The organism is Paludisphaera soli, assembly GCF_011064595.1.
GTDB lineage: Bacteria > Planctomycetota > Planctomycetia > Isosphaerales > Isosphaeraceae > Paludisphaera > Paludisphaera soli.
In genome coordinates, this window is sequence record NZ_JAALJI010000015.1 from 1 (window position 1) to 57,671 (window position 57,671).

43 protein-coding genes and 1 tRNA gene (1 of these 44 running past the window's edge) are annotated in these 57,671 nt (G+C 70.7%); 28 read left to right on the plus strand and 16 right to left on the minus strand.

Going from position 1 to position 57,671, the window contains the following annotated elements:
- Positions 1–222 precede the first annotated feature (222 nt).
- The 3 genes from G6O68_RS18410 to G6O68_RS18420 all read left to right on the plus strand — a co-directional run bounded on the left by G6O68_RS18410 (position 223) and on the right by G6O68_RS18420 (position 4,595).
- A complete protein-coding gene (locus G6O68_RS18410) occupies positions 223–2,364 on the plus strand; it encodes a sodium:solute symporter family transporter (RefSeq protein ID WP_206108135.1) in 2,142 nt (713 codons plus the stop codon).
- A gap of 435 nt (positions 2,365–2,799) precedes the next feature.
- Positions 2,800–3,555 (plus strand): adenylate kinase family protein, encoded by a 756-nt coding sequence (locus G6O68_RS18415; protein WP_165250110.1) that lies wholly within the window; start codon positions 2,800–2,802, stop codon positions 3,553–3,555.
- A 251-nt stretch (positions 3,556–3,806) separates the two neighbouring features.
- Complete coding sequence (locus G6O68_RS18420; RefSeq protein WP_165250111.1) at positions 3,807–4,595, plus strand: YiiX/YebB-like N1pC/P60 family cysteine hydrolase; 789 nt, start codon at positions 3,807–3,809, stop codon at positions 4,593–4,595.
- Positions 4,596–4,626: 31 nt separating this feature from the next.
- Here G6O68_RS18420 and G6O68_RS18425 read toward each other — a convergent pair whose 3' ends face one another.
- Positions 4,627–5,274: a hypothetical protein gene (locus tag G6O68_RS18425; RefSeq protein ID WP_165250112.1), complete on the minus strand. Its 648-nt coding sequence runs from the start codon at positions 5,272–5,274 to the stop codon at positions 4,627–4,629.
- Positions 5,275–5,409: 135 nt separating this feature from the next.
- Between G6O68_RS18425 and G6O68_RS18430 the strand changes: the two genes are divergently transcribed.
- The 5 genes from G6O68_RS18430 (at position 5,410) to G6O68_RS18450 (ending at position 13,029) form a co-directional block, all read left to right on the plus strand.
- Complete coding sequence (locus tag G6O68_RS18430) at positions 5,410–5,814, plus strand: hypothetical protein (RefSeq protein WP_165250113.1); 405 nt, start codon at positions 5,410–5,412, stop codon at positions 5,812–5,814.
- 167 nt (positions 5,815–5,981) lie between these two features.
- Positions 5,982–8,591 (plus strand): DUF4132 domain-containing protein, encoded by a 2,610-nt coding sequence (locus tag G6O68_RS18435; protein WP_165250114.1) that lies wholly within the window; start codon positions 5,982–5,984, stop codon positions 8,589–8,591.
- 877 nt (positions 8,592–9,468) lie between these two features.
- Complete coding sequence (locus G6O68_RS18440) at positions 9,469–10,449, plus strand: DUF1559 domain-containing protein (protein WP_165250115.1); 981 nt, start codon at positions 9,469–9,471, stop codon at positions 10,447–10,449.
- The gene (locus G6O68_RS18445; RefSeq protein WP_165250116.1) at positions 10,446–10,883 is read left to right on the plus strand and encodes a DUF4198 domain-containing protein; all 438 of its coding nucleotides are present in this window, start codon (positions 10,446–10,448) and stop codon (positions 10,881–10,883) included. The genes G6O68_RS18440 and G6O68_RS18445 overlap by 4 nt, the downstream gene beginning before the upstream one ends.
- A gap of 52 nt (positions 10,884–10,935) precedes the next feature.
- Positions 10,936–13,029 carry a G8 domain-containing protein gene (locus G6O68_RS18450; RefSeq protein ID WP_165250117.1) on the plus strand — a complete coding sequence of 698 codons (2,094 nt, stop codon included), beginning with the start codon at positions 10,936–10,938 and terminating at the stop codon, positions 13,027–13,029.
- Positions 13,030–13,461: 432 nt separating this feature from the next.
- Here G6O68_RS18450 and G6O68_RS18455 read toward each other — a convergent pair.
- Positions 13,462–13,534 (minus strand) — tRNA-Arg (locus G6O68_RS18455).
- A gap of 248 nt (positions 13,535–13,782) precedes the next feature.
- Between G6O68_RS18455 and rimO the strand changes: the two genes are divergently transcribed.
- The 5 genes from rimO to G6O68_RS18480 all read left to right on the plus strand — a co-directional run bounded on the left by rimO (position 13,783) and on the right by G6O68_RS18480 (position 23,580).
- Positions 13,783–15,237: a 30S ribosomal protein S12 methylthiotransferase RimO gene (rimO, locus tag G6O68_RS18460; protein ID WP_165250118.1), complete on the plus strand. Its 1,455-nt coding sequence runs from the start codon at positions 13,783–13,785 to the stop codon at positions 15,235–15,237.
- Between the two features lie 8 nt (positions 15,238–15,245).
- Positions 15,246–15,866, plus strand: a complete 621-nt coding sequence (pgsA, locus tag G6O68_RS18465; RefSeq protein ID WP_165250119.1) for a CDP-diacylglycerol--glycerol-3-phosphate 3-phosphatidyltransferase — start codon at positions 15,246–15,248, stop codon at positions 15,864–15,866.
- Between the two features lie 151 nt (positions 15,867–16,017).
- Positions 16,018–17,022: an undecaprenyl-diphosphate phosphatase gene (locus G6O68_RS18470; RefSeq protein ID WP_240911385.1), complete on the plus strand. Its 1,005-nt coding sequence runs from the start codon at positions 16,018–16,020 to the stop codon at positions 17,020–17,022.
- Positions 16,946–20,113: a PD-(D/E)XK nuclease family protein gene (locus tag G6O68_RS18475; protein WP_165250120.1), complete on the plus strand. Its 3,168-nt coding sequence runs from the start codon at positions 16,946–16,948 to the stop codon at positions 20,111–20,113. The genes G6O68_RS18470 and G6O68_RS18475 overlap by 77 nt, the downstream gene beginning before the upstream one ends.
- A complete protein-coding gene (locus G6O68_RS18480) occupies positions 20,110–23,580 on the plus strand; it encodes a UvrD-helicase domain-containing protein (RefSeq protein ID WP_165250121.1) in 3,471 nt (1,156 codons plus the stop codon). Before G6O68_RS18475 ends, G6O68_RS18480 begins: the two co-directional genes overlap by 4 nt.
- A gap of 57 nt (positions 23,581–23,637) precedes the next feature.
- Here the strand turns inward: G6O68_RS18480 and G6O68_RS18485 are convergent, their stop codons facing one another.
- On the minus strand, positions 23,638–25,662 hold the full coding sequence (locus G6O68_RS18485; RefSeq protein WP_165250109.1) for a peptidase MA family metallohydrolase: 2,025 nt from the start codon (positions 25,660–25,662) through the stop codon (positions 23,638–23,640).
- 279 nt (positions 25,663–25,941) lie between these two features.
- Here G6O68_RS18485 and G6O68_RS18490 point away from each other — a divergent pair, with 279 nt between their 5' ends.
- Together G6O68_RS18490 and G6O68_RS18495 are read left to right on the plus strand one after the other, a co-directional pair.
- Positions 25,942–27,261 carry a tetratricopeptide repeat protein gene (locus G6O68_RS18490; RefSeq protein ID WP_165250122.1) on the plus strand — a complete coding sequence of 440 codons (1,320 nt, stop codon included), beginning with the start codon at positions 25,942–25,944 and terminating at the stop codon, positions 27,259–27,261.
- A gap of 96 nt (positions 27,262–27,357) precedes the next feature.
- Entirely contained in the window at positions 27,358–27,864 is a 507-nt protein-coding gene (locus G6O68_RS18495; RefSeq protein WP_165250123.1) for a response regulator, read from the plus strand.
- 75 nt (positions 27,865–27,939) lie between these two features.
- On the opposite strand, the gene G6O68_RS18500 is transcribed toward G6O68_RS18495, so the two are convergent.
- Positions 27,940–28,494, minus strand: coding sequence for a DNA-3-methyladenine glycosylase (locus G6O68_RS18500; protein ID WP_165250124.1), 555 nt, complete (start codon positions 28,492–28,494; stop codon positions 27,940–27,942).
- 146 nt (positions 28,495–28,640) lie between these two features.
- On the opposite strand from G6O68_RS18500, the gene G6O68_RS18505 reads away from it, so the two are divergent.
- Positions 28,641–30,212 carry a hypothetical protein gene (locus G6O68_RS18505; protein ID WP_165250125.1) on the plus strand — a complete coding sequence of 524 codons (1,572 nt, stop codon included), beginning with the start codon at positions 28,641–28,643 and terminating at the stop codon, positions 30,210–30,212.
- A 10-nt stretch (positions 30,213–30,222) separates the two neighbouring features.
- On the opposite strand, the gene G6O68_RS18510 is transcribed toward G6O68_RS18505, so the two are convergent.
- Together G6O68_RS18510 and G6O68_RS18515 are read right to left on the minus strand one after the other, a co-directional pair.
- Complete coding sequence (locus G6O68_RS18510; RefSeq protein WP_165250126.1) at positions 30,223–30,975, minus strand: alpha/beta hydrolase; 753 nt, start codon at positions 30,973–30,975, stop codon at positions 30,223–30,225.
- Positions 30,976–31,050: 75 nt separating this feature from the next.
- Complete coding sequence (locus G6O68_RS18515; RefSeq protein ID WP_165250127.1) at positions 31,051–32,250, minus strand: serine/threonine-protein kinase; 1,200 nt, start codon at positions 32,248–32,250, stop codon at positions 31,051–31,053.
- A 269-nt stretch (positions 32,251–32,519) separates the two neighbouring features.
- Here G6O68_RS18515 and G6O68_RS18520 point away from each other — a divergent pair, with 269 nt between their 5' ends.
- Together G6O68_RS18520 and G6O68_RS18525 are read left to right on the plus strand one after the other, a co-directional pair.
- Positions 32,520–34,010, plus strand: a complete 1,491-nt coding sequence (locus tag G6O68_RS18520) for an Nramp family divalent metal transporter (protein ID WP_165250128.1) — start codon at positions 32,520–32,522, stop codon at positions 34,008–34,010.
- 44 nt (positions 34,011–34,054) lie between these two features.
- Entirely contained in the window at positions 34,055–35,110 is a 1,056-nt protein-coding gene (locus tag G6O68_RS18525; RefSeq protein ID WP_165250129.1) for an endonuclease/exonuclease/phosphatase family protein, read from the plus strand.
- A 22-nt stretch (positions 35,111–35,132) separates the two neighbouring features.
- On the opposite strand, the gene G6O68_RS18530 is transcribed toward G6O68_RS18525, so the two are convergent.
- The gene (locus G6O68_RS18530) at positions 35,133–35,651 is read right to left on the minus strand and encodes a hypothetical protein (protein ID WP_165250130.1); all 519 of its coding nucleotides are present in this window, start codon (positions 35,649–35,651) and stop codon (positions 35,133–35,135) included.
- A gap of 144 nt (positions 35,652–35,795) precedes the next feature.
- Here G6O68_RS18530 and G6O68_RS18535 point away from each other — a divergent pair, with 144 nt between their 5' ends.
- Positions 35,796–36,323 carry a hypothetical protein gene (locus G6O68_RS18535; RefSeq protein ID WP_206108136.1) on the plus strand — a complete coding sequence of 176 codons (528 nt, stop codon included), beginning with the start codon at positions 35,796–35,798 and terminating at the stop codon, positions 36,321–36,323.
- Positions 36,324–36,327: 4 nt separating this feature from the next.
- Here the strand turns inward: G6O68_RS18535 and G6O68_RS18540 are convergent, their stop codons facing one another.
- Positions 36,328–37,590: a lactonase family protein gene (locus G6O68_RS18540; protein ID WP_165250131.1), complete on the minus strand. Its 1,263-nt coding sequence runs from the start codon at positions 37,588–37,590 to the stop codon at positions 36,328–36,330.
- A 245-nt stretch (positions 37,591–37,835) separates the two neighbouring features.
- Here G6O68_RS18540 and G6O68_RS18545 point away from each other — a divergent pair, with 245 nt between their 5' ends.
- The 3 genes from G6O68_RS18545 (at position 37,836) to G6O68_RS18555 (ending at position 40,647) form a co-directional block, all read left to right on the plus strand.
- Entirely contained in the window at positions 37,836–39,629 is a 1,794-nt protein-coding gene (locus G6O68_RS18545; protein ID WP_165250132.1) for an NUDIX hydrolase, read from the plus strand.
- Between the two features lie 169 nt (positions 39,630–39,798).
- A complete protein-coding gene (locus tag G6O68_RS18550) occupies positions 39,799–40,227 on the plus strand; it encodes a contact-dependent growth inhibition system immunity protein (protein ID WP_165250133.1) in 429 nt (142 codons plus the stop codon).
- A 255-nt stretch (positions 40,228–40,482) separates the two neighbouring features.
- On the plus strand, positions 40,483–40,647 hold the full coding sequence (locus tag G6O68_RS18555; RefSeq protein WP_165250134.1) for a hypothetical protein: 165 nt from the start codon (positions 40,483–40,485) through the stop codon (positions 40,645–40,647).
- Positions 40,648–40,690: 43 nt separating this feature from the next.
- Here G6O68_RS18555 and G6O68_RS18560 read toward each other — a convergent pair whose 3' ends face one another.
- Positions 40,691–41,017, minus strand: coding sequence for a hypothetical protein (locus G6O68_RS18560; RefSeq protein ID WP_165250135.1), 327 nt, complete (start codon positions 41,015–41,017; stop codon positions 40,691–40,693).
- Positions 41,018–41,263: 246 nt separating this feature from the next.
- Here G6O68_RS18560 and G6O68_RS18565 point away from each other — a divergent pair, with 246 nt between their 5' ends.
- From G6O68_RS18565 to G6O68_RS18575, 3 genes are all read left to right on the plus strand, one after another.
- A complete protein-coding gene (locus G6O68_RS18565; RefSeq protein WP_240911387.1) occupies positions 41,264–43,657 on the plus strand; it encodes an efflux RND transporter permease subunit in 2,394 nt (797 codons plus the stop codon).
- Positions 43,658–43,760: 103 nt separating this feature from the next.
- Positions 43,761–46,985, plus strand: coding sequence for an amidohydrolase family protein (locus tag G6O68_RS18570; RefSeq protein WP_240911388.1), 3,225 nt, complete (start codon positions 43,761–43,763; stop codon positions 46,983–46,985).
- Positions 46,986–47,071: 86 nt separating this feature from the next.
- The gene (locus G6O68_RS18575; RefSeq protein WP_165250136.1) at positions 47,072–47,497 is read left to right on the plus strand and encodes a hypothetical protein; all 426 of its coding nucleotides are present in this window, start codon (positions 47,072–47,074) and stop codon (positions 47,495–47,497) included.
- A 19-nt stretch (positions 47,498–47,516) separates the two neighbouring features.
- Here G6O68_RS18575 and G6O68_RS18580 read toward each other — a convergent pair whose 3' ends face one another.
- Positions 47,517–49,889: an ATP-binding cassette domain-containing protein gene (locus G6O68_RS18580; protein WP_165250137.1), complete on the minus strand. Its 2,373-nt coding sequence runs from the start codon at positions 49,887–49,889 to the stop codon at positions 47,517–47,519.
- 373 nt (positions 49,890–50,262) lie between these two features.
- Between G6O68_RS18580 and G6O68_RS18585 the strand changes: the two genes are divergently transcribed.
- Positions 50,263–51,642, plus strand: a complete 1,380-nt coding sequence (locus G6O68_RS18585; protein WP_165250138.1) for a HEAT repeat domain-containing protein — start codon at positions 50,263–50,265, stop codon at positions 51,640–51,642.
- 22 nt (positions 51,643–51,664) lie between these two features.
- On the opposite strand, the gene G6O68_RS18590 is transcribed toward G6O68_RS18585, so the two are convergent.
- From G6O68_RS18590 to G6O68_RS18600, 3 genes are all read right to left on the minus strand, one after another.
- Positions 51,665–52,252, minus strand: coding sequence for a hypothetical protein (locus G6O68_RS18590; protein ID WP_206108137.1), 588 nt, complete (start codon positions 52,250–52,252; stop codon positions 51,665–51,667).
- Between the two features lie 28 nt (positions 52,253–52,280).
- A complete protein-coding gene (locus G6O68_RS18595; RefSeq protein ID WP_165250139.1) occupies positions 52,281–52,769 on the minus strand; it encodes a hypothetical protein in 489 nt (162 codons plus the stop codon).
- 265 nt (positions 52,770–53,034) lie between these two features.
- On the minus strand, positions 53,035–53,934 hold the full coding sequence (locus G6O68_RS18600; RefSeq protein WP_165250140.1) for a ThuA domain-containing protein: 900 nt from the start codon (positions 53,932–53,934) through the stop codon (positions 53,035–53,037).
- 309 nt (positions 53,935–54,243) lie between these two features.
- Between G6O68_RS18600 and G6O68_RS18605 the strand changes: the two genes are divergently transcribed.
- Positions 54,244–54,549 carry a hypothetical protein gene (locus G6O68_RS18605; protein WP_165250141.1) on the plus strand — a complete coding sequence of 102 codons (306 nt, stop codon included), beginning with the start codon at positions 54,244–54,246 and terminating at the stop codon, positions 54,547–54,549.
- Positions 54,546–54,914, plus strand: coding sequence for a hypothetical protein (locus G6O68_RS18610; RefSeq protein ID WP_240911389.1), 369 nt, complete (start codon positions 54,546–54,548; stop codon positions 54,912–54,914). Before G6O68_RS18605 ends, G6O68_RS18610 begins: the two co-directional genes overlap by 4 nt.
- Before the next feature lie 383 nt (positions 54,915–55,297).
- Here the strand turns inward: G6O68_RS18610 and G6O68_RS18615 are convergent, their stop codons facing one another.
- The 3 genes from G6O68_RS18615 to G6O68_RS18625 all read right to left on the minus strand — a co-directional run.
- The gene (locus tag G6O68_RS18615; RefSeq protein WP_165250142.1) at positions 55,298–55,870 is read right to left on the minus strand and encodes a hypothetical protein; all 573 of its coding nucleotides are present in this window, start codon (positions 55,868–55,870) and stop codon (positions 55,298–55,300) included.
- A gap of 134 nt (positions 55,871–56,004) precedes the next feature.
- Positions 56,005–56,478 carry a hypothetical protein gene (locus G6O68_RS18620; RefSeq protein WP_165250143.1) on the minus strand — a complete coding sequence of 158 codons (474 nt, stop codon included), beginning with the start codon at positions 56,476–56,478 and terminating at the stop codon, positions 56,005–56,007.
- 669 nt (positions 56,479–57,147) lie between these two features.
- On the minus strand, positions 57,148–57,671 hold the final stretch of the coding sequence (locus G6O68_RS18625) for an ATP-binding protein (RefSeq protein WP_165250144.1). 817 nt of this gene lie beyond the right edge of the window; the window shows 524 of its 1,341 coding nt (coding positions 818–1,341); its start codon lies beyond the right edge, outside the window — the gene reads right to left on this strand; it ends in the stop codon at positions 57,148–57,150.

Genomic DNA, 57,671 nt, shown 5'->3' on the forward strand with positions numbered 1-57,671 from the left:
GTTTTCGTCTCAGCGTTTGTCCGCTCGACAAGGGAAATACTACCAGACCATCGCCGACCGTCAACAACCCACCGCGATTTCTCCTCGAATTTTTCTCGGTGGCCTTCGGGCGGCCGCTTGCGGGGCCTCACGGGGCCTTCTACCCTAGCGGTCTCTTCTCGAGAGTCGTGCTGGATCTGCGCAGTCGTCGAGGCCCGCGTTCGCGGGTCGGGAGGGTACGTCGTGACGTCCGGTTCTATCCTGTTGGCCGCCGGTGCGCCTTTGATCTCGATGGGGCGGCTGGACGTGGCGATCATCGCGATCTACTTCGCGGTCGTGCTGGGGATCGGCTTCTATCTGAAGCGCTACGTCAGCACGGGCGAGGACTTCTTCATGGCGGGCCGGAAGATGACGGCCTGGATCGCGGGGTTGAGTTTCATCTCGGCGAACCTCAGCTCGCTGGAAACGATGGGCTGGTCGGCCATGGCTTACCAGTATGGGATGCTCGGGGCGCACGCCTACTGGTTCGGGGCGGTGCCGGCGATCCTGTTCCTGGCCGTCGTGATGATGCCCTTCTACTACATCTGCAAGACGCACTCGGTCCCGGGCTACCTGATGCTGCGGTTCGGCACGGGGACGAGCGCCTTGGCGGGGATCTCGTTCTCGTTCCTGACGGTCCTGGTCAGCGGGGCGAGCATGTTCGCGATGGCGAAGATCCTGAACCTGCTGCTCGGCTGGGACATGAACGTGAGCATCTGGGTCTCGTCGTTGACGGTGGCCCTCTATGTGGCGCTCGGCGGCCTGATCTCGGCGGTGTTCAACGAGGTGCTGCAGTACTTCCTGATCTGGTTCGGGTCGCTGCTGATCCCGATCCTGGGCCTGATCGACGCGGGCGGGTGGAGCGGCCTGGTGGAGAAGATCGAGCGCAACGTGCCGGTGATCCACCCGTCGGTGCCGAACGCGAATTTCACGAGCCTGTGGAGCAACCTGGGCTCGTTCGACGCCAACCCGATGGGGGTGGACTGGATCGGGATCGTGTTCGGGCTGGCGGTGGGGGTGGGGTTCGGGTACTGGTGCACGGACTTCCTGCAGGTTCAGCGGGTGATCGTGGCCAAGGACCTCCGCGCGGCGCAGAACGGGACGATCATCGGGGCCGTGCTCAAGATGTGCGTCCCCTTGATCGTGACGCTGCCCGGCCTGCTGGGCCTGGCGGTCCTGCTGCACGGCGACGGCACGCCGATGGTCCTGGTCTCCGAGGCCGACCCGCGGGCGAACATCACCCACCGCACCTACAACGACGTGCTCCCCCTGTTGATGGGGCGTTACCTGGGCCCTGGGCTGCTGGGGCTGGGGGTGACGGCGATGATCGCCGGGTTCATGTCGGGCATGGCGGGGAATGCGAGCGCGTTCGCGACGGTCTGGACCTATGACGTCTATCGGACCTTGATCCGGAAGAACGCGAGCGACGCCCACTATCTCGCGATGGGGCGTTGGTGCTCGCTGCTGGGGATCCTGATGTCGGTGGGGACGGCGTACTCCCTCTTTTACTTCTCGAACATCCTAGAGTTTCTCCAGGTCTTGATCTTCTTCTTCATCGTGCCGCTGTTCGGGGTGGTGATCCTGGGGATGCTCTGGAAGAGGGCGACGCCGACGGGGGCCTTCGTGGGATTCCTGACGGCGATCCTGTCGTCGATGGCGATGTGGGCGTTCGTCCACACCTTCCCCGAAGGCCACCGGCCTCGGCCGACCGCGTTCCTGGACCCGGGCGCGGTGGTGAGCGTCGAGAAGGATGGCGAGGGGGACACGGCGGCCGTCACCCGCGTCGTCGTCGAGCAGGGAGTGGTGAGGACGACGAACGTGCCGATCGAGACGGCCGGCGGCGAGTCGTGGGCGTCCGGCGACCGGACGCTGGAGGCCGAGGCGAGGGCCCCGGCGGAGGTCCGCGAGCGGGACGAGTCGGTCCCGGTGAGGCTCATCGCCCCCGACGTGGTCCTGGCCGGGTCGAACCTGCCGGACAAGTTCGGGGCGGAGGGGGCCGTCGTGGTGCTCCGGCCCGGGGTGCGGGTCGTGGGGTCGGACGTGACCCAGACCTTCAATCCGGCGGAATTCAACCCGGACCACGCCCGCTACATCGCGCGCTCCAGGAAGGCCAAGCCGATGGCGGTGAACGTCTACAGCTCGATGTGGACGCTGCTGATCTGCGTGTCGGTCATCACAATGGTGAGTCTGGTCACCACGCCCAAACCCGAGTCGGAGCTGCACAACCTGGTCATGGGCCTGACGCCGATCCCCGATGACGGACCCGTCCCCTGGTACAAGGCGCCCAAATTCTGGGCGGTGATGGTCGCGATCGCCCTCATCGCGCTCAACATCATCTTCTGGTGACGGGAAGGTCAAACGACGGCGCGGGGGTCAAGGTCTTAAGATCGGCCCGGGCCGCCCCCTGCCCTCTCGCGATTCGACATTTCCCGCCCACCGTCGATCACGAGAATCGCCGCCGGAAGCCACCCCGGCGGCGATTCTCGAGAGGTCGAGGGAGCAACGCCGGTTCGACCCGCGTCGCAATTAGGGGCCGGCTCCGACCCCGACCGCCACGGCCTCTCATGCAAACCCAGCGCCAAACCGTATTGAATCGTCGTTTCCTCCCCCATCCTCGATCCGTGAGACAGACTGGAACATCAGCCGAAATCGACAGTCTAAACAGAAACAACCGTTTTTCCCGATGTTTTCTCTGGAGAGTACGGCGATTCTCCTGTAGATTGGACCAAGAGCTGGGGGATCGGCGAACCGACGTCCCGGGCTTACGTAGAGGGAGTCGAGATGAGCGCGCAGACGAATCGGGCGGCGTGGTTCCAGGGGGGGGATGCGCAGTGTGATGCGAGCCCGGAAGCCCGGGCGCGGGCGTTCCGGCTGGTGCTGCTGGGACCTCCGGGGGTGGGCAAGGGGACGCAGGCGGAGTTGCTCTGCCAGGCTCTCGGGACGTGCCATCTGTCGACGGGGGATGTCTTCCGAGCGGCGTCGTGCCAGCAAGAGCCGAGCCCGGCGTTGAAGTCGGCCCTGGAGGCGATGCGGCGCGGGGAGTTGGTGTCGGACGGGCTGGTGGTGTCGATGGTCCAGGAGCGCTCGGGGTGCCTCTCCTGTTGCGGAGGCTTCCTGCTCGACGGATTCCCAAGGACGGTTTCCCAGGCCGAGGCGCTCGACGAGTTGCTGGAGCAGGAGGGCGTGGCCCTTGACGCCGTACTCTCGTACGAACTGCCGCTTGGTGAGATCGTGGACCGCCTCAGCGGGCGACGGACCTGCTCGAAGTGCAAGGCGGTCTATCATATTACGGCGCGGCCGCCGCATCGCGAGGGGGTCTGCGACCTCTGCGGCGGCGGCCTGATCCAGCGCGACGACGACCGGCCGGACTCGATCCGGGTCCGGATGCAGGCTTATGAGGAGAGCACACGTCCCCTGGCCGATTACTACTCCCGGACCGATCGCTTGATCACGGTCGCGGCCGAGGGGACTCCCGAGGTGATCCTGGAACGATCCCTGAAGGAACTCCAGTCCCGCGCGGCCCAGGTGCGGCACTGATCTTGCTCGGCCTCGCATGATGATGTCGAGGCGACGCAACGCCTGAGGAAGAGGCCGCGCCGCCAAGCTTCGCCATGTGATATAATCCTTCGTATCAGACGTCGACGGCGGCGTCGCACGCCTGACCCTCCCGGCGTCCACGCGCGACTCGGGGCGGCCGACGCGGCCCGATACTTCGGAGAGAGGCCGATATGCTTGGACTGTTGTTGCTCGCGGCGCCGTGGTTCTTGAATCCTCCCGAAGAGCGGGAAATGACCGAGCGGATGGTGCCAGCGGGATACCGAGGGAATTACTGGGGCCCCCAGGCCACCCAGGATCGCAAAGACGGCCGACTGCCCCAGATCTCCCTCACACCCCAGATGCAGCGCTGGGACGACTGGGGCCGGAAGTATCTCCAGAGCGGCGACGTGGTCTTCCGCATGGGCGATGCGCGCGTGGCCAAGGGCTGGTTCCCGATGAGTCGCTTCCTCGCGAACGCCAGCAACAGCAAGTTCTCGCACACCGGGGTGGTGGTGGTGGAGGACGGCGAGCCGATGGTCTACGACACCACGCGGACGAGCGTTGCACGCCAGCCCTTCTGCGTCTGGATCCTGGACAACGTGGGCAACTTCGGCGTGAAGCGGCTCCGCCCCGAGTTGCGTTCCAAGGTCCCGCAGGTCGTCGAGTACTGCCAGGACGTCTTCGCCAAGCAGGTCCCGTTCGACTACGAGTTGGGGCTCGACGACGAGGCCTTGTACTGCATCGAGCTGACCGAAAAGGCGTTCCGGCACGCCGGGCTCAAGCTCTCGGACCCGATCAAGCTCGGCGACATGGAACGGGCGCCCGAGTTCCCGATGCAGATGATCGGGATCGCAACGGCCTCGAAGTGGGCCCTGAACAAGCCCCTCACGTTCGAGCAAGAGGTCTGGTTCCCCGGCAATGAGCGGCACGGCATCTGGTCGTCGCCGAAGCTGGAGGTCGTCGTCCCGCCGACTTTCAAGCCCGGCTACCCCTTCATGGCCGACCACGGCGTCCCCGAGATCGTCTCCGCGGCCAACTGACGCTGCCGGACGATTTCCCCGCAAGGGCCCGTCAACCGGGCGACGGCCCCGCACCGGGGATCGAATAGCGGCGCACGCCTTGCGAGTCGTCCGCGGCGTTCTCGCGACGGCTGACGTCCGCACGGCGCCCGAGCGCCAGGGCGACCATCCCGAGGAGCGACAGCTCGATCAGGGTGTTCCACCTCACCCCGGCGACGGTCGAGTAGAGAATCCGATCGAGGTAATGAAACGACGTCGCCCTCGCTCCGAGGAAGCCCAGGAGCAGGACGACCGGTGCCAGCGCGGAGAGGTCCCGCCACGAAGACCTCCGCGCCGCCATCCATCCCAGTACGGCCGCACCGACCGCGGCCAACGCACCCGCGACCAGGATGAACGCGAACTGGTACTTGCGGCGATACTCGTACCAGTCCCCCTCGACCGCCCGCTTTCGCATCGAGTCGGTGAGCAGACTTTGCGCGCCGAACGGCTTGCCCAGCGCCAGCAAGGCGAAGAGGATGGCCAGGCCCAGCCAGACGGGTGACCCCAGGCGCCTCCGGGGCCGGCGTGCGGCGCGGTCCTCCCACCAGGTCCAGCCGCAGAGCATCGCCAGCCAGAGATAGGCCGCCGTCGTGATCCAGTCGGGGATCATCGGCTCTTCGGGACTGACGGCGGCGAGCAGGCGGAGCGGTTCCAGATCCAAGGGCGTGGCTCCCGGGGCGTTCTTGGGTCGCTCGTGTCGATTGCGGATCACGGCGTGGCGGACCGCCCGCGCCGGAACTATCCTAGAGGATAGGCCCAAACCGCCACGACTCCAACCCTCTCGGGAGGCCCGCCGATGGCCGCCACCCTGACCGTCCGCGACGAGACCCCCGCCGGCGGCGTCTCGGACGCCTGGTCCCTGGAATTCCTGAGCGAGACGATCACCGTCCGCGACTTGATCCGCGAGCGGGTCTACCAGGAGGTCCAGGACTACAACGTCAAGCAGCAGGCCGTCGGCCCCTACCGAGGCCTCGTCCAACCCGAGGGGATCGAGCGGGCCCTCAACGGCCCCCGCGCCGGCGCCAAGGCCCGCCCGATCGACTGGAAGAAGCAGTTCGACAAGGCCGTCGAGGCCTTCGAGACCAACCGCGTCCTCGTGCTCATCGACGACCGCCAGGCTGAGTCGCTTGACCAGAGCTTCACCATCGCCCCGACCACGGCCGTCACCTTCCTGCGGCTGACGCTCCTCGTCGGCGGGTGAGTCTCCGACGCCGGCCGATTCTCCGCATCCCGGGACGCCGCCAGGTGGCGGAAGCCCCGCGCAGGCCCTATGTTCAGCGGTGTCGGATCAGGAGCCGGGGATCGATCATCCCTCCGCGCCGTCGCGAAGCTCCGCGGGATCCGGCGCGTCCCTCCCGGGGGTGGAACATGGCGAAAGCGGCGAGCAAGGCCTCGGTCGACGAGCTCGATGGGCTGATCCAGGAACTGGCGAAGGAGAAGCCCCGGGGGAAGTACGGCGATTCCTGGTATGGGGTCCAGCTCGGCGACCTGGATTCGGGGAAGAAGCTGCTGGCCCTGGACCGCGAGAAACAGGTCGAGGTGGTCGACCGCCTGATCAGCCGGGTCCTCGACATCGAGAAACGCGCCCGCGAGATCATCGAGGCCTCCGACCACGAGCATAACCGCTACATGAAAGACCCCGAGTGGGAAGGGGTGAACCAGCCTCGGTCCCGATTCGAGATCGCCATGCGCGGGCTGCTTCGTCGCAAGCATGACCTGGCCCCCGGGACGGTCGTCTCACTGCTCCGCTGGGTCTCCGAGAGCACCCATCCCGGCCCGTATTGGCAGCCCTTGCCGGGCATCGCGACGGCCGTCGAGAACCTCGCCGCCGTCGGCCCGCTCCCCGAGGACGTGAAGGCCGCCCTGGCCGCGACCATCGCGCGACTCAAGCCGTTGACCCAGTACGGCGACGACGTCCGCAAGCCCCTCGGCCGCTTGATGAAGCTGGTCGCGGAGGAGCAAACGGCCCGCATCGACGCCGGCGAGGCCTGGGCCGACGCCGCGCTCGCCGACCTCGCCGCCATGCCCCCGGAACGCCGCTCGGCGTGGCAAGCTCTCTTGCTCTCCTGCCAGGATGCCGGCGCGGGCAAGCCCTCGGCGAAGTGGCTCAAGGCCGTCAAGCCGCTGATCGACGCCGTCGGCCGCGAGGACTTCAAGGCGAAGCTCCTCAAGTGGTTTCCGCTGGTGGACAGGCCGCGTACCGAGTCGAAGCCCCGGGCGAACGCCTGGGAACCTGACTACGACCAACTGATCGAGCCGCACCACGTCGACCTGCTCAGGGGGCTCGCCTGGTGCGCCGGGACGGAGGCCGACCGCGAGCTGGCCCGGGCGCTGGCGGCGCTGGCGCTTTCGGCCTACCGCAAGGTCCCAGGCAAGGGGCCGAGGCTGGTCTCGCTGGGCCACGCGGCCCTCGCGGCGCTCGGGATGATGCCGGGGATGGACGCCGTCGGCCAGCTCGCGATCCTCAAGCTCCGGATCCGGTTCATCCCGGCCCAGAAGGAGGCCGAGAAGGCCCTGGCCGCCGCCGCGAACCGCGAGGGGCTGCCGCGCGAGGATATCGAAGAGCTGGCCGTCCCCGCCTACGGCATGGAGGAGGTCGGCCGCCGCGTCGAGGTCCTGGGCGATTACACCGCCGAGTTGGCGATCGACGGCCCCGACGTCCACGTCTCCTGGAGCAAGGCCGGCAAGCCGCTGAAGTCCCTCCCCGCCGCCGCGAAGAAGGAGCATCCCGACGAGGTCAAGGAGTTGCAGGCGGCCGCCAAGGACGTCGGCAAGATGCTCACCGCCCAGCGCGAGCGGATCGACGGCCTCTTCCTCGCCCGCAAGTCCTGGCCGCTCGAAGCCTGGCGGGCCCGCTACCTCGACCACCCGCTCGTCGGCGCGATCGCCCGCCGCCTGATCTGGGCCTTCGAGGCCGACGGTAAGGCCGTCGCCGGCGCCTGGCTCGACGGCCGACTCGTCGGCGTCGACGACGCGCCGCTGGAGGGGCTCGGCGAGGCGACGAAGGTTTCGCTCTGGCACCCGATCGACCGCCCCGTCGACGAGGTGACGGCCTGGCGCGACTGGTTCGACCGCCACCGGGTCCGCCAGCCGTTCAAGCAGGCGTATCGCGAGGTGTACGTCCTGACCGACGCCGAGCGCAACACCCGCGTCTACTCGAACCGGTTCGCCGCGCACGTCCTGCGGCAGCACCAGTACCACGCCCTCTGCGCCGCGCGGGGCTGGCGGAACAAGCTGCGGCTGATGGTCGACGACACCTACCCCGCCACGTCCCGCGACCTCCCCGAGTGGAACCTCCGCGCCGAGTTCTGGATCGAGGGGATCGACGGCGAGTACGGGACGGCGACCACCGACTCGGGCTCCTACCTCCACCTGGCCACCGACCAGGTCCGGTTCTACGAGGTCGGCGCGCCGCAACGCGAGGCCCACGCGAGCGGCGGCGGCTACGCGCCCGACCGGCGCGAGGCCGACGCCGAGCCGGTCCCCCTCGACCGGATCCCGCCGCTGGTCCTGAGCGAGGTCTTCCGCGACGTCGACCTGTTCGTCGGCGTGGCGAGCGTGGGCAACGACCCCAACTGGTCCGACGGCGGCCCCGAGGGCCGGTTCGTCGACTACTGGCGGACCTACAGCTTCGGCGACCTCACCGCCAACGGCAAGACCCGCAAGGCGGTCCTGGAGCGGCTGATCCCGCGCCTGAAGATCGCCCCGCGCTGCTCGTTCGCCGACAAGTTCCTGGTGGTCCGGGGCGACCTGCGGACCTACAAGATCCACCTGGGGAGCGGCAACATCCTGATGGAGCCGAACGACCAGTACCTCTGCATCGTCCCGAAGCGCGGCGGCGAGCCGACGGGCGACGGCGTCTTCCTCCCCTTCGAGGGGGATTCCGTCCTCTCGATCATCCTCAGCAAGGCGATGATGCTGGCCGAGGACAAGAAAATCACCGACTCCACCATCACCAGCCAGATCGGCCGGGGTTGAGGGGCCGATCCGGGGCGTGCTCCGGGCCGATGTCCACGTCCCAGGATCGGCCGCATCCGTCGTCTGGCATGCCTTCGTACGCGATGCCGGCCCTGGAGACGCGCGGAGTCTATGGACCTCGCGTGGTCGCTCGCCCGGACCAACGACATTGCGGTCGCCGCGCCGGCATGCTCTCGGGCGTCCTGCCGGGCTGCAAGAGAGGGCCTCGGAGACGACCTCCGAGCGGGGACCAGCCCGCCCTCACGCATCGGCCGCGACGAATCCGAGGGGAGGGCGCGACTCGCGATTCGGCCTCTCGTCGGACCTCGTCACTCATTGCGACCTGGATCGGGAGTTTCCTCGGGACGTCTCGGTCAGCATCGATCGGGTCCTCGGGCTCCTCGCGGACGAACGGACGAGCCCTGCGCATCTCGAACTCGCGAAGGCTGCGACGTCCGCTCTCGTCCGTGCGGTGAGCGACGAAAGCAGATCAGGCCCGTCGCGGCCGCAAATCTCGATCGATCCGACCTGGCGGCCCCCCCGATCCGCGATGGATCTGAGCGTCGCACGGAGCGCGGCTGATCGAGCCAGGGCCGATCCCCCGTCGCGAGGGACATGAGGGCGATCCTTCGAGGGGACGGATCCTCCCCGCGGAGCCCCATGATCGAGAGACGGCGTGGAGGGATTTTGTCCACGAGGGATCGCGCATTGTCCTGGACGCCCCGCCTGGCCCATCAATCAATCGACACAAGGTTATATTTATTTAGGAATTAGGGAATCCTGCTGACAGGGCGCGGCGGTTGCGTTAGGCGGCCGTCCTGTGCCGACCCGAGAAGCTCGGCCGCGTTTCACCGATCCCCGACGCATGGGCGCCCCGCCGAAGGACCGAATGCACACAATGATCCGCCCCCCCACGAACGGTTCGCCGCGCCGCGGCTTCACCCTGATCGAGCTGCTGGTGGTCATCGCGATCATCGCCGTCCTCATCGCGCTCCTGCTGCCGGCCGTGCAGTCGGCGCGCGAGGCGTCCCGCGGGCTCCAGTGCAAGAATAACCTCAAGCAGATCGCGCTGGCGGCGCACAACTATCACGACGTGAACAACTGCTTCCCATCGGCGAGGCCCTCCTCTTCGCCGCAGTACGGCCACATGGTCGCGCTGCTGCCGTTCCTGGAGCAGGGAGTCCTCACCAACGCGTTCAACGTCTCGCTGTCGGGCGGCTTCGCCGACCCGGGGAACCAGACGGCGGCGAACACGAACCTCTCGGTCCTGCTCTGCCCGTCGAACCCCAACCAGCAGGTCATCCGCCTGCGCAAGTCCAGCTCGACCGGGAGGTCGTACGGGGCGTTCATCACCGACGCCGAGGGTCGGAACATGACGGGCTGGGTGTGCGACTACTGGGTCAACCACGCGATCAGTTCGGCGACGATCGCGCTCCTCAGCCCCGGCTCCGCCGCGCCCGACCCGATCCTCAAGGGGACGACGCCCCGGATGGCGATGGTCACCGACGGGCTCTCGAACACTACGCTCTTCCTTGAGCACGCCGGCTACGACAAGCACTACGTCAAGGGCGTGGGCTGGCCGATGCCGGACACGGACCTGACGCTCGACCAGCCCGGCGCCTGGGGGGCCTGGCTGGGCTGGTGCGCGTTCATGGTGCAGGGGTATTCCAACTCGCCCCCGCCGACCAACGCGAGCACGCCCGCCGGGACCGCCTGCGCGATCAACTGCAACAACTCCCAAGGGGTCTTCGGCTTCCACCCGGCCGGGGCGAACGTCGCCATGGGCGACGGCAGCGTCCGCATGTTCACGACGGGCACGACGGTCGCCAACCTCATGGCCATGGTCAGCCGCAACGGCGGGGAGATCGTCCAGGAATGAACTCGTCGCGCCTCGGCACGCTCTCCGCCGCCGCCCTCCTGGCCGCGGCCTCCGGCTGCGACGCGCCGGAGTCCTGCGTCGTCTCGGGGAGGGTGCTCGTCGACGACCGGCCCGCCGAGGGCGTCTACGTCCTCTTCCGCACCGCCGGGGACGCGACCGGCCTGCCCGATTCCGGCTCGGCCCGGACGGGCGAGGACGGCTCGTTCACGGCGGTCGTCAGCACGCCGGGCGAGGCGACGGTCACCGCCTTCTGGCCGAAGGTGACCGTCATGGATCAGGACGTGATCGAGGGCCCTGACCGCCTCCTGGGGGCCTATCGCGACCCGCGGATCCCCGCCGCCACGCTCACGATCGGCCGGGGCGCGAACGACGCCCCCCCGATCAAGCTCACGACCCCATCACGCGGGAGGTCCAGGACCTCGTCCCACCGCTGAATCGCGACGCCGCGCCGGCCACGCTTCCCCACGCCCCCCTGGAGAGGACCGCATGCAGTTCCCTCGGCTTCCCCGCCTCGCCCTGGCCTTGACCCTGGCCGCCTGGAATCCCTCGACCCGGGCCGACGAGCCCCCACTGGTCCGGTCGGCCCGATCCGGCTCCTGGTCCGCGAAGGAGACCTGGGACGCGGGTCGCATCCCGAAAGCCGGCGACCGGGTCGTGATCGCGGCCGGGCATCGCGTCGACTACGACGTCGTCTCCGAGGAGGTGATTCGCCTGGTGCAGATCGCGGGGACGTTGGAGTTCGCCCGGGATCGCGACACCCGCCTGGACGCCGGCCTGATCGTCGTCACCGGCTCCGAAGAGCCTTCGGAGGACGGCTTCGACTGCCACGCGCCGATGGCACCCATGAAGGATCAGCCCGAGTCCGCCCGACCCGCGTTGCTGGTCGGTCGCCCCGGATCGCCGATCGCCGCCGGGTTCTCGGCCCTGATCCGGCTGCATGAAGTCGAGGGGATGGACCGGGACTCGTGCCCGGCGATCGTCTGCTGCGGCGGCCGCATGGAGTTCCACGGCCAGCCGATGCGGCGGACCTGGCTGAAGATCCGCCAGACGGCCGACGCCGGCGCGTCCGCCGTCTACGTCGACGAGTGGGCCGGAGGCTGGAAGCAGGGGGACCACGTCATCGTCACCAGCACCAAACGCCAGCGCGACGGCCGCGGAGTCGGGGGCGATTTCCTGGCCGGGGCGCAGACGGAGGAGCGTCGGATCACCGGGCTCTCCGCGAAGGACTTCACCGGGGGCTATCCCGTGAAGCTCGACCGCCCGCTGGCGTTCTCCCACTTCGCCGAGGGGAACTTCCGCGCGGAGGTCGCCAACCTCACGCGCAACGTCGTCGTGGAGTCGGCCGATCCCGACGGCGTGCGCGGGCACACGATGTATCACCGGAACTCGGCCGGCTCGATCAGCTACGCCGAGTTCCGCCACCTCGGCAAGCGGGACGAGAAGGGGCGCTACAGCATCCACTTCCACCTGGCCGGCGAGACCATGCGGGGCAGCTCCGTGATCGGGGCCTCGATCTGGGACAGCCACAACCGCTGGATCACCATCCACGGCACCGACGCCCTGCTGGTGCGCGACGTCGTCGGCTACAAGAGCGTCGGGCACGGCTTCTTCCTGGAGAGCGGCACCGAGGTCAACAACATCCTCGACCACAACCTCGCGGCGCTGGTCCTGCCGGGCAAGCCGCAGGAGGAACAGGAGGTCCCCTTCGACCTCAACCGCGGCGCCGGCTTCTGGTGGGCGAACAGCCAGAACAGCTTCACCCGCAACGTCGCCGTCGAGTGCGCCGAGTACGGCTACCGGTTCGACGTGAAGAAGACGGACGACTACGACCCGGTCCGCGCGATCCGCCAGCCCGACGGCTCCACCGCCGCCAGGGACGTCCGCATCCTGCCGTTCGTCCGCTTCGAGGATAACGAGGCCCACACGATGAAGTTCTTCTGCCTGAACCTCCGGGGCGTCACGCGTCCCGACCGGGGCCTGGACTTCTACAGCCAGAACGAGAGCCTGGCGCGCGAGGCGTCCGAGGCGATCCCCGAGCCCGGCCATCCCTTCTGGATCCGCGACTTCCGCGGCTGGGAGGCCAACTGGGCGACCCACCTGGGGACGACCGGCGTGTTCGTCGACGGCCTGGACGTCTTTCGCTCCGACGTGGCGATCTGGCGGTCCATCATGGACGGGTCCGGCTTCCGACGGATGACCACCCAGGACATGCGCGTCAACGACATCCACAACCCGATGACTTCGGGACGCGTGCCGACCCGGGAGGAGTCGGAGAAGGGCGCCTTCCGCGGTCTCTCCAGCTTCAAGGACGACATGCCGCCGACCACGGTGATCACGTCGGCCGTGCGCGAGGGGAACCTCGTCCGCGTGCGGGGCTCGGTCGCCGACGCGAGCGACGTCAAGCGGGTCGTCGTCAACGGCCGGGACGCGACCTCCACGCGCGGGAGCTTCGCCGAGTGGGAGGCGGTCCTCGAGGCCCCGTCGGGCGCGGCCCTGGACGTCGTCGCGGGGGCCGAGGACGTCCACGGCCACGTCGAGCCCAGGCCGCACATGGTCAAGGTGGAGCATCCAGGCCTGTAAACCGGAGGGCCGGCGCGATCACGATTCGATCGGCCTCCGAGGCGCGGGGAAACCGGCCGGTGGAATCGTGGGGCACGCCAGGAGTGCAAACCGCGGCCGTCGGCCCGCCCTCTCGCGAAGGCTCGCGTCTTGGGACGGGACCGAAACGCCCTCGACATCGCCCGCCTACGGACCGGAAGCCGAACCCTCGGCGATCGCCCGGTCGAAGGCGACCTCGTCCGCGTCGGCCCCGTCCGCGGCTAGAGGCCCCCGGCCGTCGAGAGCCACGACGGCCTGGCCGCTCGGCTTGTGGGGGCGGTAGGAAGGAGTGCGAGGGGATTCGGAGGGCATGGCGAAGATCCAAAACCGGCAGATTACCGGCTTGACCGCATCGCCGCCTCTCACCTCTCAGTGGGTGAGCCCTAACTCGGGGCTACGGCAGGGGTCGTGAAGTGCGCCCGGTAGGATTCGAACCTACAACCTTCTGATTCGAAGTCAGTGACTCTATCCGTTGAGCTACGGGCGCCTGGGAGGCTCCAAATGGAGCCGCGGGTGTCAGTATACCCAAGGGAGACGGCCTGGCAACAGCCGAGGTTCGGATTCGGGGGCGGGGGGATCTCGGGATTCGCCGGACGTTTCGACCCTCGATCCGCGTGGCCTCGCGGAATCTTCATCGGATTGGGGGGCTACGAATGGGGCGGCGGGGGATATAATGGGGGCTCATCAGGCAGCCCCGAGTTCCCCCGCGCGCCGAGCGAGAGTCGACACCAGCCCATGACCCCTGCACGCCCGAACGAACAGAACGATGACGGAGTCCGGGGGACGATCTCGTTCGTCAGCCTCGGCTGCTCCAAGAACACCGTCGACTCCGAGCGGATGCTCGGCCTGCTGGCGCAGGAGGGGTACGCGCTGGTGCCCGAGGGGCGGGATTCCGACCTCGTCATCGTCAACACCTGCGGGTTCATCGACGCCGCGCGCAAGGAGTCGTGCGGGGTCATCGAGGAGATGCTGGAGCGGAAGCGCGACGGCCGGGTCAAGGGCGTCATCGTCGCCGGCTGCCTGGCGGAGCGTCAGAAGGACGTGCTGCTGGACGAGTACCCGGAGGTCGACCAGGTGGTCGGCGTCTTCGGCCGCGAGCAGATCGCCCACGTCTCCAACCGGATCCTCGGCGGCCTGCACGAGCAGCGGACCCTGTTCCGCCCGGCCCCGATCCAGGCCCAGGACGACCGGGCCCGGCTGAGGATCACCCCCCGGCACATGGCCTATCTGAAGGTCTCCGAGGGCTGCGACCGGCTCTGCACCTTCTGCGCGATCCCCTACATGCGGGGCAAGCACGTCACCAAGCCGATCGAACTGGTGGTCGACGAGGCCCGCGAGCTGGCCCGCGACGGCGTCCGCGAGCTGATCCTCGTCGCCCAGGACATGACGTACTACGGCATGGACCTCTACGGCGAGCCCCGGCTGGCCGACCTGCTCCGCGAGCTGGATCAGGTCGAGGAGTTGAGCTGGATCCGCATCCTCTACAACTATCCCCGGCACTTCACCGACGAGCTGTACGACGCCATCGCCGGGGCGAAGCGGATCATCCCGTACCTCGACATGCCCCTGCAGCACATCAACGACCGGATGCTCAAGGTGATGAACCGCCGCCACACCCGGGCGGAGACCACGGCGATCGTCGACAGGCTGCGTTCCTCGATCCCTAACCTCGTGCTGCGGACGACGTTCATCGTCGGCTTTCCCGGCGAGACCGAGGCCGAGTTCCGGGAGATGGCCGACTACGTCGCCGAGGCGAAGTTCGAGCGGCTGGGGGTGTTCACCTACTCGCTGGAGCCCGACACGCCGGCGGCCAAGGTGCCCGGCCACCTCCCCGATGACGTGAAGGAGGCCCGCCGCGAGGAGATCATGCGGATCCAGCAGCCGCTGGCCGAGGCGTTCAACAAGACCCTCGTCGGCCGCGAGCTGGACGTCCTGATCGACGGCCCGGCCCCGGGGCAGGACGGCGTCTGGATCGGCCGGACCTACGCCGACGCCCCCGACGTGGACGGCGTCGTCCTGATCCCGGACGCGGGCCTCCAGACCGGGGACCTCGTCCCCTGCGAGATCCTCGACACCCAGGGCTACGACTTCGTCGCCCGCTCGCTGGCCCTGCCGTCGCGTCGCAAGCGGTCGCGGCCCCGGCCCCGCAAGCGCCCGGGGCCGTCGCTGACCATCCTCGACGGAATGTGAGGTCACCCATGCCCGCCGAGAATATCCCCAGCCCCGTCCTGGACGCCCCCCCGCGGCCGGCCGGGACGTTCTGGAACGTGCCCAACAGCCTGACCGTCTCGCGCATGGGGCTGGCGGTCCTGGTCTTCGCGGCGATCTCGCTGGAGTGGTACGGCTGGGCCTTCGGCCTGTTCGTGGCCGCGGCGGTCTCCGACGCGCTCGACGGCTACTTCGCCCGGCTGCTCGATCAGGACACGCCGCTGGGCCGCCAGCTCGACCCCCTGATCGACAAGGTGATCGTCTCGGGCGCCTACATCTACCTCGCCGCCATCCCCGGCACGGGGGTCTATCCCTGGATGGTCACGGCGATCGTCGTCCGCGAGCTGCTCATCCAGGGCCTGCGGAGCCTGCTGGAAGGCCAGGGCCAGGCGTTCGGGGCCAAGACGGCCGGCAAGCTCAAGACGCTGTTCCAGTGCCTCTCGGTCTCGGCGGTGCTGCTCGTCCTGTGGCACGGATCGCCCCCCCAGGGCCTGACGATCCTCCGCGACGCCCTCACCTGGACCGCCGTGGCCCTGACGATCTACAGCGGGGCCGCCTACCTCTGGGGCGCCGGCCCCGCGCTGCGGAGCGAAGCCGCCCGCCGACGCTGATGAGCCCCGCCCCGATGACGAAGACGATCGCCCACGCAGCTCCCCCTCGACGCGGATCCGATCGGCCCCGCCCGGTTCCCGCGAGGCCCTCGTGCTCGTCCTCCCCCCCATCCGGCCCTCCGGGCCGCCTTCCCCCGAGATGGATCTGCGCATGCTGATCGAATGGATCGAGGCCCTGGTCCTCGGAGTGGTCCAGGGCGTCACCGAGTTCCTGCCCGTCTCCAGCGACGGGCACCTCCTCGTCACCCAGCAGCTGTTCGAATGGCTGACCGGGTCGGATCGGAGCGGCGGGGAGAACATCTTCTTCGACGTGATGCTCCACCTGGGGACCACGGCCGCCATCCTCTACCACTACCGGGGGCCGGTCCGCCTGGGGATCCGCAGCCTGATCGCCGACGACCCGGACGTGGGCCCGGACTTCCGTAGGCCGATGGTCCTCCGGGTCCTGTTCCTGGCGTTCGTCGCGACCCTGCCGCTGGTCCCGTTCGCCCTGATCTTCAAGCCCTGGGTCGACGGCCTGTTCCAGAGCCGCACGGCGGCCCCGGTCGGGTTCCTGATCTCGGCGGCCGTCCTGGCCCTGGTCTCGCTGAAGATGAGGGGGCCGGGCGACGGCGGGCGGGGGCCGTCGGAGACGACCTGGGTCGACGCCCTCCTGATCGGCTCGGCGCAGATGCTGGCGCCGCTGCCGGGGGTGAGCCGGAGCGGCACCACGATCGTCGCCGCGCTGTTCCTGGGGCTGTCGCGGGTCTGGGCCGTCCGTTTCAGCCTCCTGATCGCCGTCCCGGCCGTCGCCGGCGCGGTCGCGAACGAGCTGAAGGACGCGATCCAGGATCCCTCGAAGCTCAACCTGACGCCCGAGCGGGTGGCGCAGACGCTGGCGGCGATGGTCCTGGCCGGATTGGTGGGCTACGCGGCGATCCTCTGGCTGATCCGCGTTGTCCGCTCCGGGAAGCTGTGGTATTTTTCTGTATACTTGGTGTTGCTGGCGGTGGTGGTGCTGGGGATCGTCTCGGCGAGTGGGGGAGGGAGCGACTTTGACGCCTCACCGAACGCTCTGGACGGGCCCTCCCGGCGCCTCGATGCGGGAACGCCTGCTTCAACTGGACCCGTCGCTCCGGGCGGCGCGGTGGATCGTCCCGACTCCCCTCTGCCGTGACCAGACGATCCGCGAGCTGGCGATGCACCCGTCGAAGCCGACGTGGCTCGCCGAGCCCCGGGTGCGATGCTGGGCCGACCTCTGGCGGTGGGTCGCCTCGGTGGTCCGCAAGGGGCCGACGCCGCTCTCGGAGTCGGCGGCGACCGCCGTGTTCGACCGGGCCCTCCGCGACGAGACCGCCGGCGGACGACGGGGACCGCTCGCCGCGCTGACCTCGCGCGTCGGCTACCGCCGCCGCCTCCGCCGCCGGATACGCGACTGGACGACCGCCGAACTCCACCGCGGGCGCGACGACGATCGTCCGGTCGAGGCGGGCGACGAGCTCGCCGCCGCCGAGGCGTCGGTCTTCCGGCGCTATCGCCGCGTTTTGGCCGACCTCGACGCCGAGGACGAGGCCGGGCTGGCGGTCTGGGCGTCGCTCCGGCTTCGCGATCGGAATGGCCGGGCGTCGTCGGGCGACGGCGACCACCTCGTCTTCCTGGACTTCGAGGGCAAGTCGCCGGCCCAGTGGCGGATCCTCAAGGACGTTCTGGAGCGGCCCCGGTCGGTCGACGTCACCCTCTGCCATCAGGACGCCGCCGAACGCGCCGAGCTGTACCTGGCGACCTCGCCGACCCGCTCCCGCCTGCTGGAGCTGGGGATGACCGAATCGGTCGTCCCGTCCGACCCCCACCGCCCGGCCGGGCTTCGGGCGGTCGACGCGCTCCTGTTCGCCGCCTCGGCCCCGAGGATCGAAGCCGCCGACGGGCTGAAGATCCGGGGCGGGCCGGCCGGGATCGACCTAGGCCGGATGGTCGCGAAGGAGGTCAAGGACCTGATCGCGGGGGGGGCCGACCCGGACGAGATCCTGGTCGCCTTCCCCCGCTGGGACGACCAGGCGGAGGCCGCCTGCGAGGCGATGCGACGGGCGGGCCTGCCGGTCCACGACTCCTCGCCGAGGGCTCTCGACGTCGACCCGGCCGTCGCGGCGACGCTCCATGCGGCGCGGATCCCGCTGGAGGATTGGGAGGCCGAGCTGGTCGTCCGGTTCCTCCGCAACGGCCAGCTCCGGCCGACCTGGGGCGGGGGCGTCGACCGCCTGGCCCTCGCCGAGGCGGCCTCGACCCTCCACGAACAGGACGTCTTCCGGGGTCGCCGGCGGCTCCTCCAGGCCCTCGAACGCGCGATCGCCCGCGGCGAGGACGCCCCCGACCCGGTCGAGCGCGAGCGCCGCCAGAAGAAGGTGAACCAGGCTCGACGCGCCCACCCGATCGTCGAGAACCTGATCGGCGCGATCGACACGCTCAACCGACCGAGGCCCTGGGGCGGGCACGCCGCCGAGTTGCGTCGCGCGGTGGGAGACCTGGGGCTGGGCTCGCGCGACGGCCGGGCTTTGGAGACGCTCTGGGACGCCCTGGAGGACCGCGCCGAGGTGTTCGACCGCCTGGGCCGCGGCGCCGTCGAGGTCCCCTGGGAGGAGTTCGTCCATGAGCTGACGGACATCGCCGCCGAGACCTGCCTCCCCAGGCCGCCCGCCCCGGCCGGATCGATCCGCACGGCGCTGGCGGACGATCTGGCGGGCTGCCGCGCGGGCCGGGTCCTGCTGGTCGGCCTGGTCGAGGGGAGCTTCCCGAGGCGGCCCGCCGTGCAACGGTTCCTGGAGCTGAAGCCCGGCGAGGAGCCGCCCCCGGCCGCCCGCCGGGCCTACGCGGCCGAGACGCTCCGCTTCCTCCGCGCGATCGGCGCGGCCGATCGCGGAGCCTACCTGTTCTATCCGACGACCGACGCCAAGGGTCAGCCGCTGCTCCGGGCCGGGTTCCTCGACGACCTGCTGGGGGCGCTCTCGTCCGCGGCCGAGTCGGCCTGCCACGTCGCGCACGCCCGGTTCCACCCCGCGCTGCTCGACCGCGAGGACCTGGCCGTCGCGCCGGCGGACGCCCGGGTCCTGGCCGCGGCCCTCGCCGGCGAGAAGGGCCGCCCGGGCCGCCTCCGCGCCCTGGCTCGCGACCCGGCCCACCGCGCGGCCCTCGCCGGGACTGCGGCCGCCCTCGCGGCGCTGGAGCTACGCCGCCGAGGCCTCCCCTTCGGCGCGTTTGAGGGGATGCTCGACGACGCCGAGGCCCGCGCGCGGCTCGCCCGCGACTTCGACGGCGTCGCGCACACCTTCAGCCCCAGCCAGCTGGAGACCTACCTGGGCTGCCCCTTCCAGTTCTTCAGCCGGCACGTCCTCCACCTGGAGCCGATCGCCGAGCATCACGAGCTGGACGAGGACGCCACCGACCGCGGCAGCCGCCTGCACGACATCCTGGAGGAGTTCGAACGCCGACGCGCCGAGGCCGGGCCCGACGCCGACGACCGGCCGCTGCTGATCGCGGCCGTCGACAAGGTCCTGCATCATGAGGTGTCCGAGCTGAGCGAGCTGGAGCTGGGCCTCCGCTTGATCGAGCAAGGTCAGGTCAATCGGATCATCGACCAGTACGCCCAGCATCGCTCCGAATACATGTCGCAGGTCAACGCCGCCACGCCCCGGATGTTCGAGTTCAGCTTCGGCGAGCCCGAGAGCGAACACCCGCTGTTCGAGCTGGCGCTCGGTGCCGAGGTGGTCCGCCTGAAAGGCCGGATCGATCGCATCGACTTCGCCGACAAGGACGACGGGCCGGGACGGTTCCGGATCATCGACTACAAGAGCGGAAATCCCCCCGCCGCCAAGGACGTGAAGGAAGGCCGCATGCTCCAGCTGCCCCTCTACGCGATGGCCGTCGAGCGGCTCCTCTACCAGCGCGGCGAGGCCGAACTGCTGGACGTCGGCTACTGGGGCCTGAAGGACAAGGGCTACCGACCGATCGTGTTCGAACAATGGCGCGAGGTCCGCGAGGCCCTGGTCGAGCGGGTCTTCGCGATCGTCCACCGCCTCCGCGCCGGCGCCTTCCCGGTCGCCCCCCGCAAGGAAGGCTGCGAGTCCTACTGCGAATACCGGAGCGTCTGCCGCATCCGCCAGGTCCGCGCCGCCGAGAAGTCGACCGGGCTTGACGAGAAGGTCGAGGTTTCGGCCGACCGGACCCTGGGCGGACGGCCGGCGAAGGCCCCGAGATCGAAGGCGGCGCGGCCATGAGCGGCGACGACCGGGTCACATTCACGCGCGAGCAGCAGGGGCCGCTCCAGGCCCGGGGCGTGAGCGTGGCGCTCGCGGCCGGCGCGGGCTGCGGCAAGACCACCGTCCTGACCGAGCGGTTCCTCCGCGAGATCGACGGCGCCGAGGGCCGCGCCCTGCGGTCGCTGGCCGTGATGACGTTCACCGACAAGGCCGCTCGGGAGCTTCGCCAGCGGATTCGCGCCCGCTGCCGCGCCCGGCTCGCCTCCGGGACCGACCCGGAATGGTGGACGACGGTCCTCCGCGCCCTGGAAGCCGCGCCGATCGGCACCTTCCACGAGTTCTGCGGCCGGGTGCTGCGAGGCCGCGCCGAGGCCCTGGCGGTCGACCCCGAGTTCGTGGTGCTGGACGACGTGGTCGCCTCCGCGCTCCGCGAGCAGGCCGTGGGCGCCGCCGTCCGCCGGCTGCTGGCGGATCGCGATCCGGACCTGCTCGACCTGGCCGTGCCGCACACCCTGCGCGGGCTCCGCGCCATGCTCGAATCGGCGCTCGCCGCCCGCACGGCCGACGAGATCGCCCCGTACTGCGACCTGGAGCCCGGGGAGGTCGTCGCACGCTGGCGAGACGCCTGGAAGGCCCGCGCCCGCCCCGCGATCCTGGCGCGGCTCGCCCCCACCGCCCGCGCCTGCCGCCGCGTGCTGGAGCCGCTGTCCGACGTCGGCCCCAAGCTCGCGCAGCTCCGGGGCGAGGTCCTGGAGGCCCTGGCGGCCGTCGAGGAGCCCGGCTGCCGCGACGACGACCTGGAGCGGCTCCGCGAGGCGGCCAAGGTCGCCGGCCTCCGGGGCAAGAACGACTGGCCCGACGCCGACGTGAAGGAGCGGGTCGGGAACGCCTTCAAGGACCTGCGCGGCAAGATCGACGACGCTCGCAAGAAGCTCGCCTGGGACGACGCCGTCACCCTGGAGTCGGCCGCCGAGACCGGCCGGTTCGCCCGGGTCTTGCGCTGGGCCCGCGGCGAGTACGACGCCCTCAAGGCCCGACGCCGCGGCCTCGACTTCGCCGACCTGATCGTCCTCACCCGCGACGCGCTCCGCGAACTGGCGGCGGCCGCCCCGCGCCCGGGCCGCCTCGGCGAACTGGAGCTGGAGATCGACCCCGACGACGGCCCGCAGGTCGAGGCGTCGGCGATCGATTTCGTCCTGGTGGACGAGTTCCAGGACACCGACCAGGTCCAGAGCGACGTGCTCCGCCTGCTGGGCCGCGAGGGCTTCCTGGGGGGCCGGATGTTCGTGGTGGGCGACGCGAAGCAGTCGATCTACCGCTTCCGAGGGGCGGAGCCGGCCATCTTCGGCCGCTGGCGGGACGAGTTTCCCGAGCCCGGCCGGCTGCGGCTCTCGGAGAATTTCCGCACCGTCCCGCGCATCCTCGACTTCGTCAACGCCCTGTTCGCCGACTCGTTCGCCGACCCCCTGGCCGAGGCCGCCGACCCCCTGGCCGTGCGCCTGGCCCCCGCGCGCGAGGACCACGCAGACGGGCCCGCCGTCCACTTCTTTTGGGTCGAGCCCCTCGCGCCCGAGGAGGGCGACGACATCGACGCCGAGTCGCCCGCGTCCCGCCCCTCGGCCCGCGACGGCCGGATCCGCGAGGCCGACGCCCTGGCCCGCTGGCTCCGCCGCCGGCTCGACGACGGCTGGATGATCGTCGACCGCAAGACCCGCAAGACGCGACGCGCCCACGCCGGCGACGTGGCGCTCCTGCTCCGCGCCATGACCGACGTCTGGCCTTATGAGACGGCGCTGGCCGACCAGGGGTTCGAGTACCACACGATCGGCGGCTCGGCGTTCTACTCGCAGCAGGAGATCCTCGACGTCGTCAACCTGCTCTCGGTCGTCGAGGACCCACTCGACGAGGTGGCCCTGGCCGGCTGCCTGCGGAGCCCGTTCTTCGCCCTGAGCGACGAGGGCCTGTTCTGGCTGGCGAAGGCCGGCGGCCTGAGCCGCGGCCTGGAACGCGCGGCCGACGTCCCCGGACTCTCCGACCGCGACCGCGACCAGGCCGGCCGCGCCCGATCGCTCCTGGAGCGTTGGCGGGGCCTCAAGGACCACGTCCCGATGGCCGAGCTTCTGGCGACGGCGCTGGACGAGTCGGGCTTCGAGGCGGCCTTGACCTGCGAGTTCCTCGGCGCGCGGAAGCTCGCCAACGTCCGCAAGCTGGTGGAGACGGCGCGCGGGTTCGACCGCCGGGGGGGCTTCGGCCTGGCGGACTTCGTCGGCCGGCTGCGGGCCTTCGCCGACGACCCGCCGCGCGAGGAGCAGGCGACGACGACCGAGGAGGACAGCCCGAGCGTCCGCATCATGACCGTCCACCAGGCCAAGGGCCTGGAGTTCCCCATCGTGATCCTGCCCGACCTGAACAAGGACGCCGGCCTCAAGACCGGCTCGCTGGGCTTCGACCGTGAGTTGGGGCCGGTCCTCAAGCCCCGCCCGGCGCCGACCGACCTCGATCCCGACCTGCCGGGGAGCGGCGAGAGCCTGGGCTGGCTCGCGTACCGGGCGGTCGAGGAGCGCGAGGAGCGTGAGGAGGCCCTGCGGCTGTTCTACGTCGCCGCCACCCGGGCCCGCGACGACCTCGTGCTCTCGGCCGGCTTCGGCAAGCCGCTCGACGAGGTCGCCGCCTCGGTCGCCAAGCTCTCCCCCGCGCTCAACCTGCTGTGGGAGCGTTTCGACGGGCGGACCGGTCGCTGCCTGGCACCCCTGCCCGAGGACTGGCCCGCCCCCGAAATCCACGTCGTCGACGTCGCGGCGATCCCGATGGGCGAGGACTCCACCGAACGCCGCGCGCGCACCAAGCTGCCGGAGATCATCTCCGCCATCCTCGACGCCCCTCGCGAGTCGGCCCTCGCGACGCCCCCCCCGCCCTCGCCTCGCTTCCTCGACCTGGAGACGCCCCGGCTGGCGGATTCGCGGACGGCCCGGCTCGGCGAGCTGATCCGTGCGGCGGCCGTCGACCCCGAGCTGGTCGCCGGCGCGGAGCCCGGGGAGGTCGCGGCCCGGCTGGGGAGCCGACGCACGCCCGCCGCGAACGCCTCGCTGCGGACAGAGGCCGTCGCCTGGCTCCGCGCCTGGGTCGCCAGCCCCTTCTTCGCCCGGCTCCGCACCGCGCCCCCGCCCGGCGTCCGCCCCGGCGAGGCCTGGATCCTCCAGGGCGCGACCACCGTCGTCGGCTCGTGCGACGCCCTCGTCCGGGGCGACGACGGCCGCTGGCGCCCGCTCACGTTCCTCGCCCCCGGCGAGCCCGAAGCCTGGGGCCGCCTCCGCGGCTCGATGGCGATCACGGCCCTCGACCGCAAGGGGCTCGGCCCCCTCGGCCCCTCGTGGCTGATCCGAACGGCCCCAGACGGCTCGCTCAAGGTCGAACGCCGCGACCCCATCGACGACGCCGAGCGCGACCGCCTCGCCCGCCTCTGGCAAGCCGTCGAGACAGGCTGAAATCTCCACCCCTCCCCCCGCCCGGGAAGGCGCTCGATCGTCGGTCGAAGCGGATCGTTACTTCGTCGTCGTCGCGTCGGCCCCGGCCGATGCGGCGGCGAGGCGGGAGGACTCGCGGCGGGCATAATCGCGCCACCGGCGCTCGAGGTCGTCGAGGCCGGCGATGCGGTAGGTGCCGCGGAGGGCGGCGTCGGGGCCGGACTGCTGGGCGTCCTTGAGGAAGGCGACGAACTGGGCGGGGGTCCCCTCGGCCATCAGGAATTGCGTCAGGGAGACGCTCTGGGCGTAGTAGAGGCTCCAGTCCTTCGACTCGGGGTAGTCGATCGCCATCAACTTGCCGAGCTGGAAGACCCGATTCTCGGCGAGCGGGGCGTTCAGCTCGGCGGCGCGGGACACCTGCTCGGAGGTCGGCTCGGCGAGGACGGCCATCCCTTCGTCGGCCCATCGGGGGATCTGCTGGTCGGCGAAGACGTCGGCGAGGACGACGTGGGTGACCTCGTGCGGCAGGATGGCCGAGATGACCTGCGGGTGGTCCGCCCTCAGGTTGACGCGGCGGGCGACCACCTGGCCGCCGCCGATCCCCATCGTCGAGAAGCCGGGCGAGGTCTCCGGCTGGCCGGTCATGCGGGCGAAGTCGGCCGCCGTGGGATAGAGGTAGACGTCGCATCGGGGCGACCACGCCCCCCGCGCCGCCGGGCTCCCCCAGCGCTTCCCCTGCGAGGCCCGCACGGCCTCGCAGGCCTCGGCCGCCTTCGCGGCCAGCGCCGAGTCGGTGTGGAAGATCCGGAAGCTCGCCGTCTCCTGGACTTGCCAGGCCACGGGCGACGCCCCATTCGCGGCGGCCGCCGGCGCGGGCGCGGGTTCCGCCGACGCCTGGGGCCCGTCGAGCGGCGGAGTCGGCTCGGGGGCGGGCAGCCCGTCGGCCGGGGACGGGTCGTCGGCGGCGGGTGGAAGGTCCAGCACCTGCGCCGCGGCGGCCTTGCGGGCCTGGGGGTCGACGGCCGGGCGTCGCCTCGGGGCGGGCGACGGCGCGCGGGCCGGCTCGGCCTCCACCTCGGGTTCGTTCTCGTCGGGCGAGGCGCCCCGGACGGCCAGGTTCGCCCCCTTTCCGCTCACCGGCCGCTCGCCGTTGCGGGCCGCGGCGACGCGGTCCTTGAGATACTCGCCGTACCAGTTGCCGGGAGTCAGGCGCTGGACGCTGTCGATCTCGCGCTCGATGAGGTCCCACTCCTGGTTCGACTTCGGGCCGGCGTTGATCCGGGCGACGACCGCCGCCCAGCGGCAGTAGGCCCAGACCTTGTTGCGGGCGGCGGGGAGCTGGCCCTTGCGGGCGAGGACCGCGTAGAGCTTCCCGGCCTGGTCGTACTGCTTCTTGTTGAAAAGGGCGTCGGCCTCGGCCAGGCCCCCTTCGGCCGGGGCGGCGGCGGCCGGCGAGGCTTCGGGACGGGACTCGGGGACGGCGACGGCGGCGGCCCGGCCCACGCGGTCGTCGCGCGTTCCGGGAGGAGGAGCGGCCTTCGTCGACGACGGGGCCGGTACCGGCAAGGGCTCGGGCTCCGCGGCGGGCGCGAGGGCCGGACCGCCGAGCGGCGGCAGCTCCGTGGTCTCCTCGGCGAGGGCCGGCGCGGGGGCCGGAGTCGGCGCGGCCTCGACGTGCGGGATCGAGACCCGCTCGGCGGGCGCGGGGGCGGGTGCGGGTGCGGGTGCGGGGGCCGGCGCGGGAGCCGAGACCGCGGCCGGCGGGGGCGACTTGTCGGGCGCGGGGGCCGGGTTGGGGGCGGTCGCCGGCGCGGGGGAGGCGTCATCCAGGATGGCGAGGTCGTCCTCGTAGGAGGCGGCGTCCTGGGAGGCGCCCGCGGCCTTGGCGTCGCGGATCAGGCCCTGGTAGGTCTCCTTGAGGAGATCGACGAGGGCCTTGCGGTCGTCGGCCCTCGCGGAGCCGAGAGCCTCTTCGAGCACCCCGGCGGCGGCCTTCAGGTCCTTGCCCGCGATCAGCCGCCGCGCCTGGTCGATGGCGTCGCCGGCGAGGGCGGCCGGCGCGACCGCCGCGGCCAACAGGAGGGTCCAGAATGCCTGGCGCATGACGTCCGTGTCCTGCTTGGGGTGCGTTCCGATCGTGGGGGCGGCCGGGCGAGTCCTTGCGGCCTGGTGCGGAGCGGGCCCGCTCGCCCAGGGGTCCGGGTCGAGAGGTCCGGCGGAGTATCGTCGGAATCGGCGATCCCGTCAACGGGAACCGCACGGCCTCGGCGCCCGCCGGCTCGACGATTCTCCCCGGGGGTGGACTTGCGAGCGCGTCCCGGATCTGGACATGATCGGTATCAGCGAACCCCCATCGAAAACAGGCAGGCGAGGCGGATCATCATGGCGGCCAACTCGTCGAAAACGCCGGCCCCGGCGTCGCGAGGTCGGGGGCCCGCGCCTTCGACGGCGCGACGGCCGATCTTCCGGCTCCGCGCGGATAACTCCTGGTTCCTGATCTGGGTCGCGGTCGCGGGCGGGCTTTCCATCCTGTTGGCGTTGGTCCTGCCCCTCGTGGCGTCGCGATCGGCCGATCCCGACGCCCTCTGGCGCGACGCCCAGCGCAGCCTGAGCGAGCAACGGATCGATGACGCCGAGCGGCTCCTCGGCCGCCTCACCGCGGCGCGGACCCCCCTGCCCCAGGACTGGATGCTGCGGGGCCAGGTGGAGGTCGCCCGCGGGCGCATCGACGAGGCCGTCGCCGCGCTGGAGAAGGTCGACGACTCCCACCCGGTCGCGGCCCAGGCCCGGCTGCTCGCCGGCCAGGTCGAGCTGCGCCGGGATCGGGCGCGATACGCCGAGCAAGCTTTGCTGGAGGCCCTGAGGCTGGACCCGAAGCTGGCCCAGGCGCGTCGCGAGCTGATCTACATCTACGGGATGCAGCTTCGCCGTCGCGAGCTTTGCGACCAGTTCGCCGCCCTGTCCGAGGTCGCGGCGCTGAAGTTCGAGAACCTGTTCCACTGGTTCCTGATGCGCAACTGCCAGTGGGAGGCGGGCGAGGTCGCCCAGACGCTCGGCCGCTACTTGGAGGCCGACCCCGACGACCGCGAGTCCCGATTGGCCCTGGCCGACAACGACCGCCGCCTCGGACTGTACGACGAGGCCGAGGAGGTGCTCGCCCCGCTCCCCGCCGACGACCCCCGGGCCCTGGCCCACCGCGTGATGATCCTGATGGACCGCCGCGAGGAGGACCAGGCCGAGGCCCTCCTGAACGAAGGCCCCGCCGACGACCCCGAGCTGGCGCGGCTCCGCGGCCGCGTGGCCCTCGCCCGCCGCGACGGGCCCGAGGCCCTGCGCTGGTACCGGATGGCGTACGAGGCCGACCCGGGGAACCGCGACGCCGCCTTCGGCCTGATCAACGCCTACGAGCTTTGCGGCGAGCCCGAAAAGGCCGCGCCCGTGCGGAAGGCCGCCGAGGCGCTGGAAGCGTTCAACTCGCTGGTCCAGCGGATGGCGACCCCCGCCGGCCGCGCCGACCCCGCGCTCGTCAAGCAGGCCGTGCAGGTCTGCACCCAGGCCGGCTTGATCCCCGAGGCTCGCGCCTGGCTCAAGTTCGCGATCGGCCGCGACCCGCTCGACGCCGCCTCGCAACAGGCGCTTTTCCGCTTCAACCAGCAGCATCCGCAGTCGACGCGCGCTGCGGACGCCAGCCCTGAATCTTAAAAATACTCAATCAACCGGGCATTCGCCACCTTCTCGGCGTACCACCTCCAGGCTCGGCACGAGCCTTGCAAAAGGCTCATAGCAGGAGGGAGTACGATGCCAAACCGAACGACGGATCAGGCGCCGCCTGGGCGCTGCGTCTTGATCATCGACGACAATGAAGACCTGGCGCTGTCTCAGGCCAGTCTGCTGCAATACTACGGCTGCCGCGTGGAGGTCGCCCATGACGGATGGGAGGGGCTCCGGCTGGCGACCCAGAAGCCCCACGATATCGTGTTCATCGACATCGGACTGCCGGGGATGTCCGGCTACGAAGTCGTCCGCGCGATCCGATCCGCCCTGGCCGATCCTCCGATCCTGCTGGCTCAGACCGCCTACGGCCAGCCCGAGGACGTGCGGAAGTCGCAGGAGGCGGGCTTCGACGCCCACCTGATCAAGCCCGTGGACCCCAGCGAGATCATCCGCCACGTCCTGGACGGGCGCGACGCGCTGAATCGCCCGGGCCCGGGGGACGACGCCCCGCCCACGCCCCTCCCGCCCCGGAAACCCCGCGTCGATTCGGGATCGGGGCCGAACCGTTCCGAAGCCCGGCCCCGACCGTGACCTGCGCTCGCCGATTGCGGAGTTCCAGGGCGGGCCGCACGCGCACGCGGGTCGACCCGACCTTGACTTCCGAGGCTAGCGGCGAGACACCCAGGAGTTGCCCTCGATCAGGAATCGCAGCGGCTCCAGGGCCCACTCCTTCGCATAATCGACCCCGATTCGGGGCCTGGTCGCGATCGTAAACGCCTCGTCCGGCTCATCGGGCCGTGCGATCACCAGTTCCCCCGCCGAGAGGTCGTGCCCGTACAGGGTCAGGTCGATCGCCAGCGACCGGCACAGCCGGCCCGGCCCGTTGGTCGCCCCTTCGATCCCCGAGACCGGCTCCAGCGCCCGGATCAGGACCGCCGACGAGTGCTCGCCTGGGCCCGTCACGGCGTTCAGGCAGTGGTACATGCCGTAGATCAGATAGACGTACGCGTACCCGGGCGGGCCGTACATGACGCTCGTGCGCCGCGTCTTCCCCTTGGTGGAATGCGCCGCAAGATCGGGCGGGCCGAGGTAGGCCTCGGTCTCGACGATCCGGCCGACCCGGGCCTCGCCGTCGAGGGTCCGCACCAGATTCATCCCCAGGAGGTCGGGGGCGACCTCCTTGGCGTTGCGGTCGTAGAAGCTCCTGGGCAATATGTCCATGCGAACAGTTTAGCGACCCTTGATCGCTCCCGGCAACGTCGTCTCCGAAATCGCGACGATTGTTGAACAGGTCTGGCCGGCGTCGTACCCTGGATCGCCCCCGACGCCGGGGGAATCGATTCCCGAAATCCAGGCGAGGGGCGACGATGCCTGACTTGAGGCTCCGGACGGGTGCGGCGTTCTATCTCCTGACGGCCCTCTCGCTCTCGCTGGGCTGGGGGATTCGGGGGAATTTCGGGCACGAGTACGGGGCGATGATCCCGGGGGCGCTGGCGGCGATGGCCGCGGTGCTGCTCTCGGGGCGGCGCGACTGGTACGGGCGGCTGCCGTTCTTCGCGATGTTCGGGGCGTTGGGGTGGTCGTTCGGCGGAAGCATCTCCTACATGTGGGTGATCGGGTACACGCATTCGGGGCATTCGCCCTCGGTGCTGTACGGGTTCGCCAGCCTCTTCGTCATCGGATTCCTCTGGGCGGCCCCCGGCGGCGCGGGGACGGCCCTTCCCGCCGAGGCGAGCCGCGACCGCCTGGTCGAGCTGTTTCCGCCGATCGCGGCCGTCTTTGCGGCCTGGCAAGTCCAGGGTCGGCTCCTCCAACCCTGGCTGCAATCGCAGGGTTACAACCTCGACTGGTACGACTCGGACTGGCTGGGCGTGATCGTGGCGTTGGCGGCCACCCTCGCCTACGCGGGGACTCGGCGGCGGGTCGACCGGGCCGCATCGCTCATCCTGTACATGACGATCGGATGGTTGATCGGATTCGTGACGCTCGTGCCGATCCTGGGCCTGCGCATGACGCCGCCGCGCGGCGACAACTGGGCCGGCTGCCTGGGCATGGTCGCGGGGATGCTCGCCTACTGCCTGCGCAACGAGTTGCCCCAGGTCGCGCGAGCGGCCGTCGTGACCGGCGTCGTGGGGGGGATCAGCTTCGCGGGTGCGTCGATGATCAAGCTGGTGGCGGTCACCAGCGGCTACAAGACGAACTGGCACAGCGTGCTGGAGCAGACGACCGGTTTGATCAACGGCCTGGGGCTGGCGTTGGCCGTGGCGGCCCTGGCGAAGCGGGTCGGCAGGGTCGATGACGAGGTCGCGGTCCCGCCGTCGCGACGCTGGCCGGAGCGGTTGGCGGTGGCCTTCACCCTGCTTGCGATCCCGCTGGTGAACTTCCGCAAGAGCGTCGGCCACTGGGTGGACGTGCAGGCGGTGCCGGCCCTGATGTACGGCGTCCCGGCCGAGGGCTGGTTCGACCTGGGCTTCGCGATCCTGACGACGGCCCTGTTCATCCTGATGATCCGCCACGATCGCCGGCCCATAGCCGCGGTCCCCGAGTCGGCGCTCGGACGGGGCCAGTCGCTCTACCTGATGCTGCTGGCGATCGTCGTCGTCGGCAACTTCGGCAAGGCGGTGGTCAAGTTCGCGGATCAACGCCTGATCACCGAGGGCGTCGTCTACGCGAACGCCGTGATCTGCGCCCTGATCCTGCTGCTGGCTTCCCCCTCGCGCGACGAGTCGGCCGGTAGCTTCGAGGCCCCGACGCCCCGCGACCGCCCGGTGCGCTGGGGGCGGCTCGTCGCGATCGGCGTGCTGGCCTCGGTCCTGGCGATCCTGGCCGACTGGGCCATCGTCCGGGCGATCTACGGCGACCGTTTCGCCGGCCACGCCGGGCTGCATATCCGCTTCGGGCCCAATGCCACGGGCAACATCCCGACGAAACATCCCTGACCTGGGCCGATCAGTCGTCCGCGACCTCGTCCAGGAAGGCCGACGTCTCGGCGATCAGCCGGTCCCTGTCGCGGTCGAGGGCCGCCAGGTGGTCGCTGCGCGGCAGCATGACGAGCCGCTTCGCGCGCGAGCCGAGGCGGCCGTAAAGCCAGTCCGCGCGGGAGGGCTCGACGACCGTGTCGAGGCTCCCCTGGAGGATCAGGGTCGGGGCGTCGATCGCCGGGAGCGTCGGCTCGACCACCTCGATCAGCTCGAGCGCGGAGACGGCCGCGGCCAGGCTGAACGTGCGGAAGCGGTCGAGCGACGCGACCCGGGCCCGCGCGTCGGGGTCGCGCGCGGCGGGGCCGCGGCGGGGGATGTCGGGCCGGAACCTGGCGACCGCCCGCAGCACGCGCGAGGGCCGGAACGGCAGGCGGCTGGTGTAGCGGATCGCGAAGAAAGGGGCGATGAGCACGAGGCGGTCGACCGGCCGTCGGCTCGCCAGGTGGAGCGAGATCAGGGCCCCCGTCGAGAAGCCGACGACGCTCGCCGGGCCTCGTCCCGCCGTCAGGTCGTCGTACCAGGATTCCGCCGCGCGGGTCCAGTCGACCCACGAGGACGGGGGCATGACCGGCCCCGGCCCCTCGTGCCCGGGGAGCGTCGGCGCGTCGACGCGGCGGCCCGACCGGCGGAGGGCGTCGATCAGCGGTTGCAGCTCATAAGGGCCGCCCCCCAGTCCGTGGATCGCGAGGCAGGCGGCGGGCTCGGGTCCTTCCGTCGTCATCCTCACGGACCTTTCCTGGGGCCGACGAAGTCTGCCTGGTCCCCTCGCGGACCGGACGCCTCGCCCTGGCCCATTCTAGCCGATCCTGGCGTGGGCGTCGGCCTGGCGGAGCGGGGTCGGCCGGGCGAGGAAGTGGGGTCGGCGGGACGCGGGGTCGAGGCCGAGTTCCCGGCGGGCCTCGGGGATGGCGCGTTCGAGGGCCTCGGCGAGGTCGCCGGCCGACCGGAACCGCGCCCTCGGGTCGCGGGCGGTGGCCCGCAGGAGGACGGGCTCGAACGCGGTCGGGAGGCCCGGGTCCACCGAACGGGGCGGTCGCGGGCGGGCCGTGGCCAGCGCCGTGGCGAGGGCGGGGAGCGGCACGTTGCGCACCGGGTCGTAGAGGCGGCCGAGGGTCAGGGTCTCGAACAGGGTCACGCCCATCGAGTACACGTCCGAGAGGATCTCGTCGGCCGGGGCCTTCAGGAGGCGCTCGGGCGACATGTACATGGGAGTTCCCGCGCCGTCGCGCATCTGCTCGGTCGTGGCCCAGTCCAGGTCGCGGCCGAGTCCCAGGTCGCACAGGTAGACGCCGAACGGCCGACGACGCTCCAGCAGGATGTTCGCCGGCTTGACGTCGCGATGGACCACGCGGTGCCGGTGGATGAAGTCGAGCGCCCGGGCGGCCCGGGCCAGCAGCCTGGCGGACTCCACGTAGTACCGGGGGTCGTCGAGGGTGACGAGGGCGTGGATCGGATCGGCCGCGTCGCCGGCCTTGTGGATGCGGCGCTCGTGGATCACGTCCTGGAGCGTGGCGGCCTCGACGAAGGGCATCGCCATGTAGAAGCAGCCGTCGACCTCGCCGGCGTCGACCACCCGGAGCAGCGACGGCCCGTCGAGCCGCGCGCCGCGCTCGGCCTCGCGGCGGAACTGGGCGAGCCGCCGGGGGTGGATGGAGAGCCCGGGGTTGAGGATCTTGAGCGCGACCACGCGGCTCCGGCCCTCTCCGCGGACGGCCTTCCAGACCTCGCCCTGGGCCCCGCGCCCCAGGCGGGCGAGCAGCCGATACGGGCCGATCCGCTGGAACGGCCGCAGCCGCGAGGCGGGCGGGGGCGGGGCCGGGGCGATCGGGCCTCGCCGGGCGCCGATCGACGTCGCGTCGAGGCCGCTCGACTCGTCCAGCGGCTGCGAGATCAGGATGTGGGTCAAGGCGGAGGGCGTCGCCGAGAAGGCGTCGTCCACGCCCGGATGATGCTCCCGCGAGACCTCGTCCGCCGGGGATTCCTTCGCGACGATCATGGTTCTCGTGCCCTTCCTGATGGATTCTTCGTCCCGGCCGCCACGCCCGCCGGCTCCACTCAACGCTAGGCCCGGTTTGGAGGGCCCGCGCCCGGGCCGTGACGCATGTTGCCGGGATTCCACGACGGTCGAAATCCGGCTCGCATCCGTCGCGTGACGGCCTATGTTGCCAGCCGATGGCGTCGGCCCCGCGGGCCGCGTACGATGGACCCCCCTGTCGCGAGGCTGAGGGTCGTCGGGTCGAATCGTCGGGTGGGAGCGGGATCGAAATGAGCGAGCAGGCGCACGAGCACGAGCCGGAGGGACACGACCTCTACGCCACGCCGGTCGACGCGGTCGAGGAACCGCCGCGCACGCTGGTCACGGCGCTCGGCCGGATCGGCCCTGGCCTGATCCTGGCGGCGGCGATCGTCGGCACCGGCGAGCTGATCAACACGACCGGCCTCGGCGCCAAGGCCGGGTTCACCCTCCTCTGGCTGATCCTGGCGAGCTGCGTGGTCAAGGTATTCGTCCAGGTCGAGCTGGGGCGGTACGCGATCGTCCACGGCAAGACGACGCTCGCGGCCTTCGACACGCTTCCCGGCCCCCGGCTGGGGGCCTCGTGGATCTGCTGGCTCTGGCTGATCATGATGCTGGCGACCCAGGCGCAGATCGCGGCGATGGAAGGGACCGTGGGCCAGGCGGCGCACATGGCCTTCCCCGCCGCCTCCGACGCCATGGCCGACGCCGTGGGCGCGGTCGTCCCCTCGTGGGGGGCGTTCCTCAAGACCCGCGAGGAATACATCTGGGCCGGCCTGACGACGATCGCGGCGGCCGCCTTGCTGCTGTCCGGCGGCTACAAGCGGATCGAACGGATCACGACGATCCTGGTGGCCGCCGTGACCCTCTTCACGGTCGCCAGCGTGGTCATCCTGCAGTGGACGACGTTCCGCATCGGCCTGCCCGACCTGGCCTCGGGCTTCACGTTCGCCCTGCCGGCGACCGCCGTGGGGCTGGCCTTCTCGGCCTTCGGCATCACCGGCGTGGGGGCCGCCGAACTCGTGGCCTATCCTTATTGGTGCATCGAGAAGGGCTACGCCAAATTCGTCGGCCCCAAACCGGCGAGCGACGACGCCCGATGGGTCGACCGGGCCCGGGGCTGGACCCGCGTGATGCAGCTCGACGCCTGGGTCAGCATGCTCGTCTTCACGATCGCCACGGTCGCGTTCTACCTGCTGGGCGCGGCGGTGCTGCACCCCCAGGGGCTCGACCCCAAGGGGCCCGAGATGATCCCGACCCTGGCGCGGATGTACCTCGGCCCGCTCGAAGGGACGCCGCTGGCCTCGCTGCGGGGCGGCGTGCGCGTCGCCTTCCTGCTGGGGGCGTGGGCCGTGCTGTTCAAGACGCTGTACGTCGCGACCGCCGCCAACAGCCGCCTCACGGTCGACTTCCTGAACTTGACCGGCATCTGGCGGCCCGAGGGCGACGCCGGCCGTGAACGCGCCGTGAAGGTCTTCTGCGTCGTCTACCCGGCGCTAGCCCTGGCTCTCTACTATGCGGTCCGCGAGCCCCTGGGCCTGGTGAAGGCCGGCGGCGTGGCCCAGGGGATGATGTTGCCCCTGATCGCCGGCGCCGTCATCTACCTCCGCCGCCGCGACGACGACCCCCGCGTCGGCCCCTCGCGCCTGAGCGACACGTTCACCTGGATCGCCTTCCTCGCCATCACGATCGTCGCCGGCTACAGCGCGTTCGACCTGGCGAGAAGTCTCGTCGCGGCGTGAGCGGGGATGACCGGGCCTCACTCCGGAATCCGGGGCCAAGATCGATGACTGCAGCGGAACAGGATTCGGCCTCATCGGGCGAGACGTCGGCCGGCCCGTCGTCCACCGGGGCGATGAGCCGGTGGACCGTCCGGGCGATTCGGGCCGCCGGTTGGGGCGCCGCCGCCCTGGCCTCGCTCGGCTTCGCCGGGGCGGTGGCCGGCGCGGCCGATCTGGCCTCACATTTCCGGGTCGCCTACGCGCTGGCGATGATCCCGGCGATCGCCACCTACACCGTGCGACCGAGACGCGCGTGGCGGCGAGCCGCGATCCTGGGGCTCGTCCTCTTGCTCGACTCCGCGGCGATCGTCGTGCTGTACCTGCCCGTCCGGGACGCCCTCGATCCGGGATCGAAGCAGACCCCGATCCGCTTGCTCCAGTTCAACACGTGGCCGAAGAATCCGCGCGACCACGAAGTTCTCGCTCTCGTCAGGTCGGAGCGGGCGGACGTGGTCTCGCTCCAGGAGACCAGCCATTCGCTCCGCGAGGCCGTCGGACGTGAACTCTCGGACCTCTACGACATCCTCTCGGCCGACTCCGAGATGCTCCTGATCCGGCGCGACGAGCCAGGGATCCGGATGCGAGATCACGACCGGCACCCCCTCCCCGGCGGTCTCCAGGCCATCTCGGCCGGGCTGGAGATCGGGGGGCGTGAGGTCTCCGTGCTGAGCCTCCACGCCATGGCCCCGGTCGGGCTCGCCCGGGCGGCGATCCGCGACGCCCAATTCGAGTGGGTCGCCCGATGGCGCCGCGCCCAGCCCGGCCCCGTGATCGTCCTGGGCGACCTCAACGCCACCCCCTGGTCGTCTCCTTTCGGCCGCCTCCTCCGCGAGGGAGGACGGATCGACTCCACGCGAGGGTTCGGCGTGCAGCCGACCTGGAGGACGAGCTATGGGCCCTTGAGCGGCCCCCTGGCCTGGCCGGTGCAGATCCCGATCGACCACTGCCTGCACTCGGCGGGGTTCGTGACCCTGGACCGCAAGACCGGTCCGGCGTGCGGATCGAATCACTTCCCGCTGCTCGTCACCCTCGGATGCACCGAGACCGCGCAGCCTGATTGAGAGACCGGCCGGAACGCCGGCGTTACGGAAACGGCGAGTCGAAGTCGTCGACGGCGGCCTTCTTCTTCGGGGCCCAGCCGAAGAGTTCCAGCTTCTCCTCTCGGGTGAGGCGGGGCCAGTTCCGGGTCTCGCGGAGGGCCTGGTCCCAGGGGACGCCGCGTAGCTCGCGGTAGCGGCGGGGGACGGCCGACGAGCCCGCGGCGCAGAGGGCGTCGACCTCGGCGACCGCCGCGCCGATCTCGCGGGCGACCTCGGTGTCGGGCAGGTCGCGAAACGGCCCCCGGTCGAAGGCGTCCAGCTGCTGCCGGGCGATCTCCTCGCCGTTGCGGGCGATGAAATCCCGCAGGGCGTCGGGATCGACGGCCGACCAGACCAGGCCGCACGAGGCGCACGCGGCGAACGTCGACCGGACGCCCAGGCCGGAGCTGTACGGCCGGCAGTGTCGAGGCCGGACGCAGCACGAGCCCCCGTCGCCGACGGCCAGCACGTCGACGCTCAGGACGGACGAGCCGCCGCAACGGGGACAGCAGGCGGATTTCACGGGCACCTCCCGTCGTCAGATGTGGATACGATCGGTTTCCGCCCGGCGATTCGTCGATTTGGCAGGGATATTGCGGATAATCGCCCGACAGCAGCCGGGCTCTCCCGGTCCTGTCCACATCTTATCGCGATTCCGAGGATCGCCATGAACACGCGAAAGAGCGACGAGAAGCTAGTGGACCTCCCCCCCTTCGGCGAGCGCAACGCCGACCCCGCGACCGACCAGCCGGGCTCGCACCCGATCGAGACCGGCATCGGGGCCGCCGTCGGCGGCGCGGCCACCGGGGCCTCCCTCGGCTCGGCGGCCGGGCCGGTGGGGACCGTCATCGGCACGGCCGTCGGCGCCATCGCCGGAGGTCTCGCCGGCAAGGGGATCGGCGAGTTGATCGATCCGACCACCGAGGACAACTGGCTCCGCGACAACTTCCGGTCGCGCCCCTACGTCGAGGACGGCGACCAGTTCGAGGACTTCCACCACGCCTTCCGCTACGGTGCGTGGGCCGAATCCAGGTACGGCGACGCCGGCATCGACCTGTCCGACAAGAAGTTCCAGGACGATTGGGAGGCCAGCAAAGAAAGCGACCTCCCCTGGACCAAGGCCGTCGGCGCCGTCAAGGACGCCTACGACCGCGCCGTCCACGTCCGCCGACACCGCGAGAAGTCCGGGGGCTGACCGCTCACGCCCCGGCCGCGTCCAGGATGACGACGTGCGACGGGTTGCCCACCGGGACGTAATGCCCGGTGAACGCCAGCCCGCCGCTCGGCACGTCGACGCGGAAGACGGCGATGTTGTCGCCCCGCTGGTTGCAGCAGTAGAGGAACCGGCCGGTCGGGTCGAAGGAGAAGCTGCGAGGGTAGTCGCCGCGCGTCCATTCCTCGCCGACGTAGCTGAGCGTCCCGTCCGGGCCGACGGCGAGGATCGCGATGCTGTCGTGCAGACGGTTGCCGGCGTAGACGAAGCGGCCGTCGGCCGACACGAGGATCTCCGACGTGAAGTTACTGCCCGCGAATCCGGGCGGCAGCGTCGAGATCGTCTGCCGCGGCGACAGCCGACCGCGCTCGGCGTCGTAGTCGAACAGGACGATCGTCGAGCCTTCCTCCTGGATCGAGTAGAACCAACGGCCGTTGGGATGGAAGTGGAAGTGTCGCGGGCCGTCGCCCGGCGGCAGGGCGACGGCGTGCGGCTCGTTCGGCGTCAGCTTGCCCGTCTCCGCGTCGAACTTCCAGACGAAGATCCGATCCAGACCCAGGTCGACGTGGATGACGAACCGGCCCGAGGGGTCGGCCTGGATCATGTGCGCGTGGGTCCGGTCGTGGCCGCTGATCGCGAACGAGCCCGGCGGCGCGTGCGTCGCCTTCCGAGGCCCGATCTCGCCGGCGTCGACCTTCGCGTCGACCGGCTCGCCGAGCTTGCCTCCTTCGAGGATCGGCAGGACCGCCACCGAGCCGCCGAAGTAGTTCGCCACCAGCAGGAACCGCCCCGACGGATGCAGACTCACATAGGTCGGCCCCGCGCCGCCCGATTGGACGGTGTTCAACGGCGTCAGGGTCCCCGTCGCGCGATCCACGGCGAAGGCGCTGACGGTCCCGTGCTTGTCGTCCCCCACGCGGTCGGTCTCGTTGGCCGAATACAGGTGCGTGCCCGATGCATCCAGCGCCAGGCAGCTCGGGCTCGTCCCCATCTCGTGCACGCCGACGGCCGTCATCGCGCCGGTCTCGCGATCGACCCGGAAGACGTGGATCCCCCGGCCGTTCCCCGGCGGCAGGTCCACCTGCGTCGGCAAGACGTCCCGGAGCGGCGAGCTGAACGTCCCGACGAAGGCCAGGAGGTCCCCCCCTCCCTGCCCCGCTCGGAGCGAGCCGGCGACGATCGGGGCGGTCGCGGCCAGCGCGAGGGATTCCTTCAGGAACAGACGACGGGAACGATCGGAGGATGTCATGGGGTTGATGCCGTCTTTCGTGATGCGATCGGGATGAACGGGCGGGTCGGCCGCCGGGCTACTTCCGAGATAGACTACCCGCCCCCCGCTCCTGCATTCCACTCCGCGGATCCGACGCCGACGTCGGTTATTTCCTTGAGCCCGCCACGCTCCTCGCATCCAATGGGCGAGTCCGAACATGGCCCTCGCCAGGCCCGCGACATCGATACGACCCACGGCTTATCAGCTTCGCGAGTCATCATGCCATGACGTCAACACTTGTCTTCGCCCTGCTCTTCACGACGGCCGGCACGTCCCTCGCCGAGGAACCGCCCACGCTCCCCGAGGGGTACTGGCCCGAGGCGAAGGCCGCCGAGATCCTGGCGAAGACCCAGGAGATCCGCCTGGCCCCGGATCTCGCGGGGCTCGACGAAAACGAGCAGGCGGCCCTGGCATCGCTGCTCCAGGCGGGCGCCGTCTTCCAGAGGCTCTACGAGGACGCGCGGCATCACCAGGCGTTGAAGTCGCACCAGGAGCTGATCGACCTGGACCGCAAGCTGGGGAGCCCGAAGCGGACGAAGGACCTCCTCGACCTCTACCGGCTCTTCCAGGGGCCGATCGCCACCACGCTGGCCAACGCCCGCGAGCCGTTCCTCCCCGTCGGCCCGCAGCTCCCGGGGCGGAACGTTTACCCGATCGACGCGACCGGCGAGCAGGTGACCGGCTTCGTCGACGCCCACCCCGACCGCAAGGAGACGATCCTCGCCGAACGCTCCGTCGTCCGCCGCTCGACCCGCGAGAACCTCGACCGCGACCTCAAAGCGCTCGAAGACGGCGCCCTCGACATCCTGCACCCCGGCCTGAAGGCGCATCTCCAGACGCTCGCGAAGGCCCCCGACGAGGCGACGTTCTACGCCGTCCCCTACGCCGTGGCGTATGCGCACGACCTGCGGCTCGCCTTCGGCCACCTCAACGCCGCCGCCGACCGGCTGCAGGCGACCGACGAGGACCTGGCCGCCTACCTCCGCAACCGGGCCCGCGACCTCCTTTCGAACGATTACGAGAGCGGCGACGCCTCGTGGGTCTCCGGCCGATTCCGGAAGCTCAACGCGCAGATCGGCGCTTACGAGACCTACGACGACGCCCTCTTCGGCGTGAAGGCGTTCTCCAGCTTCAGCCTGCTCCTGATCGACCGCGCGGCGACCGACGAGCTGCGGAAGAAGCTCGGCGGGCTCCAGAAGGTCGAGGACGCCTTGCCCTACGACCACGCCAAGCGCGTGCGCGAGGACATCTCGGTCGGCGTCTACGACGTGATCGCCGACTTCGGCCAGGCCCGGGGGACGAACACGGCGACCATCCTCCCGAACGACGCGACCTATTCCCGCAAGTACGGCCGGACGATCCTCCTCCGCCGCAACGTGATGGAGAACCCCGAGCTGTTCGCCACCGACCTGCGGATCTGGAAGGCCGCGACGGCCGACCGCTTCGCCGACGACCTCGCCCCGGCGGGGAACTTCCAGCGCACGCTCTGGCACGAGGTCGGCCACTACCTGGGCGTCGACCGCGACAAGCAGGGGCGGACGCTCGACGCCGCCCTCCGCGACCAGGCCGACGCCATGGAGGAGATGAAGGCCGACCTCGTCTCCCTCTTCACCTTGCATCGCATGGCGAAGGACGATGCGATCGACGCCAAGCTCCTCCGCGCCGTGCAGGCCGGCGGGATCCGCCGCACGCTCCAGAACGTGAAGCCCCGCAAGGACCAGCCGTATCAGACGATGCAGCTCGCCCAGTTCAATTACTTCCTGGACCGGGGCCTGATCGCCGCCGACCCCGAGACCGCGAGGCTCACGATCGACTACGCGAAGTACGCCGAGGTCGTCACCGACCTGCTGCACGAGGTGCTCGGCGTGCAGTACGAGGGCGACCGGGACTCCGCCGAGGCCTTCCTCACGAAATGGGGCGCCTGGACCCCCGAACTCCACGAGAGGCTCGCCGCCCGGATCCGAGACGCCCAGGGCGCCCGCTTCCGGATCGTCCGCTACGGCGCGCTGGGGGAATGAGGTGCCGACCTGCCGTCGGAGGACCCGGCCGTTTTCGTCTCCTCGGTGGATGCCCCGGGGGCGGGGCCTTCTCTCGTCCGCTCGTCTACCGAGCACCCCATCGCTCGTTGTGGCCGATCGGCCGAGCCCGGGTGGCACAGGCCGATCGACCTGAAACCAGGAGGTAGGGATGAGAGGCGGCTTCGATAGGAGCAAGACCCTCCAGGAGATAGAGCGACGCGACTGGGGGGAGCCCACTTACGACTCGTACCTGGTGACGACCTGCCACCGGCTGCGTCGAAAACCGCTGGATAAGTTCACGGCGGAGGACCTCCGAATCATGATCGGCCAGAAGATCTCGCTACCGATACTCATGCCCTTGGCGGTGGAGTGGCTAGAGCGGGAGCCCCTGGCCGCCGGACGCTTTTATGGGGGCGATCTGCTGGCTGCGGTGACGGCCGTCGGCGACGACTTTTGGGCCATCCATCCGGACTCTCTGCAGAGGGTCCGTCGGGTCTTGGGCCGTGTCCAAGACCTTCTGCCGTCCCTCGACGAGGTCGATCAAGGCACGATCAACCAGGTTTTGGAAGAAGCCCCACGAATGCTCAAAGCCGAGTGAGGCCGTGAAGCGAGGCTCGTTACTCAACTCGCTTTACATCAAAGGCTTTAAGATGCGTTAGCCCCGGCCTCGGGGGTATGGGCCGAGGAGAGCCCCACGACCTCGATTTTCGCCCAGAAGAGGCTGGTCCTCGGTGTGAAAGCGTCCGTCGCCGATCGATGCTGGGGCAAAGGCAGGCCGACCGAGGCGACCGTTCGAGCCGTCGAGTCCGGTCATCGTCGCCTGCCGTATTCCGAATGCTCGTGCACGGGTCCGGTGCGATTCAACGGCCACCGCGACCTGCTGGCGGGCCTCGCGGACGGCGAGGGCCTGTGGGTCGCCGCGCGCAGGGAGTCCGAGTTCCGAGAGTTCCGCCGGCTCCTGGAGCCGACGGGCATGTCATGGGAGGCCGGTTCCGACGATTGGCCCCGCGACGGGTGACGCCCGATCCGCGGCGTCGACCCGATGCGAAGCCCCCTGGGGCTCAGTCGCCGTTGACGAGATGGTCGCGATCCTCGTAGCGGATCAGGGTGGACTCGGGGACGTCCAGCGATCGGAGGATGCGACGGGCCGCCTCGATCCCCCGGTCGACGTCGCATTCCCGCACCTCGACCTCGATCGACCAGAGCATGCGGTTCTTGTAGGTTCCGTAGGAGAAGACGCGGCCCAGCCCGACGGCCCGGAACTCCCGGTCGACCCGCTCGGCATATTCGCCGATCGACCGGCCGGCGGGGCCCAGCTCGGCCAGGACGAGGGTGATCCATCGAGCTTCGAGCACGTCGATGTCGTCCACGTCGAAGGCGTCGCCCATTCGAGGGGCCTCCTCGCCGGTTCGGGTCTCGGGATGGGAAGTCGGCCGGGCCGTCGTCCGTCGCGTGAGTATCGAGCGAGCGGCCGTCCCTCACAACGCCCCACCGACCTAGGCTCGTCCGGAGCCCGCGCCGGCGCTCTCAAATCGGGCCCGTCTCGGTAAGCTGGGTGACGTATTCGCGACGGCCCCGCCAGGGAGACGGCCGTCGCGACCGGTCCGTTTCCCCCGAGAAGGGTCCTCGCCCCCGTGATCGACATCCTGCTGCGGTCCCGCTACGTCCTCGGTTCGATCGTGCTCGCGCTGCTGGCCTACCTGATCGTCTTCGGCGAACACGTCGGCTATGAGCAGTCGATCAGCTCGTTCTTCGCCGACGACGACCCGGCGATGCTCGTCTACCAGGACGCCGCCGGGACGTTCGGCGACGACAACTTCGTCTTCCTCGTCTACGACGATCCCGAGGTCGTCAGCCCGGCCGGGGTGGACCGCGTCGCCGAGCTGGCCGCGGCCGTCGCGCCCGATCAGATTCCCGGCGTGCAGCGGATCGAGTCGCTCGACGCCATGCCGCTCGTCTGGGCCCTGGACGACGCCCTGCTGGCGCTCGACAAGATGCCGAACTTCGCGCGTCGGATGGCGATGGACGCGGCGCGGAAGGCGGTCGGCAACATCGACCTGAAGAGCAACAGCATGACCGTCGGCGGGGCCGTGCGAGCGGCCGATCCCGCGCGAGCCGCTTCGATCCGGGAGCGGCTGACGAAGAACCCCCTGTTCGTCGGCACCCTGATCGACCCGAGCGGCACGTCCACGGCGGTGGTCGCCCGGCTGCGGAAGACCGCCGATCACGACGTGGTCGAGACTGTCCGCCGGCTTCGCGAGGAGGCCGACGCCTTCGCCGAGCGGCATGGAATCGCCCGGCCGGCGGTGGTGGGCCCGCCGGTGCTGCTCGCCGACGGCTTCGCGTCGATCGAGATCGACGGCCGGCGGCTGGCGGCGGTGGGGATGTTCCTGATCGCCCTGGTGACGCTCTCGGCCGTGCGGAGCGTCTGGTGGGCGATCGTGCCGATCGTCTCCGGCTGGACGGTCTGGCTGGCGACCGAGACCCTGCTGCACGCCTTCGGCATCCGGCTCTCGCTCTCGGGGGGGCCGTTGGTGGCCCAGATCATCGTCCTGACGATGCCGGCGGCCAGCCACCTGGCGATCCACTTCCGCGACGACCGCCGCCGCCTGCCGGCCCGCACCGCCGCGCGGCTGACCCTCAAGACGGTCTCCACGCCGATCCTCTGGACGGCCGTCACCGGGGCCGTCGGCTACCTCGCGCTGGTGACGAGCAACGTGATGCCGATCCAGCAGTTCGGGGCGATCCTGGGCTCCTGCACGCTGACGGCCGCGGTGCTCGTCATGGCCCTCGCCCCCGTCGCCATGCTGCCCCCCTTCCCGATGGAGATCCCGGTCCGCCAGGGCTCCAAGTCGCGGGTCTCCGCCGCGATGAACCGGCTGACCCTGCTGGTCCACCGCCGGCCGGCGATCGTCGTGGCGATCCTCGCCCTGGCCACCATCCCGCCGGCCTTCGGGATGTTCCGGCTGACGTATGAAACCAACTACATCAACCTGTTCAAGCCCGAGACGCGGGTCGTCGGCGACTACAAGGCGGTCGAGGCCAAGCTCGGCGGCATCGGCCTGGTCGAGATCATCGCGCCCATCGGGACGACCATCGACCCCGAGACCCTCGGCAAGCTCGACCGCGCCGGCGACGTCATCCGCGGCCTGGAGCCCGGCCGCCCGGGGGCCGTGGCCCAGGTGCTCTCGCTGGCGACCGTGCTCGACCCCGACGGCCGCATCGCCGAGCTGGCCCCCGACGCCCGCGCCCGCGTCCTGGCCGACAAGCTGGCGTTGATCGAGGCCTCGCCCCAGGCGTCGCTGCTGCGGAGCTTCTGGAATCCGGAGGAGAAGCGAGCCCGGATCCTCGTCCGCCTGCTGGAGCAGCAGCCGGCCGCGACCAAGGCGTCGATCTTCCGCCGCGCCGAGGACGCCGCCCGCGCCGAGTTCGGCCCGGAGGCCTACCTCACCGGCCTTTCGTTCCTGATGACGAAGACGACCGAGGGGGTGGTGGCGACCCAGTGGAGCACCTTCGCCTGGTCGGCCTTCGGCATCCTGGCGATGCTCACAATCGCCTTCCGCAGCCCGACGCTCGCCGCCCTGGCCCTGCTGCCGACGCTCCTGTCGGTCGGCCTGGTGCTGGGCCTGATGGGCTGGCTCTCGATCAAGCTGGACATCGCCACGGCGCTGGTCGCCAGCGTGGCCCTGGGGCTCTCGGTGGACGACACGTTCCACTGCCTGATCCAGTACCACAAGCTGCGCCGCAAGCGGGGGTTCCGCCGCAGCCTGTTCGCCAGCTACGCGGTCTCCGGGCCGGGGGTGTTGCTCTCCAGCCTGGCGGTGGCCGTCGGTTTCCTGGCGCTCCGGACGAGCGAGTTCGAGCCGTTCGTGAACTTCGGCACGATGGTCGCCGTCGCCACGGCGGGCAGCACGCTGGGGAACCTGCTGCTGCTCCCCGCCTGCCTGACGCTGATCGAACGACGACGACGGCCGAGCCCGTCGGCGAAGCCTCCCACGCCGGCCCCGGTCCCGATCGCGTCGCCGTGATCCCCTTCCGCCGGCCCGCGCGGAGCGGGTAATCTCGGAAGTCCGCCGCCGCGCAGCCAGGAGCGGCGGCCGGGACGCACCGAAGCGGAAAGAGGATCCTCGCATGAGCATGGGTGGACGAATACGGGGCCTGCGCGTCGCGCCGGCGATCGCCCTGGGGCTGGCGTGCTGGGCGGCCGTCGCCGCGAGGGCCGACGAGACCCCGGCCGACGTGGTGATCCAAGGGGGCGTCCTGATCGACGGCTCCGGCGCCCCCCGACGACGGGCCGACGTGGCGATCAAGGGGGACCGCGTGATCGCCGTCGGCGACCTCGCCGGCACGGCCCGCGTCCGGACCGTCGACGCCTCGGGCCTGGTCGTCGCGCCCGGCTTCATCGACCTCCACACCCACTCCGACGACGGCATCGTCGCCGACAAGGCCCGGCTCAACCTCAACTACATCACCCAGGGCGTCACCACGATCGTCACCGGCAACTGCGGCTCGGGACCGATCGACGTGAAGGCGTACTTCGACAAGATCGACGCCCGCGGCGCGGGCTCGAACGTCGTCCACCTGATCCCCCACGGCTCGCTCCGCCGCGCCGTGCTGGGCGTCGAGGACCGCGAGCCGACCCGCGACGAGACGGCCCGGCTCAAGGAGCTGGCGAAGGCGGCGATGGACGCCGGCGCGTGGGGGATGTCGACGGGGCTCATCTACGTCCCCAGCCGATACGGCCGCACGCCCGAGCTGGTCGAGCTGGCGAAGCTCGTCCACGGCTACGGCGGGATCTACGCCAGCCACATCCGCACCGAGGAGGACGGTCTCCTGGACGCCGTCGACGAAGCCCTGGCGATCGGCGAGCAATCCGGCGCGCCGGTGCACGTCTCGCACCTCAAGGCCAGCGGCCGGCGCAACTGGGGCAAGACCGCCCAGGCCCTGGCGAAGATCGCCGACGCCCGCGCCAATGGGCGGGCCGCCAGCGCCGACCAGTATCCGTACGTCGCCTCCAGCACGTCGCTCGGCGCGATGGTCGTCCCCCACTGGGCCGTCCGCGTCAGCAAGGAAGAGTTCGCGCAGATCGCCGACGACCCCGTGCAAGGGCCGAAGCTCCGCGAGGAGATCCTCCGCGAGCTGGAATCCCGCATGGGGGGCGCGGCGATCCGCCTGACCACCTACGCACCCAAGCCCAGCCGCGTCGGCAAGGACCTGGAGACGATCGCCAAGGAGGAAGGGACGACCCCTCTCGAAGTCGTCCTGGACGTCCAACGCCACGGCGGCACGCAGGCGATCAACTTCAGCATGAGCGAGGACGACGTCCGGGCCGTCATGCAGTCCGACTTCGTCGCCACCGCCTCAGACGGCGGCGCCCGCGGCGAGCTGAACGACGCCAACCGCCCCCACCCGCGCTCGTTCGGCACCTTCCCGCGCAAGATCCGCTACGCCGAGGACGACCGCGTCATCACCCTCGAACACGCGATCCGCGCCAACGCCGGGCTCCCCGCCTCGATCCTCGGCCTGCGCGACCGCGGCGTCGTCCGCCCCGGCGCCTTCGCCGACCTCGTCGTCTTCGACCCCAAGACCTTCCGCGACGCCGCGACCTTCGACGAGCCTCAGAAGTACGCCGAAGGGGCGCGCTACGTCTTCGTCAACGGCGTGCCCCTCATCGACGAGGGCAAGCGTCCCGAATTCCCCGCCGCCGACGCCAAGCTCCCCGGCCGCGCGCTCCGGCTCCGGCAGGACGGCCCGGCCGACGTGGTCCTGCTCCCCGGCCGCATCTGGACGGGCGACAAGGCGAAGCCCTGGGCCGAGGCCCTCGCGACCCGCGACGGCGCGATCGTCGCCGTCGGCTCGCGCGAGGAGGTCCTCGCCTGGAAGGGGCCGTCGACCCGCGTGATCGAGGCCCCCGGCACGCTCGCCACGCCCGGCCTGGTGGACGCCCACGGCCACATCGAGATGCTCGGCGCCAGCCTGCTCCAGCTCGACCTTCGCGGCGTGAAGACGCTCGACGAGGTGGCGAGGAGGATCAAGGAGCACGCCGCGACGCTGCCGGCCGACGCCTGGGTCCTGGGGGCGAACTGGGACCAGAGCCTCTGGCCCGGCGGCGAGTTCCCGGACGCCTCGACCCTCGACGCCGCCTCGCCCGACCGGCCGGTCTGGCTCTCGCGGGTCGACGGCCACGCCGGCTGGGCGAACACCGAGGCCATGAAGCGCGCGGAGGTCGACGCCAAGTCGCAGCCGCCGTCGGACGGCCAGATCCACCGCCTGCCCGACGGCCGGCCCTCGGGCGTCTTCATCGACGGCGCGATGGGCCTGGTCGGCCGCGTCGTCCCCCCCGCCTCGCGCGAAGACCTCCGAAAGCGGACCCTCGCGGCGCAGGACCGCATCCTCGCCTACGGCCTGACGGGGATCCACGACGCCGGGGTCTCGCGCAGCGAGGCCGAGGTCTTCGCCGAGCTGGACCGCGAGGGGCTGCTGAAGATCCGGGTCTACGCGATGGCCTCGCCCCCTTCGGGCCGCGAGGTCGAGTTCGTGAGCAAGCCGCCGGCGTCGCCTTCGGGGGGCCGGTTCGAGATGCGGGCGATCAAGCTGTTCATCGACGGCGCGATGGGCTCGCGCGGGGCGCTCCTGTTCGAGCCCTACGCCGACGACCCGCACAACACGGGGCTCCTCCTCATCGACCCCGAGACGCTGGAGAAGACGACCGTCGCCGCCCTGAAGAACGGCTGGCAGGTGGCCGTCCACGCGATCGGCGACAAGGGGAACGCCCTCGTGCTCGACGCCTTCGCCGCCGCGCGGAAGGCCGTCCCGGAAGCGGCCGACCCGAGGCTCCGGATCGAGCACGCGCAGGTGGTCCGCAAGGAAGACGTGCCGCGCTTCGCCGCCCTGGGGGTGATCGCGTCGATGCAGCCCTCGCACGCCAGCGACGACCTGCGCTGGGCCGACGCCCGCCTCGGCCCCGGCCGCGTCGACGGTGCCTACGCCTGGCGCTGGTTCCTCGACGCGGGCGTCCGCCTGGCGTTCGGCAGCGATTTCCCCGTCGAGGTCGTCGACCCCCAGTGGGGCCTCTACGCCGCCCTCACCCGCCAGGAGGCCGACGGCTCCCCCGCCGGCGGCTGGCACCCGGACCAGCGGATGAGCCTCGACGAGACCCTCCGCGCCTTCACCGCCGGATCCGCCTACGCCGCCTTCGCCGAGGACCGCCTCGGCGTCCTCAAGCCGGGCTTCCGAGCCGACCTCACCGTCTTCGACCGCGACCTGTTCCAGTCCCCCCCCGCCGACGTCCTGACCGCCAAGGTCAAGTACACGATCGTCGACGGCGAGGTGGCGTTCGAGGCGGCCCGTCCGTAAGCGACGGCCGACGGCCCGGACGTGTATGATGATGAGCCGTCGCGGTCGACGTCCGACCGCCCGATCCCTCGGGACGAGGCGAGTCCATGCGATGGCTCCAGGCCTTCCTTCTGATCCTCGGCTCGGCGGCCCTGGGGACGACGCTCGGGTTCTTCGGCCTCGCCGTCGTGGCCGCGTCGATGCAGCGTCCCGGCGGCGAGCCGTGGCAGGCGGGGTATGGTCAATATATGGCGGGGCTCTTCTGCGGGGCCCCGGTGGGCGCCATGATCGGCTTCGCGTCGGGCCTCGCCAGGGTTTGCTCTCGTCATCAGGCCGGGATCTGGAGCCGGCTCGTCTGGGCGGGGGTCGCCCTCGGCGTCGCGGCCGGGGCGTTCCTCAGCTTTCGCTTCGGCGTCCACCGGGGGATGGGCTGGTGGGGGACCGCCGTCGCCTCCCTGGGCTTCGCCACGCTCGGAGGCATCCTGGCGGGCCTCGTCGCGGAAGCCCGCCGCCCGGACGGACGGTCGCGTTGAACGAGATCCCCGGGCGCGTTCAACGCGAGTCGCCGACGAACTCCGCCAGGTGCTCGCCGGTCAGCGTCGACCTCGCGGCGACCAGGTCGGCGGGTGTGCCTTCGAACACGACCCGCCCGCCGTCGTGGCCGGCGCCCGGCCCGAGGTCGATGATCCAGTCGGCGTGCGCCATGACCGACTGGTGGTGCTCGATCACGATGACCGACTTGCCGGAATCCACCAGCCGGTCCAGCAGCCCGAGGAGTTGTTCGAGGTCCGCCAGGTGGAGCCCGGTGGTCGGCTCGTCGAGCACGTAGACGCCGCCGTCGGCGCCCATGTGGGTCGCCAGCTTGAGCCGCTGCCGCTCGCCGCCCGACAGCGTGGTGAGCGGCTGGCCGAGCCGCAGGTAGCCGAGCCCCACGTCGGCCAGGCGCCGGAGGATCGCGTGCGCGGCCGGCGTTCGGGCCTCGCCCGCGCCGAAGAACTCGGCCGCGGCGGCGGCCGGCAGGTCGAGCACCTCGGCGATGTTCAGCCCGCCGAGCCGATACTCCAGCACCGACGCCTGGAACCGCCGGCCCTCGCAGTCCTCGCAGGCCGTGGCGACGCCGGCCATCATCGCGAGGTCCGTGTAGATCACCCCGGCGCCGTTGCAGGTCGGGCACGCTCCCTCGGAGTTGGCGCTGAAGAGGGCCGGCTTCACGCCGTTGGCCTTCGCGAACGCCTTGCGGATCGGCTCCAGCAGGTCGGTGTACGTCGCCGGGTTGCTCCGCCGCGAGCCTCGGATCGGGGCCTGGTCGATCGACACCACGCCGTCCCGGCCGGACACCGAGCCGTGGATCAGCGAACTCTTGCCCGAACCGGCCACGCCGGTCACCACCACCAGCACGCCCAGCGGGATGTCGACGTCGACCCCCTGGAGGTTGTGCGTGCGAGCCCCGCGCACCGGGATCGACCCCGTCGGCTTCCGGACCTTCGGCTTCAACGCGGCCCGGTCGTTCAGGTGCCGCCCGGTGAGGGTGTCGCTGGCCCGCAGCTCGTCGACGGTCCCCTCGAAGACCACCTCGCCGCCGCCCGATCCCGCGCCGGGGCCGAGGTCGACGACGTGGTCGGCGACGGCGATCATCTCCGGCTTGTGCTCGACGACGAGGATGGTGTTCCCCTTGTCGCGGAGGCGCAGCAGCAGGTCGTTCATCCGCCGGATGTCGTGCGGGTGCAGCCCGACCGTCGGCTCGTCGAAGACGTAGGTCACGTCCGTGAGCGACGAACCGAGGTGGCGGATCATCTTGGTACGCTGGGCCTCGCCCCCCGAGAGCGTCCCGGACGGCCGGTCGAGGCTGAGGTAGCCCAGCCCGATCTCTACGAACGAGTCGAGCGTGTCCCGCAGCGACGCCAGCAGCGGCGCGACCGACGGCTCCTCAAGCCCGCGCACCCACGCGGCCAGGTCGCTGATCTGCATCGCGCACGCCTCGGCGATGTTGATACCGGCGATCTTCGACGAGCGGGCGGCCGCGTTCAGTCGGGTCCCGCCGCAGTCGGGGCAAGGGGCGAATGCCACGGCCCGCTCCACGAACGCGCGGATGTGCGGCTGCAGGGCGTCCACGTCCTTCGACAGGAACGACTTCCGGATCTTGGGGATCAGCCCCTCGTAAGTCATGTTGATGTTGTCGATCTTGACCTTGGTCGGCTCCTTGTGGAGGAAGTCGTGGCGCTCCTGCTTCGTGTACTTCTTGATCGGCTTGTCGGGATCGAGGAATCCCGAGGCCGAGAAGATGCGCACGTACCAGCCGTCGACGTTGTAGCCCGGGATCGTCAGGGCCCCCTGGTTGAGCGACTTGCTCTCGTCGAAGAGCTGCGACGGGTCGATGTCGCTGACCGACCCCATCCCCTCGCATCGCGGGCACATGCCGCCGTTGACGGTGTACGTGACCTTCTCGGACTTCTTCCCCTCCCCCTTCTCGACCGAGATCTGCCCGACGGCGCGGACCGAAGGGACGTTGAACGAGAAGGCGTTGGACGAGCCGACGTGCGGCCGGCCGAGGCGGCTGAACAGCACCCGCAGCATCGCGTTGGCGTCGGTCGCCGTGCCGACCGTCGACCGGGAGTTGGCACCCATCCGCTCCTGATCGACGAGGATCGCCGTCGTCAGCCCCTCCAGAACGTCGACCTCGGGCCGGGCCAGCGACGGCATGAAACCCTGCACGAACGCGCTGTAGGTCTCGTTGATGAGCCGCTGCGACTCCGCCGCGATGGTGCCGAACACCAGCGACGACTTCCCCGACCCCGAAACGCCCGTGAACACCGTCAGCCGCCGCTTGGGGATCGCGACGCTGACGTCCTTCAGGTTGTTCACCCGCGCCCCCTGCACGCGGATCAGGTCGTGGGCGTCGGCCGGGTTTGGGCTGGAGGATGCCATGCTTGCGCTCTTCAAATCGAGGATCGACGGTTTGTAAGGAGGCCCCCCGGCTGGATCGGGACGCCCGCGGCGCGTGCCGATCATGATGAAGAGGCGTCCATCGGTCAACCGGAGGGGACGGTTCTTCCGGCCATCGTCTTGACCAACCGAGCCCGCCGGGCCATCGTCGAGGGCGGGTTGGAGTGAGGCTCCTCGCTCAACTCCCCCGACTTCCGGCGGAAGGACCTCGGGTGCCACAGGTTGGAAGACCCCGTGGCACCTCGATCGCCGCCTCTCGACGACCTTGAGACGATTACGCTCCGTGCAGTGTCGTTGGAGTTCGAGGCGGGTCGTCCTTGAAGTCTCCGATCGAGAGCGGGAGCGGAGGGCTTGAATGTTAGACGTTCCTGACGCCTGGGATTCGGGTCGAGTCCAGGCGGCCGGCGGCTTCCAACTCGCGGCGAAGGTCGTCGTCGCGGCCCTGGCCCTCGGGGCCGCCTACTGGATCGTGGGGCGACCCTGGTACGAGGCGATGCAGGGCGGTGCGCGGGCCGAGATCCAGGCCCTGCGGGACGCCGACGCCACCGCGCGCCAAAACGCGGCGGCGGCCCTGGGGAACGTCCCGGTCGACGAGGCCGGCATGGCGCTCGCGGCGCTTGCCGGAACGCTCGACGACCCCGAGCCGCACGTCCGGGAGCTGGCCGTCCAGTCCATCGGCCGGATCACCGACACGATCGCCGCCGATCCCCTCGCCCGCGTCGAGCACCTTTCTCCCGACCTGCCGAGCGATGGGCTCCAGGCCGCGAGGGCGGGCGCGTTGCAAGCCTTCGACGACCCCGACCTGGCCGTCCGATTGGCGGCCGTGCGGACGCTGGCGATCCTCGGCCGGCGGACGGGCTCCGCGCCGCCGCCGAGGCTCGTCGCCGCCCTCGACGACCCTTCCCCGGACGTGCAAGCCGCCGCCGTCGCGGCCGTGCCGAGCTTCTCTGGCGGATCCGACCTGGCGATCCCGGCCTATTTCCGGCTGGTCGAGCGCGACGACGGCCTGCTCGGCGCGGCTGGCGCGGGGCCAGGTTTACGGCCCTCGCGAGCCGCCGTCCCGGACCTCGTCGCGAGGCTCAAGGGGCCCGACTCCCGATCCCGCGTCGCGGCCGCAGCCATCCTCGGCGGCATGGGGGCGGACGCTTCGGAAGCGATCCCCGAGCTTCTCGCCGCCTTCGCGAGCAGTCCCGCGACCGACGACGCGACCGACGCCTTCTCGACGAAGGGGAATCTGACCAATGCGTCCTCTCAGGCGCTCACGCGTCTCGCCCCCGGCACGTCGTCGTCGGGCGAAGTCGTCGCCGCCCTGGCCGCCGCCCTGCGGTCGGATCGTGCCCACATGCGAGCCGCCGCGGCGACCGCCCTGGAGTCGATGGGGAGCGATGCGGAGGCGGCCGTCCCCGCGCTCATCACGGCGATTCGGGAAGCGGCCGCAAAGGAGGATTTTTCCTATGACGGCACAGCCGCCGTGCAGGCCCTAGGCCGCATCGCCCCGGGCCGGGCCGAGGCCCCGGCCGCCGTCGCCGCCCTGACCGAGGCGCTCCGATCCGACGCCCAGGGCCTTCGAATCGCCGCCGCCCAGGCCCTGGAGCCGTTCGGCCCGCAAGCCGCGCCGGCGATCCCGGACTTGCAACGCCTCCAGGCCGACGCCGACCCGTACATCCAGGAGGCCGCCACGCGGACCTTGAGCGCAGTCGAGGCTCCCCCGCGGCTGCCAACTGCGGCCCCGTGAACCTGGCGTGAACTCCGGTCGATCACGGCCGTCGGTCTTCGAGGTCAAGGAGTTCGGACCTCGACCAGAATTCCCACCAACGTCGCTTCCTGAGGGATGAGGCTTCTCGTTCGGTGAGCCGAGCCGGCCGGTGCCCCGGCACCGCGTCGGCTGGTGGGATGGGGTCGCGGCCGAGGAGTTCGGCGACCCGGCCGTCCTGCTCCAAGATCGCGTCCGTGATCGCGAACACCTGGCGGGCGATCGGCCGGCCCACGACCTCGTCTCGCCGCAGGGCCTTGGAAGCGACGTTCGGGTCGTCGATCCGCCCTTCCGCGTCGACGACCATGAATCCGGGACCATCCTCGGCCAGGCGGTAAAGGAGCGAGACGACCGACCGGTCGGCCCCCGAAGTCCCCTCGCCCCACGCGCCGAGGACGACGTCGAAAGTCGCCCCATGCTCGACGACCCGGCCCAGCGTCGAGTGGACGTAATAGGCGGCGACGGCGGCGTCGGGCGTTGCGACGAAGCCCCAGACCCGGCGGCTGTGGTGGCCGCAGCATTCGCAAACGCCGGTGTCCTTCGACCCGGCGGGCTCGATGATCAGGCTCGGCGTCTCCGACGAAGGCCCCATGCCACGTCCTCTCAAGTCCTCGCGATCGTCACCAGTACGAAGCCACGACGAGCCGGACGCCCTCGGGCGACCCGAGAGCCGCCAGGCGGGGCGGCACGTCCTCATGAAAGTCGGGAGCGATCTCGGCGTAGGATTCCAGCCATTCCACCGTGATGCCGTCCCGCCGCCAGCCGGCGTAGGAAATGGGGAGGTCCTTCGGCCAGCTCGACGCGGGAAAGCCCCGCGGGCAACCGGCGAAGAGCCCGGCGACGCGGGGATCGACCATCGCCCGACGCCTCATGATCCGCGTCTCCCAGCCGAAAGCCCCCAACTCGGCGCGGGTGAACCAACTCGCGTGAACCGAGTCGTCGTGCTCCAGAGGGCGGAGCCAGTCGGAGAGATGCTGCGAAAGGTCCGACGGGAGGCCGCGACGCGGGACGACGGGCGTATACGGTTCGCTCGACCGGATGACGTCCCCCGCGCCCGTGAGGATGGCCGCCAGTTCTTTCGAATAAGACTCGAACAGCGGCCTCGGCATGAATTCCCTCTCGGCGTGCGGATCCCGATCCTCGGGTCGATCGTGCGGCCAATGCCTCGGATCGGGGCCCGTCATTTCCGTCCAGAGCGGATCTTCATATTGCGGATTCGGCACCCACTCTCCGGGGAAGAGCCAGGCTCCCTCGACCAGGACTTCCGCGAAACACTGGATATAGACGCCCACGCCCGGCGACCTCCACTCGGCTCCCGCATCCTCGCGCCGCCCCCCTCACCGTGTTGAGGGGGGCGGACATTGGGCAGGTTCGTCACCGCGTCAGCTTGTCGTAGCCGGGGGTGACTTCCTTGACGTTGGGGGTGACGTCGGCGTCGGCGAGGCCGGTGGTCCAGGCGAGGGCGCCGAGGAGGAGGCCCTGGTAGTTGGGGTTGGTCCAGACGTCCTCGCGGTGGCCCATCGAGGTGTAGAAGACGCGGCCGTCGCCGTGCTTGCGGGCCCAGGTGGAGGGGAAGTCGGGGCGGTTGTACATGAAGCCATTCATCCCCTCGGTCTTCTGCACGAGGATCACGTGCAGGTCGTCGGGCATGTTCTTCAGCGCGTACCACTCGTCGTTGATGTCGAACGACGAGGCCTTGCCGAAGCCGTCGGCCAGGCCGGGGAACTTGGGGTCGACGACGGCCTGAGTCGCCACTTGCTGCGGGCCGTGCGAGACGAACTCGCCGCCGATCATCTGGATGAACGGGTCCTCGGCCCCCTTGTTGCGCGCGCCGTGGTGGCCGAAGGTGTCGGTGGCGCAGTGCATGCCGACGAAGCCCTTGCCGCCCCGGATGGCGTCGTAGAGGGCCTTCTCGCCGTCGGCCGAGAGCGGGGGCGTCTTGTCGGTGCCGGGCGTGGTCAGGTCGCCGGTGGTGTAGAAGACGAAGCCGTCCCACTCGCCGATCTTGTCGGGTTCGAACAGCCGGCCGTCCTTGGAGGCGACGACCTCGAAGCCGTGCGCCTTGCCGATCTCGGTGAGGATCTTCTCCGAGTGCGCCGGGGCGTCCCCCTGGCGGGTGACGACCGAGTGCGGGAAGCCCGAGCTCTTGGTGAAGTAGAGCACCTTCTTGGGGGCCCTGGCCGTCGCCCCGAGGGCCCGGGAGAGGACGCCCGAGCCCAGCCAGGCGGCGCCCGCGCTCGCGAGCAGATCTCGACGGTTGATGTTTCGCGACATGTCTGCGGTTCTCCTGCGCAAGGGGAGGCTGGCGAGGCGGGGCGAATCGGCCCGACGCCGCGTCCCGACCCTCCCTTGTACTCCGCCCCGGACGCCGAGGGAACCCGCCGCCGCGCCGAGGCCCCGCACCACCCTGATCAGGCGTCGACCGACGCCGGGCTTTCCGCTTGCAAGCGGCGGGGGGTCGGAGTAACCTCCAGGAGAATTTCGATCCCCCCGGGGATTTCGACTCAAGGCGACGATCCACACCAACGCACGGACGCTGACGCCTCGCCAGGTGTCCGGCCTCGGCCCGGAGACACTCCAAGGATGTCCCAGCTCACAGCGCCACCGGAGGCCGCAGGGAGCGTCACGCTCTCCAAGCTCTCGGTCTCGATCCGCGGCAAGCTCCAGTTCATGGACTATCTCGTCCGCGCCGCCGTCGCCGACGTGGAGCGGTTCCAGGACGAGCCCGACCCGGGCACCCGGATCTTCATCAAGCAGCTCGTCGAGATGCACACGGCCAACCTCCGTCAGGAGAGCCAGCACCTGCAGGCCATCGGCGAGCTGTGCGACCTGCTCGACGCCCAGGTCCAGTCGCCCGAGCCTGGCTTCCCGGCCGGAGGCCCCTCATGAGCGCCTCGACCGAGAACGGAACCCCGACCCTTCGCGAGTTCCACGACCCGGAAGGCCACGGCCGCCCCTACGACGACCACGAGGCCCCCGACGCGGCCCCGGGCGACCTGGTCTCGCCCGACCTCCGGAGGTACCTGGCCGAGATCAAGGGACAGGCCCAGTTCCTCCTGTATCTGGCCGACCAGATCGAGGAATCCCTGGACCAGCTCGTCCAGGAAGGGGACCCCTGCCACGGCGCCTTCCTCTGCAAGGTGCTGGGGATGTACTCCGCCCAGCTCGAGACCAAGCATCAGGGCCTGGGCGAGAAGATCGCCGAGACCTGCCAGGAAGTGTACGTCACCGTCCGCGAGCGCGAGCACGGCTGACGAGAGGATGGAAGGCCGATCGCCGGCCCGGGCCAGGCGGGGGAGAAGCAGGCGTCGCCTCCGGTGCGTCTTTCGCCGCGCGGATCGCGCGACGTCCGACGCCGCCGTACGTCTCGCCCCGCCCGGGAAGGGGGGCGAGCGGGAGCACCGCGTGGAACGTCGACGACGCCTGCTCTTCCAGATTACCAAGCACGACGCGTCGCTTCGGCTGGCGCCTCGCTCGGTCGTTAGGAAAGCCATCGGCCCCGGTCGCGAGGTTTCATCACTCGTTCCGCCGGAAAGTCGAATCCGTCGGGAGATCCTCCCCCACCGAACGCCGGGCTCGACCGCGTCGCGGGGGCGGGTCGCGACGGCCTGAGCGACCGCCGCGCCGATGCCCGGGATTACTTCTTCCCCTTGGCGTATTCGAGCCAGCCCTGGCCCTGCCAGGCGTACACGACGGGATCCTTGTCCCCGAGTACGAACGGCTCGGTCGTCGCGACCATGATGAAGCTCCCGTCCACCACCCTGGCGAAACGCCCCGTGGACTCCTCGGGGATCGGGTTGAACTCGGCGACGAAGACGGCGACGAAGCGGCCGTCGGGCTGCGGCGTCAGCGTCACGTTGCCCGGCTCGGCCGCGCCGTTGTCGACGTCGCCGTAGGTGAAAGCCAGCCGATCGCCGTTCGCGGCGATGAACACGAACGGCTCGGAGCTGGAGAATTCCGCGGTCGTCGGGCTCGTGAACTGGATGAGCGCGAAGCTCCCCTCGCCGAAATACCGCCCGAGTTCCGTGGCCTGGCCGACCGCGAAATGGTGGGCCGGCTCGTCGGGGACGACGGGCAGGTAGCTGGCGATCCCGCCGCCCGTCACCTTGAACGGTTTCACCTGGGCCTCCGCCCGGGGGATCACCAGGGCGAGGATCGCGAGCAAGGCGGCCTTCGAAACGATCGAAGTCGGTTTCATGGTGCGAATCATGGGGAATCTCCGGCCCGCGTGGTGACGCGACGCCCCGGCTCGACTCCGCGCGGACCGTGCGGCGAGGGGGCCACGAACCTTCGAGAGGGCCGATCGACGGCCCCGATGCCGCGATCAGGCTGGCCCGACGCGGCCTATTTCCCGTGGAAGTCGAGCGAACCTTCCAGGTCGAAGAAGAGGTCGCCCGTGAAGCCGCCGTTCATGGTCGACCGGCCCTGCGCGCCGGCCAGGCGTCCGGTCCCGCCCACGGCGACCAGCTCGGCCACGAAGCCGAAGGGATAATCCGGGTCGCCGCTCGGGAAGACCTGGCCTGTGTAAGTCGCCCTCAGCGAGGAGCCGTCCTGCGCCGTCCACGCGGCCTCGCCCCAGAAGGTGAAGTCGAACGGATCCAGGACGTGGAACCCCCCGCCCTGGAACGGGCCGAGGCGGGTCGTCCGGCCGACGAATTCGTCGACGTGGACGCCCCCCTCGGGCCTCGTCGTGCCGGATCCCCCCCCTTTCCAGTTGGGCGGCTCGCCCTTCTTCCCCCCGGCGGCGGCCCCCGCCGCGACCCCGAGCGACAGGAACGTCACGAACCCGCACCGAATCATGCCGTGGACAGGTCTCACTGGTGAGCTCCCCCTGGTGATCTGACTTGGCGTCGGCCGGCTCGCCGGGAAATCGGCCTCGAAGCGGACTCGGCCGACGGCCGGATCGAGGCGACGCGGCCCGCGACGACACGAGACGGGCGCGTGCGACCGCCGTAACGACCTCTCGGCCGACGACGACGTTTGCGTTTCAGAAGATCATGGGGCCGCGCCCCCGCAGGGCCGCCGCGGCCGTCGAGGCGGTGAAGATCGGGTCGAGACAGGAGCGGACGCCCGCAAACCGGGACGGACGCCTAGGGACCGGAACGCGTCGACGGCACGCAGGCGGTGCCGTCTTGAGGAGGACCAGGACACCGAGGTGATCGCTTGCGCTCGCGATCATGAGGACTTCCGAACACAAGCTCTTGAATGTTCGGAAAGCCCACGCCGCCCGTCAAGATGATTCTAAAAGTTTTTTAACCACCCGATTCCGCGTGCGTCGGGGTGCCGCGTCGGGCGATCAAAGGTCCCGACGCCTTCGGGGGCGGACGTTCGCCGGCCTGGCCGACGGTCCCGCGGGAGGGAGTCGACCTGCGGGGATGATGCCGGTGGGTGGGAGGCCGGCCGTGAGGATGCTTCGGCATCTGCCGAGGTGGGGTGCCCAGGCGGCGAGGGCCGGGTGCAAGGGCCCTCGCACCCGGCCGGCCGCGATCAGCTCGACTGCCGCAGCTTGGTGAAGAGCTGGCTGTAGGGGGCGTGCTCGTGCCGAGGCTCGGCGCGGAGGTCTTCGCCGAGGGGCGACTCTTCGTCGTCCTCGGCGTCGGACTCCTCAGCCACGAAGTCGTCGCCGGCCTCGGCGGTGTCGGACGCGCGAACCTCGGCGATCTCGGCGTCTTCCACTCCCTGGTCCTCGACCGACTCCACGGCCTCGGACGCGACGCCTCGGCTGAGGCGGTCGCGGTTGCGGGCCCATTCGGTCCAGGCCTGGAGGGCGGCGTAGTGATCCTCGACGAGTTCGCCGTCGGCCGGGGTGGACTCCACCGAGGTCTCGGACTCGGCGGACTCCTCGGCCTCGAAGCTCCCCTCCCAGCCCACCTCGATCAGGCCGTCCTCGATGCGCAGCGGGGGCCGGCTGGGGAGCAGCGGGGCCGGGGCGGGGCGGACCTCGGCCTCGACCTGGACGTTCGGGGTCTCGACTTCGGCCTCGGCCTCGTACCGGGGCGCGGGTCGGCTCC

Excerpts from the sequence above, each read along its gene's own strand:
- G6O68_RS18490 (WP_165250122.1), top strand. The coding sequence starts at position 25,942 with ATGGCGGCCAACTCGTCGAAAACGCCGGCCCCGGCGTCGCGAGGTCGG.
- G6O68_RS18550 (WP_165250133.1), top strand. The coding sequence starts at position 39,799 with ATGAGAGGCGGCTTCGATAGGAGCAAGACCCTCCAGGAGATAGAGCGA.
- G6O68_RS18610 (WP_240911389.1), top strand. The coding sequence starts at position 54,546 with ATGAGCGCCTCGACCGAGAACGGAACCCCGACCCTTCGCGAGTTCCAC.
- G6O68_RS18510 (WP_165250126.1), bottom strand. The coding sequence starts at position 30,975 with ATGACGACGGAAGGACCCGAGCCCGCCGCCTGCCTCGCGATCCACGGA.
- G6O68_RS18415 (WP_165250110.1), top strand. The coding sequence starts at position 2,800 with ATGAGCGCGCAGACGAATCGGGCGGCGTGGTTCCAGGGGGGGGATGCG.
- G6O68_RS18520 (WP_165250128.1), top strand. The coding sequence starts at position 32,520 with ATGAGCGAGCAGGCGCACGAGCACGAGCCGGAGGGACACGACCTCTAC.
- G6O68_RS18495 (WP_165250123.1), top strand. The coding sequence starts at position 27,358 with ATGCCAAACCGAACGACGGATCAGGCGCCGCCTGGGCGCTGCGTCTTG.
- G6O68_RS18430 (WP_165250113.1), top strand. The coding sequence starts at position 5,410 with ATGGCCGCCACCCTGACCGTCCGCGACGAGACCCCCGCCGGCGGCGTC.
- G6O68_RS18540 (WP_165250131.1), bottom strand. The coding sequence starts at position 37,590 with ATGACATCCTCCGATCGTTCCCGTCGTCTGTTCCTGAAGGAATCCCTC.
- G6O68_RS18500 (WP_165250124.1), bottom strand. The coding sequence starts at position 28,494 with ATGGACATATTGCCCAGGAGCTTCTACGACCGCAACGCCAAGGAGGTC.
- G6O68_RS18440 (WP_165250115.1), top strand. The coding sequence starts at position 9,469 with ATGATCCGCCCCCCCACGAACGGTTCGCCGCGCCGCGGCTTCACCCTG.
- G6O68_RS18480 (WP_165250121.1), top strand. The coding sequence starts at position 20,110 with ATGAGCGGCGACGACCGGGTCACATTCACGCGCGAGCAGCAGGGGCCG.
- G6O68_RS18545 (WP_165250132.1), top strand. The coding sequence starts at position 37,836 with ATGACGTCAACACTTGTCTTCGCCCTGCTCTTCACGACGGCCGGCACG.
- G6O68_RS18600 (WP_165250140.1), bottom strand. The coding sequence starts at position 53,934 with ATGTCGCGAAACATCAACCGTCGAGATCTGCTCGCGAGCGCGGGCGCC.
- G6O68_RS18595 (WP_165250139.1), bottom strand. The coding sequence starts at position 52,769 with ATGCCGAGGCCGCTGTTCGAGTCTTATTCGAAAGAACTGGCGGCCATC.
- G6O68_RS18605 (WP_165250141.1), top strand. The coding sequence starts at position 54,244 with ATGTCCCAGCTCACAGCGCCACCGGAGGCCGCAGGGAGCGTCACGCTC.
- pgsA (WP_165250119.1), top strand. The coding sequence starts at position 15,246 with ATGCCCGCCGAGAATATCCCCAGCCCCGTCCTGGACGCCCCCCCGCGG.
- G6O68_RS18575 (WP_165250136.1), top strand. The coding sequence starts at position 47,072 with ATGCGATGGCTCCAGGCCTTCCTTCTGATCCTCGGCTCGGCGGCCCTG.
- G6O68_RS18570 (WP_240911388.1), top strand. The coding sequence starts at position 43,761 with ATGAGCATGGGTGGACGAATACGGGGCCTGCGCGTCGCGCCGGCGATC.
- G6O68_RS18435 (WP_165250114.1), top strand. The coding sequence starts at position 5,982 with ATGGCGAAAGCGGCGAGCAAGGCCTCGGTCGACGAGCTCGATGGGCTG.
- G6O68_RS18590 (WP_206108137.1), bottom strand. The coding sequence starts at position 52,252 with ATGGGGCCTTCGTCGGAGACGCCGAGCCTGATCATCGAGCCCGCCGGG.
- G6O68_RS18535 (WP_206108136.1), top strand. The coding sequence starts at position 35,796 with ATGAACACGCGAAAGAGCGACGAGAAGCTAGTGGACCTCCCCCCCTTC.
- G6O68_RS18525 (WP_165250129.1), top strand. The coding sequence starts at position 34,055 with ATGACTGCAGCGGAACAGGATTCGGCCTCATCGGGCGAGACGTCGGCC.
- G6O68_RS18475 (WP_165250120.1), top strand. The coding sequence starts at position 16,946 with ATGCGGGAACGCCTGCTTCAACTGGACCCGTCGCTCCGGGCGGCGCGG.
- G6O68_RS18580 (WP_165250137.1), bottom strand. The coding sequence starts at position 49,889 with ATGGCATCCTCCAGCCCAAACCCGGCCGACGCCCACGACCTGATCCGC.
- G6O68_RS18585 (WP_165250138.1), top strand. The coding sequence starts at position 50,263 with ATGTTAGACGTTCCTGACGCCTGGGATTCGGGTCGAGTCCAGGCGGCC.
- G6O68_RS18560 (WP_165250135.1), bottom strand. The coding sequence starts at position 41,017 with ATGGGCGACGCCTTCGACGTGGACGACATCGACGTGCTCGAAGCTCGA.
- G6O68_RS18445 (WP_165250116.1), top strand. The coding sequence starts at position 10,446 with ATGAACTCGTCGCGCCTCGGCACGCTCTCCGCCGCCGCCCTCCTGGCC.
- G6O68_RS18420 (WP_165250111.1), top strand. The coding sequence starts at position 3,807 with ATGACCGAGCGGATGGTGCCAGCGGGATACCGAGGGAATTACTGGGGC.
- G6O68_RS18485 (WP_165250109.1), bottom strand. The coding sequence starts at position 25,662 with ATGCGCCAGGCATTCTGGACCCTCCTGTTGGCCGCGGCGGTCGCGCCG.
- G6O68_RS18450 (WP_165250117.1), top strand. The coding sequence starts at position 10,936 with ATGCAGTTCCCTCGGCTTCCCCGCCTCGCCCTGGCCTTGACCCTGGCC.
- G6O68_RS18505 (WP_165250125.1), top strand. The coding sequence starts at position 28,641 with ATGCCTGACTTGAGGCTCCGGACGGGTGCGGCGTTCTATCTCCTGACG.
- rimO (WP_165250118.1), top strand. The coding sequence starts at position 13,783 with ATGACCCCTGCACGCCCGAACGAACAGAACGATGACGGAGTCCGGGGG.
- G6O68_RS18470 (WP_240911385.1), top strand. The coding sequence starts at position 16,018 with ATGCTGATCGAATGGATCGAGGCCCTGGTCCTCGGAGTGGTCCAGGGC.
- G6O68_RS18615 (WP_165250142.1), bottom strand. The coding sequence starts at position 55,870 with ATGATTCGCACCATGAAACCGACTTCGATCGTTTCGAAGGCCGCCTTG.
- G6O68_RS18515 (WP_165250127.1), bottom strand. The coding sequence starts at position 32,250 with ATGATCGTCGCGAAGGAATCCCCGGCGGACGAGGTCTCGCGGGAGCAT.